This window comes from Pseudomonas sp. D5(2026), assembly GCF_057766845.1.
On the sequence record NZ_CM173421.1, the window covers coordinates 1423138 to 1478482 of the forward strand.

At 62.0% G+C, this 55345-nt stretch carries 54 protein-coding genes (2 of these 54 running past the window's edge); 32 read left to right on the forward strand and 22 right to left on the reverse strand.

All coding sequences use genetic code 11. The annotated features are described in order from the left end of the window. Positions 1-260: the final stretch of a 5-oxoprolinase subunit C family protein gene (locus AC3B5Q_RS06650; protein ID WP_338444642.1), read on the forward strand. 658 nt of this gene lie to the left of the window's left edge; 260 of the gene's 918 nt are visible here — the last part of the coding sequence; its start codon lies off the left edge, out of view; the stop codon is at positions 258-260. Between the two features lie 81 nt (positions 261-341). Here AC3B5Q_RS06650 and AC3B5Q_RS06655 read toward each other — a convergent pair whose 3' ends face one another. The 3 genes from AC3B5Q_RS06655 to AC3B5Q_RS06665 form a co-directional block, all read right to left on the reverse strand. Beyond that, positions 342-1520, reverse strand: coding sequence for a vWA domain-containing protein (locus AC3B5Q_RS06655; protein WP_392521045.1), 1179 nt, complete (start codon positions 1518-1520; stop codon positions 342-344). A gap of 13 nt (positions 1521-1533) precedes the next feature. Then, positions 1534-2379, reverse strand: a complete 846-nt coding sequence (locus AC3B5Q_RS06660; RefSeq protein WP_016488585.1) for an AAA family ATPase — start codon at positions 2377-2379, stop codon at positions 1534-1536. A 119-nt stretch (positions 2380-2498) separates the two neighbouring features. Then, on the reverse strand, positions 2499-3572 hold the full coding sequence (locus AC3B5Q_RS06665) for a DUF748 domain-containing protein (RefSeq protein ID WP_135192469.1): 1074 nt from the start codon (positions 3570-3572) through the stop codon (positions 2499-2501). A gap of 132 nt (positions 3573-3704) precedes the next feature. Between AC3B5Q_RS06665 and cysK the strand changes: the two genes are divergently transcribed. The 4 genes from cysK to AC3B5Q_RS06685 all read left to right on the forward strand — a co-directional run bounded on the left by cysK (position 3705) and on the right by AC3B5Q_RS06685 (position 7105). Then, entirely contained in the window at positions 3705-4679 is a 975-nt protein-coding gene (gene cysK / locus AC3B5Q_RS06670) for a cysteine synthase A (protein WP_021783386.1), read from the forward strand. 173 nt (positions 4680-4852) lie between these two features. Further along, the gene (locus tag AC3B5Q_RS06675; RefSeq protein ID WP_488392947.1) at positions 4853-5788 is read left to right on the forward strand and encodes an aspartyl/asparaginyl beta-hydroxylase domain-containing protein; all 936 of its coding nucleotides are present in this window, start codon (positions 4853-4855) and stop codon (positions 5786-5788) included. 157 nt (positions 5789-5945) lie between these two features. Further along, entirely contained in the window at positions 5946-6107 is a 162-nt protein-coding gene (locus AC3B5Q_RS06680) for a hypothetical protein (RefSeq protein ID WP_154070663.1), read from the forward strand. A gap of 116 nt (positions 6108-6223) precedes the next feature. Next, positions 6224-7105 (forward strand): DMT family transporter, encoded by an 882-nt coding sequence (locus AC3B5Q_RS06685; protein WP_021783388.1) that lies wholly within the window; start codon positions 6224-6226, stop codon positions 7103-7105. 3 nt (positions 7106-7108) lie between these two features. Here the strand turns inward: AC3B5Q_RS06685 and AC3B5Q_RS06690 are convergent, their stop codons facing one another. Together AC3B5Q_RS06690 and AC3B5Q_RS06695 are read right to left on the reverse strand one after the other, a co-directional pair. Next, positions 7109-7567 carry a DUF4265 domain-containing protein gene (locus AC3B5Q_RS06690; RefSeq protein WP_021783389.1) on the reverse strand — a complete coding sequence of 153 codons (459 nt, stop codon included), beginning with the start codon at positions 7565-7567 and terminating at the stop codon, positions 7109-7111. Between the two features lie 13 nt (positions 7568-7580). Continuing rightward, the gene (locus AC3B5Q_RS06695) at positions 7581-8456 is read right to left on the reverse strand and encodes a DMT family transporter (protein ID WP_021783390.1); all 876 of its coding nucleotides are present in this window, start codon (positions 8454-8456) and stop codon (positions 7581-7583) included. Positions 8457-8660: 204 nt separating this feature from the next. Here AC3B5Q_RS06695 and aceK point away from each other — a divergent pair, with 204 nt between their 5' ends. Further along, complete coding sequence (gene aceK / locus AC3B5Q_RS06700) at positions 8661-10376, forward strand: bifunctional isocitrate dehydrogenase kinase/phosphatase (protein WP_028697745.1); 1716 nt, start codon at positions 8661-8663, stop codon at positions 10374-10376. Between the two features lie 19 nt (positions 10377-10395). On the opposite strand, the gene AC3B5Q_RS06705 is transcribed toward aceK, so the two are convergent. Beyond that, complete coding sequence (locus AC3B5Q_RS06705; RefSeq protein ID WP_021783392.1) at positions 10396-11256, reverse strand: DUF6279 family lipoprotein; 861 nt, start codon at positions 11254-11256, stop codon at positions 10396-10398. A 130-nt stretch (positions 11257-11386) separates the two neighbouring features. Here AC3B5Q_RS06705 and AC3B5Q_RS06710 point away from each other — a divergent pair, with 130 nt between their 5' ends. After that, a complete protein-coding gene (locus AC3B5Q_RS06710) occupies positions 11387-12223 on the forward strand; it encodes a CvfB family protein (RefSeq protein ID WP_021783393.1) in 837 nt (278 codons plus the stop codon). A gap of 5 nt (positions 12224-12228) precedes the next feature. On the opposite strand, the gene AC3B5Q_RS06715 is transcribed toward AC3B5Q_RS06710, so the two are convergent. Further along, positions 12229-12609, reverse strand: coding sequence for a hypothetical protein (locus AC3B5Q_RS06715; RefSeq protein ID WP_103462163.1), 381 nt, complete (start codon positions 12607-12609; stop codon positions 12229-12231). Positions 12610-12844: 235 nt separating this feature from the next. Between AC3B5Q_RS06715 and AC3B5Q_RS06720 the strand changes: the two genes are divergently transcribed. The 3 genes from AC3B5Q_RS06720 (at position 12845) to def (ending at position 14674) form a co-directional block, all read left to right on the forward strand. Next, positions 12845-13024 carry a CsbD family protein gene (locus tag AC3B5Q_RS06720; protein ID WP_021783395.1) on the forward strand — a complete coding sequence of 60 codons (180 nt, stop codon included), beginning with the start codon at positions 12845-12847 and terminating at the stop codon, positions 13022-13024. 157 nt (positions 13025-13181) lie between these two features. Next, positions 13182-14138: a YihY/virulence factor BrkB family protein gene (locus tag AC3B5Q_RS06725; RefSeq protein ID WP_021783396.1), complete on the forward strand. Its 957-nt coding sequence runs from the start codon at positions 13182-13184 to the stop codon at positions 14136-14138. After that, entirely contained in the window at positions 14138-14674 is a 537-nt protein-coding gene (gene def, locus AC3B5Q_RS06730; protein WP_021783397.1) for a peptide deformylase, read from the forward strand. The genes AC3B5Q_RS06725 and def overlap by 1 nt, the downstream gene beginning before the upstream one ends. Here def and AC3B5Q_RS06735 read toward each other — a convergent pair. Continuing rightward, positions 14629-15033 (reverse strand): GNAT family N-acetyltransferase, encoded by a 405-nt coding sequence (locus AC3B5Q_RS06735; protein WP_135192467.1) that lies wholly within the window; start codon positions 15031-15033, stop codon positions 14629-14631. The genes def and AC3B5Q_RS06735 overlap by 46 nt on opposite strands. A 318-nt stretch (positions 15034-15351) precedes the next feature. Here AC3B5Q_RS06735 and AC3B5Q_RS06740 point away from each other — a divergent pair, with 318 nt between their 5' ends. From AC3B5Q_RS06740 to AC3B5Q_RS06760, 5 genes are all read left to right on the forward strand, one after another. Next, a complete protein-coding gene (locus tag AC3B5Q_RS06740; RefSeq protein ID WP_003254632.1) occupies positions 15352-15609 on the forward strand; it encodes a DUF2790 domain-containing protein in 258 nt (85 codons plus the stop codon). Positions 15610-16084: 475 nt separating this feature from the next. Next, positions 16085-16510 carry a YybH family protein gene (locus AC3B5Q_RS06745; RefSeq protein ID WP_021783399.1) on the forward strand — a complete coding sequence of 142 codons (426 nt, stop codon included), beginning with the start codon at positions 16085-16087 and terminating at the stop codon, positions 16508-16510. 45 nt (positions 16511-16555) lie between these two features. After that, positions 16556-16900: a YciI family protein gene (locus AC3B5Q_RS06750; protein ID WP_021783400.1), complete on the forward strand. Its 345-nt coding sequence runs from the start codon at positions 16556-16558 to the stop codon at positions 16898-16900. A 21-nt stretch (positions 16901-16921) separates the two neighbouring features. Next, positions 16922-17407, forward strand: coding sequence for an SRPBCC family protein (locus AC3B5Q_RS06755; RefSeq protein WP_021783401.1), 486 nt, complete (start codon positions 16922-16924; stop codon positions 17405-17407). Continuing rightward, positions 17407-18645 (forward strand): RNA polymerase sigma factor, encoded by a 1239-nt coding sequence (locus tag AC3B5Q_RS06760; RefSeq protein WP_338444645.1) that lies wholly within the window; start codon positions 17407-17409, stop codon positions 18643-18645. The genes AC3B5Q_RS06755 and AC3B5Q_RS06760 overlap by 1 nt, the downstream gene beginning before the upstream one ends. Positions 18646-18764: 119 nt before the next feature. On the opposite strand, the gene AC3B5Q_RS06765 is transcribed toward AC3B5Q_RS06760, so the two are convergent. Both AC3B5Q_RS06765 and AC3B5Q_RS06770 read right to left on the reverse strand, forming a co-directional pair. After that, positions 18765-19235 (reverse strand): MaoC family dehydratase, encoded by a 471-nt coding sequence (locus AC3B5Q_RS06765; protein ID WP_003254624.1) that lies wholly within the window; start codon positions 19233-19235, stop codon positions 18765-18767. Between the two features lie 34 nt (positions 19236-19269). Continuing rightward, positions 19270-20214 carry an alpha/beta hydrolase gene (locus AC3B5Q_RS06770; protein ID WP_021783403.1) on the reverse strand — a complete coding sequence of 315 codons (945 nt, stop codon included), beginning with the start codon at positions 20212-20214 and terminating at the stop codon, positions 19270-19272. A 218-nt stretch (positions 20215-20432) separates the two neighbouring features. Between AC3B5Q_RS06770 and fadD2 the strand changes: the two genes are divergently transcribed. Both fadD2 and fadD1 read left to right on the forward strand, forming a co-directional pair. Further along, positions 20433-22121 (forward strand): long-chain-fatty-acid--CoA ligase FadD2, encoded by a 1689-nt coding sequence (gene fadD2 / locus AC3B5Q_RS06775; protein ID WP_021783404.1) that lies wholly within the window; start codon positions 20433-20435, stop codon positions 22119-22121. Positions 22122-22453: 332 nt separating this feature from the next. Next, the gene (fadD1, locus tag AC3B5Q_RS06780; RefSeq protein WP_021783405.1) at positions 22454-24151 is read left to right on the forward strand and encodes a long-chain-fatty-acid--CoA ligase FadD1; all 1698 of its coding nucleotides are present in this window, start codon (positions 22454-22456) and stop codon (positions 24149-24151) included. Between the two features lie 286 nt (positions 24152-24437). On the opposite strand, the gene AC3B5Q_RS06785 is transcribed toward fadD1, so the two are convergent. After that, positions 24438-25745, reverse strand: coding sequence for an NAD(P)/FAD-dependent oxidoreductase (locus AC3B5Q_RS06785; protein WP_488392948.1), 1308 nt, complete (start codon positions 25743-25745; stop codon positions 24438-24440). Positions 25746-25769: 24 nt separating this feature from the next. Continuing rightward, the gene (locus tag AC3B5Q_RS06790) at positions 25770-27134 is read right to left on the reverse strand and encodes a glutamine synthetase family protein (RefSeq protein ID WP_028697748.1); all 1365 of its coding nucleotides are present in this window, start codon (positions 27132-27134) and stop codon (positions 25770-25772) included. Between the two features lie 437 nt (positions 27135-27571). Between AC3B5Q_RS06790 and hrpA the strand changes: the two genes are divergently transcribed. Continuing rightward, the gene (gene hrpA / locus AC3B5Q_RS06795; RefSeq protein WP_021783408.1) at positions 27572-31477 is read left to right on the forward strand and encodes an ATP-dependent RNA helicase HrpA; all 3906 of its coding nucleotides are present in this window, start codon (positions 27572-27574) and stop codon (positions 31475-31477) included. 174 nt (positions 31478-31651) lie between these two features. After that, positions 31652-32773, forward strand: a complete 1122-nt coding sequence (locus AC3B5Q_RS06800; protein ID WP_021783409.1) for a beta-ketoacyl-ACP synthase III — start codon at positions 31652-31654, stop codon at positions 32771-32773. Between the two features lie 200 nt (positions 32774-32973). Here the strand turns inward: AC3B5Q_RS06800 and AC3B5Q_RS06805 are convergent, their stop codons facing one another. Next, positions 32974-34218 (reverse strand): putative porin, encoded by a 1245-nt coding sequence (locus AC3B5Q_RS06805; protein WP_274118612.1) that lies wholly within the window; start codon positions 34216-34218, stop codon positions 32974-32976. A 262-nt stretch (positions 34219-34480) separates the two neighbouring features. On the opposite strand from AC3B5Q_RS06805, the gene AC3B5Q_RS06810 reads away from it, so the two are divergent. Then, positions 34481-35608, forward strand: a complete 1128-nt coding sequence (locus tag AC3B5Q_RS06810) for a GNAT family N-acetyltransferase (RefSeq protein WP_274118611.1) — start codon at positions 34481-34483, stop codon at positions 35606-35608. A gap of 124 nt (positions 35609-35732) precedes the next feature. On the opposite strand, the gene AC3B5Q_RS06815 is transcribed toward AC3B5Q_RS06810, so the two are convergent. The 4 genes from AC3B5Q_RS06815 to AC3B5Q_RS06830 all read right to left on the reverse strand — a co-directional run bounded on the left by AC3B5Q_RS06815 (position 35733) and on the right by AC3B5Q_RS06830 (position 39928). Then, positions 35733-37565, reverse strand: coding sequence for an ABC transporter ATP-binding protein (locus AC3B5Q_RS06815; protein WP_021783412.1), 1833 nt, complete (start codon positions 37563-37565; stop codon positions 35733-35735). Positions 37566-37627: 62 nt separating this feature from the next. After that, positions 37628-38185, reverse strand: coding sequence for a peptidylprolyl isomerase (locus AC3B5Q_RS06820; protein WP_021783413.1), 558 nt, complete (start codon positions 38183-38185; stop codon positions 37628-37630). Further along, entirely contained in the window at positions 38179-38991 is an 813-nt protein-coding gene (locus AC3B5Q_RS06825; protein WP_103462169.1) for an alpha/beta fold hydrolase, read from the reverse strand. Before AC3B5Q_RS06825 ends, AC3B5Q_RS06820 begins: the two co-directional genes overlap by 7 nt. 13 nt (positions 38992-39004) lie before the next feature. After that, on the reverse strand, positions 39005-39928 hold the full coding sequence (locus AC3B5Q_RS06830; RefSeq protein WP_003254610.1) for a LysR family transcriptional regulator: 924 nt from the start codon (positions 39926-39928) through the stop codon (positions 39005-39007). Positions 39929-39976: 48 nt separating this feature from the next. Here AC3B5Q_RS06830 and AC3B5Q_RS06835 point away from each other — a divergent pair, with 48 nt between their 5' ends. The 3 genes from AC3B5Q_RS06835 (at position 39977) to AC3B5Q_RS06845 (ending at position 42161) form a co-directional block, all read left to right on the forward strand. Beyond that, complete coding sequence (locus AC3B5Q_RS06835; protein WP_028697750.1) at positions 39977-40291, forward strand: hypothetical protein; 315 nt, start codon at positions 39977-39979, stop codon at positions 40289-40291. 109 nt (positions 40292-40400) lie between these two features. Continuing rightward, positions 40401-41000 carry an FMN-dependent NADH-azoreductase gene (locus tag AC3B5Q_RS06840; RefSeq protein WP_021783415.1) on the forward strand — a complete coding sequence of 200 codons (600 nt, stop codon included), beginning with the start codon at positions 40401-40403 and terminating at the stop codon, positions 40998-41000. 285 nt (positions 41001-41285) lie between these two features. Then, positions 41286-42161, forward strand: coding sequence for a carboxylate/amino acid/amine transporter (locus tag AC3B5Q_RS06845; RefSeq protein WP_003254607.1), 876 nt, complete (start codon positions 41286-41288; stop codon positions 42159-42161). Positions 42162-42203: 42 nt separating this feature from the next. Here AC3B5Q_RS06845 and AC3B5Q_RS06850 read toward each other — a convergent pair whose 3' ends face one another. After that, on the reverse strand, positions 42204-43505 hold the full coding sequence (locus AC3B5Q_RS06850; protein ID WP_103462170.1) for a mechanosensitive ion channel family protein: 1302 nt from the start codon (positions 43503-43505) through the stop codon (positions 42204-42206). A 103-nt stretch (positions 43506-43608) separates the two neighbouring features. On the opposite strand from AC3B5Q_RS06850, the gene AC3B5Q_RS06855 reads away from it, so the two are divergent. Further along, the gene (locus tag AC3B5Q_RS06855; protein ID WP_012051553.1) at positions 43609-44970 is read left to right on the forward strand and encodes a DEAD/DEAH box helicase; all 1362 of its coding nucleotides are present in this window, start codon (positions 43609-43611) and stop codon (positions 44968-44970) included. A 71-nt stretch (positions 44971-45041) separates the two neighbouring features. On the opposite strand, the gene AC3B5Q_RS06860 is transcribed toward AC3B5Q_RS06855, so the two are convergent. After that, complete coding sequence (locus AC3B5Q_RS06860; RefSeq protein ID WP_488392949.1) at positions 45042-45314, reverse strand: hypothetical protein; 273 nt, start codon at positions 45312-45314, stop codon at positions 45042-45044. Positions 45315-45528: 214 nt separating this feature from the next. On the opposite strand from AC3B5Q_RS06860, the gene AC3B5Q_RS06865 reads away from it, so the two are divergent. From AC3B5Q_RS06865 to AC3B5Q_RS06880, 4 genes are all read left to right on the forward strand, one after another. After that, positions 45529-45807, forward strand: coding sequence for a BrnT family toxin (locus tag AC3B5Q_RS06865; RefSeq protein WP_010955211.1), 279 nt, complete (start codon positions 45529-45531; stop codon positions 45805-45807). After that, the gene (locus AC3B5Q_RS06870) at positions 45785-46039 is read left to right on the forward strand and encodes a BrnA antitoxin family protein (protein ID WP_004576871.1); all 255 of its coding nucleotides are present in this window, start codon (positions 45785-45787) and stop codon (positions 46037-46039) included. The genes AC3B5Q_RS06865 and AC3B5Q_RS06870 overlap by 23 nt, the downstream gene beginning before the upstream one ends. Before the next feature lie 76 nt (positions 46040-46115). Next, positions 46116-46511, forward strand: a complete 396-nt coding sequence (locus tag AC3B5Q_RS06875; RefSeq protein ID WP_488392950.1) for a transcriptional regulator — start codon at positions 46116-46118, stop codon at positions 46509-46511. 105 nt (positions 46512-46616) lie between these two features. Next, positions 46617-47543 (forward strand): DMT family transporter, encoded by a 927-nt coding sequence (locus tag AC3B5Q_RS06880; RefSeq protein WP_028697754.1) that lies wholly within the window; start codon positions 46617-46619, stop codon positions 47541-47543. A gap of 52 nt (positions 47544-47595) precedes the next feature. Here the strand turns inward: AC3B5Q_RS06880 and AC3B5Q_RS06885 are convergent, their stop codons facing one another. Next, positions 47596-48768 carry an MFS transporter gene (locus tag AC3B5Q_RS06885; protein ID WP_028697755.1) on the reverse strand — a complete coding sequence of 391 codons (1173 nt, stop codon included), beginning with the start codon at positions 48766-48768 and terminating at the stop codon, positions 47596-47598. A gap of 106 nt (positions 48769-48874) precedes the next feature. Here AC3B5Q_RS06885 and ptrR point away from each other — a divergent pair, with 106 nt between their 5' ends. Then, positions 48875-49768, forward strand: coding sequence for a putrescine utilization regulator PtrR (gene ptrR / locus AC3B5Q_RS06890; RefSeq protein WP_084851169.1), 894 nt, complete (start codon positions 48875-48877; stop codon positions 49766-49768). A gap of 124 nt (positions 49769-49892) precedes the next feature. After that, positions 49893-50021 carry a PA1414 family protein gene (locus tag AC3B5Q_RS06895; RefSeq protein WP_256122388.1) on the forward strand — a complete coding sequence of 43 codons (129 nt, stop codon included), beginning with the start codon at positions 49893-49895 and terminating at the stop codon, positions 50019-50021. A gap of 127 nt (positions 50022-50148) precedes the next feature. Here AC3B5Q_RS06895 and AC3B5Q_RS06900 read toward each other — a convergent pair whose 3' ends face one another. Both AC3B5Q_RS06900 and speB read right to left on the reverse strand, forming a co-directional pair. Beyond that, entirely contained in the window at positions 50149-51528 is a 1380-nt protein-coding gene (locus AC3B5Q_RS06900; protein WP_021783422.1) for a sodium:solute symporter family protein, read from the reverse strand. A gap of 132 nt (positions 51529-51660) precedes the next feature. Continuing rightward, positions 51661-52611 (reverse strand): agmatinase, encoded by a 951-nt coding sequence (speB, locus tag AC3B5Q_RS06905; RefSeq protein ID WP_028697758.1) that lies wholly within the window; start codon positions 52609-52611, stop codon positions 51661-51663. Between the two features lie 224 nt (positions 52612-52835). On the opposite strand from speB, the gene AC3B5Q_RS06910 reads away from it, so the two are divergent. Together AC3B5Q_RS06910 and AC3B5Q_RS06915 are read left to right on the forward strand one after the other, a co-directional pair. Further along, positions 52836-53729, forward strand: coding sequence for a LysR family transcriptional regulator (locus AC3B5Q_RS06910; protein ID WP_003254585.1), 894 nt, complete (start codon positions 52836-52838; stop codon positions 53727-53729). 137 nt (positions 53730-53866) lie between these two features. Next, on the forward strand, positions 53867-55345 hold the 5' portion of the coding sequence (locus AC3B5Q_RS06915) for a methyl-accepting chemotaxis protein (protein WP_488392951.1). It continues 87 nt past the right edge of the window; only the first 1479 of its 1566 coding nucleotides appear in the window; it begins with the start codon at positions 53867-53869; the stop codon falls past the right edge of the window.

Sequence of the window (55345 nt, forward strand, 5' to 3'; positions counted from 1 at the left end):
CGCAGCTGGTCTACCAGGGCGCGCCGATGATTTCTGAAGGGATTCCGCTGGGGGCTGTGCAGGTGCCACCGGACGGGCAGCCGATCGTGTTGCTCAATGACCGGCAGACCATTGGTGGGTACCCGCGGCTGGGCGCGCTGACGCCGCTGGCGCTGGCGCAACTGGCGCAATGCATGCCGGGGGCTTCTGTGCGGTTCAGGGCGGTGGTGCAGGACGAGGCCTGGCGGGAGCAGCAGGATTACCTGAACCGTTGGCGGTAGAGCGGGCGGCCTCTTCGCGGGTAAACCCGCTCCTACACAAGTCTTGTGCATGCCTTGACGGCGATGTTGGAGCGGGCAACCTCACTTGGACAGGTAGCGCATCCCTTCCTCCAACCCTTGCAGGGTCAGCGGATACATCTTGTCCTCGATCAGGTCCCGCACCAGATGGGTCGACGCGGTGTATTCCCAGGCCTGCTTGGGGTAAGGGTTGATCCAGATGATTTTCTTGAATTTTTCCATGAAGCGCTGGATCCACACATACCCGGCTTCTTCGTTCCAATGCTCCACGCTGCCGCCTGGCTGGGTGATCTCGTAGGGCGCCATGGCCGCGTCACCGACGAACACCACCTTGTAGTCATCACCATACTTGTGCAGCAGGTCGAAGGTGGAAAAACGCTCTGACGTGCGGCGCAGGTTGTTCTTCCACACCGATTCATAAACGCAATTGTGGAAGTAGTAATACTCCAGGTGCTTGAACTCGGTCTTGCAGGCCGAGAACAGCTCTTCGCAGACTTTGACGTGCGCATCCATCGAGCCGCCAATGTCGAACAGCAACAGCAGCTTCACGGTGTTGCGCCGCTCAGGGCGCATCTGGATGTTCAGCAACCCGGCATCACGCGCGGTATGGTCGATGGTACCGTCAATGTCCAGCTCTTCGGCGGCGCCTTCGCGGGCGAACTTGCGCAGCCGGCGCAGGGCCAGCTTGATGTTGCGGGTGCCAAGCTCGACCTGGTCGTCGAGGTTCTTGTACTCGCGTTGGTCCCAGACTTTTACCGCCTTGCCCTGACGCTTGCCGGCGTCACCGACGCGGATACCCTCGGGGTTGAAACCGCCCGAGCCGAATGGGCTGGTGCCACCGGTACCAATCCACTTGTTGCCGCCAGCGTGGCGTTCCTTTTGCTCTTCGAGGCGTTTCTTGAAGGCCTCGATAAGCTTGTCCAGGCCGCCCAGCGACTGGATTTGCGCGCGCTCTTCATCGGTCAGCGAGCGCTCGAACTCTTTACGCAGCCAGTCTTCGGGGATCAGCGCCTCGATGTGCCGGTCGAGGTTTTCCAGGCCTTTGAAATAGGCTGCGAAGGCACGGTCGAACTTGTCGAAGTGGCGTTCGTCCTTTACCAGGATGGCGCGGGCGAGGTAGTAGAACGCGTCCATGTCGGCAAACACCACGCGCTTTTGCAAGGCCTGGTGCAGGTCGAGCAGCTCACGCACCGAGACCGGCACCTTGGCCGCACGCATCTCATTGAACAGATTGAGCAGCATGGCCCTGCTCCTGTCAGCGGTTGCCGCGCCGGCTCATGAAGGCCAGGCGCTCGAGCAGTTGTACATCCTGCTCGTTTTTTACCAGCGCACCGGCCAGCGGCGGGATGGCCTTGGTCGGGTCGCGTTCGCGCAGCACCGCTTCACCGATATTGTCGGCCATCAGCAGCTTGAGCCAGTCGACCAGCTCGGAGGTGGACGGCTTTTTCTTCAGGCCCGGCACCTTGCGTACGTCGAAGAACACATCCAGCGCCTCACTGACCAGCGACTGGCTGATATTCGGGTAGTGCACGTCGACAATCTGCTGCAGGGTAGTGCGGTCGGGGAAGGCGATGTAGTGGAAGAAGCAGCGGCGCAGGAAGGCGTCCGGCAGCTCTTTTTCGTTGTTCGAGGTAATGATGATGATCGGACGCTGTCTGGCCTTGATGGTCTCGTCGATTTCGTAGACGTAGAACTCCATCTTGTCGAGTTCTTGCAGCAGGTCGTTAGGGAATTCGATATCGGCCTTGTCGATTTCGTCGATCAGCAGGATGACCCGCTCGTCGGCCTCGAAGGCCTCCCAGAGCTTGCCCTTTTTCAGGTAGTTGCGCACATCGTGCACCTTGTCCACGCCCAGCTGCGAATCACGCAGGCGGCTGACTGCGTCGTACTCGTAAAGCCCCTGGTGGGCCTTCGTGGTGGACTTGATGTGCCAGGTGATCAGGCGCGCCCCGAACGAAGCCGCCAACTGCTCGGCGAGCATGGTTTTGCCGGTGCCTGGTTCGCCCTTGACCAACAGCGGGCGTTCGAGGGTAATGGCCGCGTTTACCGCCAGTTTCAAGTCGTCTGTGGCGACGTAGTCGCGGGTGCCTTCGAACTTCATGGGGGCTGTCCTCTGCTTTAGCCTGTATTGGTCTTGATTTGTTAGCGACTATAACGCGGGGCCAGGCGACTGAAAACGCGGACCGGGTATTCAGTCCCTGAATGCCCCGTCACGCTGTCTCAGTCAGACTTCGGCGCTGGCTGCTCATAACGCGCATTGAATGCCTGGATAAACCCGTTACGGAGGATCTGCAAGAACGCTTCGAAGGCACTGATATCCTGTTGGCGCACACTGCCACTGAGTTCCACCCGGGTAGCGAACTGGTTTTTCGGCTGGTTCTTAAGCACCGTCTCGGTCGCACCCACCAAGGCCTCCCACACCGAGCGGAAGAAACCCTTGTCCTTTTCCTCGACGTCCTGTTGCCAGTCGAACACGTCGACATCGCGCAGCAGCGGTTTTATATAGCCGTTCAGCCGGCCGTTTTCTGCCTGGGCCTCGATGACCACGTCACCGTGCCCGGCATTGAAGTCGAATTTGCCGTAGGCGCTGGCAAAGTCATTCAGCTTGCGCAGCTCGATGCCGGTGGCGCGAAGCCTGAATTCGAAGTCATCGAAATCACTGAACGGGTCGAAGGTGGCACGGCTTTCTACCTTTGCATCCCCCGCGATCAACGCCGTACCTTCGAAACTGGCATCGCGACGGCCTTTCTGGTCGCGCACATTGGTCAAGTTGTGGATGCTGGCATTCAACCGGGTGGCCTTCAGGTCGACCGGTGGCTTGGAGTTGAAGTTACGGAACGTCAGCACGCCGTTGTCGATACGCACCTCGTTGAGGGTGATGGGCAGGAGTTTTTCCAGCTGTTGGCGCCAGTCGGTACCTTGACCGGTCTGCGATGCCTGTTTGCTACCACCGTCGACAAAGTTCAGTTCGGGGTGCACGAACGTCACCTCCGCTACCACTGCCTTGTCGTACCACAACGAACGCCAGCTCACCGAAAGGTCGATCAGTGGGGCCTCGAGAAGCGGTACGGGCACCTTGCCGGTGATCTTGACGATCCTCAGCCCATTGATCTGATAGGCGCCGCGCCACCAGGCCAGGTCCACATCGGCTACCTGGCCGCGGTAGTCACCCATGTCGGCCAGCTTGTTGTTGAGGTAGTCGCGCACCAGGTAGGGCAGGGCCAGGTGCAGCGCCACCAGCAGTGCGATCAGGCTGGCCAGGCCGACCAGCGGCCAGCGATAGCGGGCTTTCATGAGGCGGTCTCCAAGGCAGGATGTGCGGTTGACCGCACCGCGGCGGGCTGAGTTCGAACAGGCTTTACGGGCCACTGCCGCGGGCTTACCCTTGAGGCATTTCCCTGCTTTTTCATGCCAAGGACCCCTGCCATGAGCCGTATCTTTGCAGACAACGCCCACTCCATCGGTAACACGCCGCTGGTGCAGATCAACCGCATCGCCCCGCGCGGCGTGACCATCCTGGCCAAGATCGAAGGGCGCAACCCGGGTTATTCGGTCAAATGCCGCATTGGTGCGAACATGGTCTGGGACGCCGAGAGCAGCGGCAAGCTCAAGCCGGGCATGACCATCGTCGAGCCCACCTCGGGCAACACCGGTATCGGCCTGGCCTTCGTCGCCGCTGCCCGCGGCTACAAGCTGATGCTGACCATGCCCGCCTCGATGAGCCTGGAGCGCCGCAAGGTGCTCAAGGCACTAGGCGCCGAGCTGGTGTTGACCGATCCGGCCAAGGGCATGAAGGGCGCTATCGAGAAGGCCAACGAAATCGTCGCCTCCGACCCGGAGCAGTACTTCTTGCCGGGCCAGTTCGAAAACCCGGCCAACCCGGCCATTCACGAAAAAACCACTGGCCCGGAGATCTGGAACGACACTGACGGCGCAGTCGACGTGCTGGTGGCGGGCGTGGGCACTGGCGGCACCATCACCGGCGTGTCGCGTTACATCAAGCATACCCAGGGCAAGGCCATCCTGTCGGTGGCTGTGGAGCCCGTGGCATCGCCACTGATCAGCCAGACCCTGGCCGGTGAAGAACTCAAGCCCAGCCCGCACAAAATCCAGGGCATCGGCGCCGGCTTCGTGCCGAAAAACCTCGACCTGTCGATCGTCGACCAGGTGGAGACGGTGACCGACGAAGAGTCCAAGGCCATGGCTATTCGCCTGATGCAGGAAGAGGGCATCCTTTGCGGTATTTCCTGCGGTGCGGCAATGGCGGCGGCGGTGCGCCTGGCCGAAAAACCGGAAATGCAGGGTAAGACCATCGTCGTAATCCTGCCCGACTCGGGCGAGCGATATCTGTCGAGCATGCTGTTCAGCGACATGTTCAGCGAGCAGGAAAACCAACAGTAATCGGCCTTGCCGCTGATCCGGCGCAACAATCGGCGGCCTGGTTTATTGCAGAATCTTCATGAATGCGATCCCGCCCGGGTTGTTTTTACCGCGGCGGGATCGGTTTATGATGGCAGGATGATTTTCTGGAGAGCAGGCAGCGCAGCCCTGGCTCTTCCCCAAGGAGTGAAAGCATGACCTTTTCCTTTGCAGCCAAGGCGGGTGTCTTGCTGGTGTTTTTCGGCAGCGTGCTGTTCGTGCACCTGCGCGGCAAGGCCCGCCTGCCGGTGTTGCGCCAGTTCGTCAACCATTCGGCGCTGTTCGCCCCCTACAACGCGTTGATGTACCTGTTTTCCGGCGTGCCGTCCAAGCCCTATCTGGACCGTCAGCGCTTCCCGGAGCTGGACGTGCTGAAGGACAACTGGCAGGAAATCCGCGAAGAGGCCATGCGCCTGTTCGACGAAGGCTATATCCGTGCCGCCGAGAAAGATAACGACGCCGGCTTTGGTTCGTTCTTCAAGAAGGGCTGGAAGCGCTTTTACCTGAAGTGGTACGACAAACCGCTGCCTTCGGCGCAAACCCTGTGCCCGCGCACTGTCGAGCTGGTCAGCAGCATCCCCAATGTGAGGGGCGCAATGTTCGCCCTGCTGCCCGGCGGCAGCCACCTGAACCCGCACCGCGACCCGTTCGCAGGTTCGCTGCGTTATCACCTGGGGCTGTCCACGCCGAACTCCGACGCATGCCGCATCTACGTGGACGGTGAGCAGTACGCCTGGCGTGATGGCGAAGACGTGATGTTCGATGAAACCTATGTGCACTGGGTCAAGAACGAAACCGACGTAACCCGCGTGATCCTGTTCTGCGACATCGAGCGCCCGCTGAGTAGCCCGTTGATGACGCGTATCAACCGTAAGGTCAGTGCCTTCCTCGGCCGCGCCACCGCGCCGCAGAACACCGACGAAGAGCGCGTGGGTGGGATCAACCAGGCGTACGCCTGGAGCAAGCGCTTCAGCAACAAGATCAGCAGCCATGTGAAGCAGTTCAAGCGCGCCAACCCCAAGGCTTACCGTGTGCTGCGGCCGGTACTGGCGGTGGTGGTGGCGTATCTGCTGTATCGCTGGTTGTTCTGATTTTTGTAGTTTGTTCGGGCCTCTTCGCGGGGCCAAGCCCGCTTCCACAAGAGCATCACCCTCCTTGAAGGATGAGCAGAGCCTGTGAAAGCAGGCTTGTGCCGCGAAGAATCACTCGCTATATTCCAGAACATTCACTTCTTCAAAGACCGCTGTCATGCCTGCCATTCCTTCCACCACACGCTTTGCCATCGCGCCAGTCGCGGGCATGGTCGTGCGTGGTAGCCAGCAGCCGGTCATGATCTGTCACTCCCCACCACCTGTCAGTGGCGTCGTAGGCGGCGTAGCTCCGCCTCATTGCGTGGTTGTGCTGGGCTGATCGGCTTCGTGCCGCAACCCTTCGCACGCGCAACCTACTGAACACGGTCGGCCACTTCTCACGTCGAAGCGCACGCCGTCCGTTTGGCTTATCTGCCTACTATCAGGTGGCAATTCATGTCTGTCTTTACCAAAGCGTCCGTGGCCTCTGCGGCCACTACCTGCCTGTTCGTCCTGCTGTGGAGCAGCGGGGCGATCGTCTCCAAACTTGGCCTGGCGCATGCCAGCCCGTTCGCCTTTCTGCTGTTGCGCTCGGCGCTGGCCCTGGCGGGCCTGTTGCTGATCGGCCCGTTGCTAGGGCTGCGCTGGCCGCGTACTCGCGGTAGCATTCTGCGCGCCCTGGGTACAGGCTGTGTGCTGCTCGGTGCCTATCAGATCTTCTATCTGTTGGCGCTTGATACCCATGTCACCCCTGGTGTCATGGCGACGGTGATGGGCGTCCAACCGATCCTCACCGTGGTGCTGATGGAGCGCCAGCGTTCCTGGAGCCGTTTGTTCGGCCTGGGTTTGGGGCTGGGCGGCTTGATCATGGTGGTCTACCAGGGCATCAACCTGGGCGGGGTATCGCTGGCGGGGATGCTGTTCGCCCTGCTGGCGCTGGTCAGCATGACCTTTGGCTCGATCCTGCAGAAGCGCATTACCGACAACCCCATGGGCACACTGCCGCTGCAGTACCTGGCCGGCTTTGCCATGTGCGCGCTGTTCGCACCTTTGCAACCGCTCCATGTCGAGTGGACCGGCGGCTTCGTCGGTGCGCTGCTGTGGATGGGCCTGGTGGTCTCGCTGCTGGCAACCTTGCTGCTGTACCGGCTGATCGCCAAGGGCAATCTGGTCAATGTCACCAGCCTGTTCTACCTGGTGCCGGCAGTGACTGCAGTGATGGACTTGCTGATCTTCGGTAATCGCCTGGCGCCGCTAAGCTTGCTGGGCATGGGGCTGATCGTTGTTGGGCTGCTGTTCGTGTTTCGCAAGCCCGCGGCGCGCCTGGCGGAAGCGTAGGCCCTAGCGGAATTCTTCGGGGATGGCGTGGCGCAACACGCCTTCCTCGAAGTCCAGCAGGCCGGCTTCGCGCTGGGTGAGCAGGTAGTAGAGCAGGGTGTCGAGCGAGCGTTGCGGCGGGACCTCGACCGCCAGCATCTTCACTGCTTGCTCGGTTTCACAGGCACAGCCGAAATCCAGCAATGCCGCACGTACCTGGTCGAGGGTTTCCGGAGGTTTGACGACCACCCGGAACACCGAGCTACCGCTGCTGTGGCGCAGTTCTGCGAACCAAGTTTCGCCTTCTTCCTCACGTGTGTCGATCACGTCGCCCGGGGCGATGCCATAGACATGGAAGGGGATGTTGTCGACGGCATAGCCGCCTTCTACGGCCTTGGCCCACAGCCCCTCGACCGAAGCCGGTGGGTAGCCGTTCTCGTCCTGTTCCAGGCGGAACAAAACCTTTTTGTACGCGCTGTTCATGCAGTACTCCGCTTCAGTTGCGCGCCGGGCGCAGCACCAGCCACAAGGCCAGGCCAATCAGCAGGCCGCCGTATAGGTGCGCCATCGACAATGGCTCATTCAGCAGCCATGCACCCCACAATACGCCGAATACCGGGATCAGGAACGTTACGGTGCTGGCTTTTACCGGGCCGATTTCCTCGAGCAGGCGGAAGTAAAGAATGTAGGCGAATGCCGTGCACAGCAGCCCCAGGCCCAGCAACGACAACCACACGTCCCAACCCCCCCAGCTGGCGGGCGGCTGGGAGAGTGCGCTCCAGCCGAACAGCGGGGTCAGCATCAGTGTGGCGCCGAGCATGCTACCCAGGGCGGAAAGACGGCTGTCCAGGCCGCTGATCCAGCGGCGGGCGAGGAACCCGGCAAAGCCGTAGCAGGTAGTGGCCGCCAGGCAGGCGAGGGCGCCTTGCAGCAGGGCCATGTCCAGTGCCACCGGGCCGGCGCCGCTGAGGATGCCGACGCCGAACAGGCCAAGGAAGATGCCGCAGAGTTTGGCCAGGGTCATTGGCTCGCGGAAGAACAGTACGCCGACCAGCACGCCCATCAACGGGGTGGTGGCGTTGAAGATCGCCGAATAGCCGGCCGGCAGCACCTGGGCCGCCACCGAGTAGAAGGTGGCGGGGATGCCGGAGTTGATCATGCCCAGCACCAGGCAGGCACCGAGCTTACCCTGGAAGTCCCAGCGCACCCGGGCGGCGGCGAGTAGCACGATCAGGCCCAGGCAGGCGATGGACACCCGGAAGAACGCGGTCGGCACCGTGCCCAGTTCGGGGGCGATGATGCGCATGAACAGGAAACTCGCTCCCCAGACGGCGGCAAGGGTCAGCAGGCGGGCTAGGGCGATGGGGCTCACAACGGTCTCCGAAGGCAAGGCAGGGGCGCGAGTGTACGCCAGGGGGCGGGGGGATTCTTGTGCTTTCTTGCTGTGTAATTCCTCTCGGGCTGCGGGGCTCTGGGCAAGGCAGGTGCAACTACAGCTCGGGGCTTCAATGGCAGTAACCCATGAAGCCAAGGGCGGCTAAGCTCTGTACTCAATCCCAGCTCCGAGGCCCCACGCATGTCCCAGCCCTGGCCCGCTGTCGAAATCGCCCGGATGATCCTCGCCGGCTTCGACGACTACCGCGATCATTTCCAGCGCATCACCCTCGGAGCCCGCAAGCGCTTCGAGCAGGCGCACTGGCAGGACATTCAGCAGGCCGCCGCCGCCCGCATCAATCTCTATGAAGAGAAAGTCGCCGAAGTCAACGGCTGGCTGCGTCAGGCTTTTGCCACGGAGGTGCTGCTGGACGTGGAACAGTGGCCACTGGTGAAAAACGCCTATATCCACCTGATCGACCCACGGCTGGACGACGAGCTGGCAGAGACCTGGTACAACTCGCTGTTTTGCAGCCTGTTCAGCCATGACCAGATCAGCGACGGCTGCATGTTCATCCACACCACCCGGCCTTCCATGCGCGGCCGCGAGCGCGCCGCGCAAACCCGTACCTATCGGCTTGACGGCAGTCTCAGGAACTTGCTGCGCGCGGTGTTCGCCGATTACCCATTCGACATGCCCTATGGCGACCTGGAGGGCGACCTGACGCGGCTGGAAGAACAACTGCGCGAATGCCTGCCCGACTGGGTGTGCAAGGACCCGGCGCTGGCCGTGGAATTGTTTGTACCCGTGCTTTACCGCAACAAGGGGGCCTATCTGGTCGGCCGCCTGTACAACAGCGATGAACAGTGGCCGTTGGTGATTCCCTTGCTGCACCGCGAGGGCCACGGTATCGAGGCCGATGCATTGATCACCGACGAGGCCGAGGTGTCGATCATCTTTTCGTTCACCCGCTCTTACTTCATGGCCGATGTACCGGTGCCGGCCGAGTTCGTCAATTTCCTCAAGCGCATCCTTCCAGGCAAGCACATTGCCGAGCTATACACCTCGATCGGGTTCTACAAGCAGGGCAAGTCGGAGTTCTACCGCGCGCTGATCAACCACCTTGCCAGCAGTGATGACCGCTTTGTCATGGCGCCAGGGGTGCGGGGCATGGTCATGAGCGTGTTCACCTTGCCCGGCTTCAATACGGTGTTCAAGATCATCAAGGACCGCTTTTCGCCATCGAAAACCGTGGACCGCGCCACGGTGATCGACAAGTACCGGCTGGTGAAAAGCGTCGACCGGGTGGGCCGTATGGCCGACACCCAGGAGTTTGCCGATTTTCGCTTTCCGCGCAGCAAGTTCGAGCCGGATTGCCTGGCCGAGTTGCTGGAGGTGGCACCGTCGACGGTGGTGCTGGAGGGCGACACGGTGCTGATCCGCCACTGTTGGACCGAGCGGCGCATGACACCGTTGAACCTGTACCTGGAGCATGCCACCGAGGGCCAGGTGCTGGAGGCACTGGAGGACTACGGCCTGGCCATCAAGCAGCTGGCGGCGGCAAATATCTTCCCCGGCGACATGCTGCTGAAAAACTTTGGCGTGACCCGCCATGGCCGGGTCGTGTTCTACGACTATGACGAAATCAGCTTCCTGACCGAGGTGAATTTCCGCCACATTCCGCCACCGCGTTACCCGGAGGACGAAATGTCGGGCGAGCCGTGGTACTCGATAGGGCCGCATGATGTGTTCCCCGAAGAGTTTCCGCCGTTTCTGTTTGCCGATATGGGCCAGCGGCGGTTGTTCAGCCGCTTGCATGGGGAACTGTATGACGCGGACTACTGGAAGGGGCTGCAGGCGGCGATACGTGAAGGGAAAGTGATCGATGTATTTCCGTATCGGCGCAAAGCCCGGTGAGTCAGGTCGAGCAGGCCTGTCACTCCTTCAAACACTTCATCTCACTCAAATGGGAACGTACCTTGCCCAACCGTTCCTGCAGGAACCGCCGCTGCTGCGGAGTGCTTTGCTGCACCAGGTCCACCAGCAGGCTGCGCGCCTGCCGTTCGGTATTCTGATACGCCGCCCGGTACTCGGGTGTCCACAAACTCTCCTTGCGCTGCAACAAGGTCGCCAGGCGCGGCTCGAAGCTGGAGTCGTTGCGCTGGTTCATCGCCAAGAGCAATTGCTGCTGCCAGTGGGCGCGGTTGGCGATCCATTCACGGTTCTGGTCACCCAGCGCTTGAGACCAGGTCTGGATGCGTTGCTTCTGTACCGCAGTCAACTCGCCAAACCAGGGTGCCAGGCGTTTTTCCATGCGCTCGCTACGGCGGGCAATCTGCTTCGGCAAGGGCGTATCCACATACTGCTTCTGCCGCTCACTGATGTCTTCGCGGAAGGCCTCACGCATTTTCGCTACCTGGTCGTCGCTCATGCCACGCAGCAGTTCGGTGGCTGACGGGGTGATTTCCTCGGTCACCCGACCAATCGCTTCACGCACGTCGAGGGTGCTTTGTTGCAGGGCCTGGTCGGTCACCTGGCCGGCGGCGACCATGCCACGTAGCCGATCGAGCCAGTCGAGGTAGCCGGGCAGTTGAGTCTTGCAATGCCAGGCCAGGTGCTCGCGCAACCGATCGTCCAGCAGCGCCCTTTGCTCGCGGTTCATGTCCAGGTAGTCGCTCAGCGACCACGGCACCAGGCGGTCGAGGTTGCGATAGGCCAGGTCGATGCGGCTGCAGGCGGCCAAGGCCAGGGCGAAGCCGATGGCGATAAGCAGGGCTTTGGGCAGGCGTAGCGGCATGTGCTGTTCCTTCCTCAGGCTGGCCAGAAGGTAGATGCAAGTGCGGGCTGGCGGTTCCACTGCATGAGTGGTCGGGCCATGTGGTGGCTTCAGGTGTAGAATAGCCGCCTTGTCTTGAGGATCATCGGAAATGGCTCTGCTTGGGCGCTACAACAGTTTGCAAATCGTGAAACACGTGGACTTCGGTCTGTACCTGGACGGCGGCGCCGATGGCGAGATCCTGCTGCCCGGGCGCTACATCCCGAAAAACGCCGAGACCGAGGTCGATGACTGGTTGAACGTGTTCATCTACCTGGACAGCGAAGACCAGCTGATCGCCACCACCGAGAAGCCCAAGGTGCAGGTTGGCGAGTTTGCCAGCCTGAAGGTCAAGGACATCAACGGTGCCGGTATCTTCCTGGACTGGGGCCTGTCCAAGGACTTGCTGATGCCGTACTCGGAAGAGGCACGGCCGCTGAAGATTGGCGATTACTGCGTGGTGCACGTGTACCTCGACAAGCGTACCCGCCGGATCACTGCCACCTCGCGCCTGGACCGCTATCTCGATGTCACCCCGGCCGACTACAAGGTTGGTCAGCCGGTCGAGCTGCTGGTGGCCGGCGAAACGCCGATGGGCTTCAAGGCCATCATCAACAACCGCCACTGGGGCCTGATCCACAAGAACGAGGTGTTCAAGTTCTTGCGCTCGGGCATGCACGAGAAAGGCTTCATCAAGGAAATGCGCCAGGACGGCAAGATTTCACTGAGCCTGCAGCCGGTAGGCGCTGCCCTGGCGGACACCCTTCAAGAGCAGATCATGGCGCGCCTGGAAGCCGAAGGCGGGGTGTTGGGGGTGTGCGACAAGAGTGACCCTGCGCTGATCAGCAAACTGTTCAACGTCAGCAAGGGCAACTTCAAGAAGGCCATTGGCGGGTTGTTCAAGCAGGGCCTGATCGTCATCCATGACGATCGTATCGAGAAAGCCTGACCGCGTTACGGCTGTACGAAGTTGCGGAAGTCCAGCTGCTCGCCACCCGGACGGGTGTCGCGCAGCAGCGAGTCACGGTCGGCGCTGAGGGCCAGGCTGATGGTGGAGCGGCGCTTGCCAGGCTTGCGCACTTCCATCTGCTCCAGGTGAGCCTTGAGGAAATTGGTGGGTACCTTCAGGTGCTGCAGCTCATCGCTTTCTGGCGTGTGCAGCAGCAGGTTGACCCAGTCGGCCTGGCCTTTGCCCAGCAGTGCCACTGGCACTTCGAACCACCACAGGTTGCGTTTGTTGTCCAGGATGGCGAACAGCGTATTGCTGCTGGTCAGCACCGGGCGGGCCAGTGCTTCGTTGCGCCGGGCGATGGCGGCGGGTTTGTCGAGTTTCATGCAGGTTCCTGCGGGTTGACGCTATGAAGGCCTGCATTGTGAGGGGTGGCACGGGGCGGGGCAAGGTTTGTAACTGGCGGCGCATGTGCGAGCCTCTTCACCGGCTTGTGCGGTATTCGCCCGCAGTCTTACCGTCCGGCTTCTGACCGGGAAATCCGTTGAAACTCCTGGAGAAGGCGTTGGGTCCACCTAATGTCGACACGGTTCACGTGTCTCCATTTGCAGGAGTTTTGCCATGAGCGGTACTAAAGACAAAGCGAAAGGCTTGGCCAACGAAGCGATCGGCAACGTGAAACAGGGTGTTGGCAAGGTGACCGACAACGACAAGCTGCGCGGCGAAGGCAAGGCGCAGGAGTTGAAAGGCGAGGCGCAACAGATAAAGGGCAATGTGAAGGATGCGGTGAAGAAGCCTTGACTTGAGACGGCCTGTGCCGGCCTCTTCGCGGACGAACCCGCGAAGAGGCCGGCACTATACGTAAGCAAATTCTTCAACCACGGCCGGGAGCAGCACAGCACGGGCAGGGTCTATTAGACTTGTCTGTTGTAACGATCAAGCGGCGAAAGGAGACGCTATGATTTTCCCCGACCTGCGCGGCTTGCCCCTGCACCGCGTGCTGGTTCGCACCGTCAAGGAATTCCTCGACGACGAGATGTCCACCTATGCCTCAGCGCTGGCCTACCAGGCGCTGTTCTCGCTATTCCCCTTCCTGTTGTTCCTGATTGCCCTGATCGGTTTCCTGCACCTGCCGGACTTTTTCTCCTGGCTGCGTCTGCAATCGGAACTGGTATTGCCGCCCCAGGCGCTGGAGCAGGTGAATCCGGTGATCGACCAGTTGCAACAATCCAAGGGCGGGCTGCTGTCGGTGGGTATCGTGATCGCCCTGTGGACCGCCTCCGCTGGCGTGCGCCTGATGATGAGCGCCATGAACGCCGCCTACGATGTGCCCGAAGGTCGCCCGGTGTGGAAGCGTATCCCGCTTTCCATTTTCTACACCGTGGGCCTGGCTGGCATGCTGCTTGCGGCCGCAGCACTGATGGTACTGGGCCCCCAGGTGATGGAATGGATCGCCGCCCAGATCGGCATGCAGGAGTTCATCGTCACACTGTGGACCATCCTGCGCTGGCCGGTGATCATCATTCTGCTGATGGTGGCAGTGGCCCTGATCTATTACGTGATGCCTGATGTGAAACAACAGTTTCGCTTCATCACCCCAGGCTCGGTGCTGGCGGTGGTGGTGTGGATCGTGGCCTCACTGGGCTTTGCCTACTACGTGAAGACCTTTGCCGATTACAACGCCATGTACGGCAGCATTGGTGCAATCATCGTGCTGTTGCTGTATTTCTATATTTCGGCCGCCGTGTTGTTGCTCGGCGCCGAAATGAATGCGGTGATCGAGCACATGTCAGCCGAAGGCAAGAACCCGGGCGAGAAAGACTTCGACGAGGATAAGCCCAAGGAAACCTTGACTGTACTGGGTCACGAGCACCCGAACCCGAGCAAGCCTCATAGCGTCGAGCCGAACCCCTGATGATCCGTGACATTCTCAAGATGGGCGATGAACGCCTGCTGCGCATCGCACCGCCAGTGCCCGAGCACATGCTTGGCAGTGCCGAACTGCAGCAGTTGATCGACGACATGTTCGAAACCATGCGTCACGTAGGCGGTGTGGGCCTGGCTGCCCCGCAGATCGGCATCGACCTGCAGTTGGTGATCTTCGGCTTCGAGCGCAGCGAGCGATACCCCGATGCCGAGGCGGTGCCGCAGACCATTCTGCTGAATCCGGTCATCACCCCGACCTCCAGCGAGGTCGAGGACGGCTGGGAAGGTTGCCTGTCGGTGCCTGGCCTGCGCGGCGTGGTGCCGCGCTTCAAGCATATCGGCTACCAAGGCATCGACCCCCACGGCAACCCGATCAGCCGCTTTGCCGATGGCTTCCATGCACGGGTGGTGCAACACGAGTGCGACCACCTGATTGGCCGGCTATACCCCTCGCGCATCCAGGACTTCGCCAGGTTCGGCTACACCGATGTGTTGTTCCCCGGGCTCGAGGTCAGCGAGGACTGACCTCGCTGCAGGGCTACCAGGCGTTTGTTGCGCTGATAGCGTTGCAGGCGGCTAGCCAGGGCTTCTGGCAGTTGCTGGGCCAGGTCGAAGCCCAGGCGCTGGTAGAAGGGCGTTAGCTCGGGATGACAGAACAGCCAGACAGGCCCGCCAACTTGCACCAGCGCTGCCTCGACCAACCGCGCGGCCACCCCTTGGCTGCGTCGCTGCGGGTCGACGAACAGGCCGGTCAGCCAGAACCCCTCACTCACCGCACTCAAGCTCAGCCCGGCGATGATGCCAGGCGCCCGTGCTACCCACAGTTCGGCGTCGCTTGCAGCGCGCATGCGTGAGCTGTGCTGGCGGTAGAAGTGGTCCAGCAAACGGCGTTCTGTGTCCGAAAGCTTCGAACAGGACAATTGTTCAGAAATGGTGAGTCCTACCCTGAAACGTGGCCAGAGGCTCTGGCCTGATGATTTGCGGCCACGTTGTCGCAGATTGTTGCAAAACCGGCAAGGGTGAATATCCGACTCCGGGGTTCAACTATTGCTGGCCGGGAGTAGAATTTTGTTCATCCCCCCTGGCAGTACGAAGCGGGATCGGTACTTCGTGCCATCTAGACCATAGATGACAACTTCTCCGCGCCGGATACGGCAATAGAAGTCAATCGATCAGCTTGAACGCGCAAAAGGCAAAACCACATGAAACCATTACTGATTCTTGCATTGGTCGGTATGTCCTCGTTCGCCCTCGCCGATGAGGCCAAACCCGTTTCCAGCGAGCCTGTGGCTCAGCAGTACGACTACTCGATGAACCTGGACATCAAGCGGGTGATCAACCTGTCGACCATCCCCAATGTCTGCGAAGTGGTACCTGCGACCATGACCTATGAAGACCATCAGGGCCAGGTGCACACCATTCAGTACCGGGCCATGGGTGAAGGTTGCCAGCAGGGGTGATAGATAGGTAGTGCGATGAAAGTTGCTGCTGGCTTCCATGTGATCGCCGCGGCATTTTCACCGCCCGTGGGATCGAGCGCCGCCCGCGCGGCGCATCGCGAGCAAGCTCGCTCCTACATTTGTTTCGGGCCAGTTATTCCTGAGGCAGAAGCGCGCGGCCCTTTGGCGTCCTCCTCGATATCGGGTGGCGCAAACAAGGCGGTCGCGCGCGTAGGCACAGGCAATACTGGCCCGAAACAAATGTAGGAGCGAGCTTGCTCGCGATGCGCCGCGCGGGCGGCGCTCGATCTCCCAGGCGCCCAATCACCGAGAACATTCACCGAGAACATTCCCCAGGCAGTCCCTGATGCACGCTCTCAGCTGCCCCCCGTCAAAATATTCTCCTCCACTGTCGATTTCCCCTCCCTCAGTTCGACCATAAGTGAAGGCACGCACGCAGTGTGCCAAAACACCCTGTCCTGTCGGAGGACCCCCGATGAGCACCGCAGCCGAAACCGAAATCCGCCAATTGATCGAGCGCTGGATGCAAGCCGTGCGCGATCGCGACATCCCGGGCATCATCGCCCCCTACGCCGACGATATTGTCGCCTTCGATGCCATCCAGGCCCTGCAATTCAAAGGCAAGTCCGCCTACACGGCGCACTGGGAAATGTGCATGGGCATGTGCACCGGCCCCATGGTCTTCGAACTTGCCCAACTTACCGTGCACGCCGCTGGCGATCTGGCCCTGGCCCATTGGCTGAACCGCTGCGGCCCGGGCGATGACGAAAGCCAGTGCGGCTTCATGCGCGCCACGGTGGGCTATCGTCGTCAAGGCGGCCAGTGGCAGGTAATCCACGAACACTGGTCGGCGCCTTTCGACATGGAAACGCAAAAAGCCCTGTTCGATCTCAAGCCCTGAGCCGTTATCGCCAAACGCACTTAGCCAAATGCCCTGGAGGCGACCATGAAATACCTGTGCCTGGTCTATTGTGACGAGGGGCTGTTGCACAGCCTGCCCGACAGCCCGGAAGACGCCGAATGCATGGCCTACGCCGAAGCCATTCACGGTTCCGGGCGAATGCTGGCGGCCGAGGCGCTGAAGTCGGTGCAGACTGCTACCACGGTGCGCATGCGCAACGGGCATATGAGCCTGACTGATGGCCCGTTTGCCGAAACCAAGGAGCAACTGGCCGGCTTCTACCTGGTGGAGGCCCGCGACCTCAACGAAGCGCTGAGTATCGCCAAGGGCATCCCTGCCGCGCGGGTCGGCAGTGTCGAGGTGCGACCAGTGCGCGAGCTGCAACCCTGACCGCCAAGGAGAACAATCAGCATGAGCCTTGCACCCATTGCGCAAGCGCAACACGAGTTGTCCATCAGCCGCCTGATCGACGCACCACCGGCCAAGGTATTCCGCGCCTGGACCGAACCCCAGTGGCTGATGCAGTGGTGGGGGCCGCACGGCATGACCACCCCGGAATGTGAAATGCAGTTGTGGGCCGGTGGCCTGTTTCGCACTCTGATGCGGGCGCCGGATGGCAGCGAGTACCCGAACCAGGGCGTTTTTCTGGAAATTGCCGCGCCACGCAGGCTGGTGTTCACCGATGCCTTCGGCCCTGGTTGGGTACCGTCGAACAAGGCCTTCATGACCGCCGTGATCAGCTTTGACGAGGAACAGGGCAAAACCCGTTACACCGCCCGTGCCTGGCACTGGAATGCCACTGACTGCCAGGCTCATGAAGAAATGGGCTTCTACCAAGGCTGGGGAGAAAGCCTGGACCGTCTTGTGGATGTGGTGACCCAGCGGATGCCCGACTGATGACAGCACCGGCACAGGTGCGCGCCGAAGTCGAGGCCGTGTACCGGCAGGAGTCGCGGCGCATCCTGGCGACACTGATCCGCTTGCTGGGTGATTTCGACCTGGCCGAGGAGGCCATGCATGATGCCTTCTTCGTTGCCGTCGAACGCTGGCAACGCGACGGCATCCCCGCCAACCCGCGAGCGTGGCTGGTCTCTGTCGGGCGCTTCAAGGCCATCGATGCGCTGCGCCGGCGCGCCCGCTTCGACCGCTCCCAGGCTGACTTGAGCATGCTGCTGGAGGGCCAGGCGCAGGACCCCAGTGAAGAAGAACTGCTGGCGGATGACCGCCTGCGGCTGATCTTCACCTGTTGCCATCCGGCCCTGTCGCCCGACGCTCAGGTGCCATTGACCCTTCGCGAAGTCTGCGACCTGACCACCGAGCAGATCGCCCGCGCCTTTCTGCAAAGCCCGACAACCATCGCCCAGCGCATCGTGCGCGCCAAGGCCAAGATCCGTGACGCCGGCATACCGTACCAGGTACCAGAGCTGAATGAGCTGCCTGAGCGCCTGGAAAGCGTGTTGCGGGTGATCTACCTGGTGTTCAACGAGGGCTATTCGGCGTCATCGGGCGAGACCCTGCTGCAGCAGGCGCTGAGTGATGAAGCCATTCGCCTGGCGCGGTTGCTGGTGCAGTTGCTGCCCGACCCGGAGGCGGTCGGCCTGCTGGCGTTGATGTTGCTGCAGGCGTCCCGGCAGCGGGCGCGTATCGATGGCCAAGGCAATCTGGTGGTTCTGGAGCAGCAGGATCGTAGCCTGTGGGACCGGCAGTTCATTGCCGAAGGCTGGGAACTGGTGCGCCAGGCCCTGCAGAGCCGTGCATTCGGGGCCTATACCGTCCAGGCGGCGATTGCTGCTGTGCATGCCGAGGCGGCGACGGCTGAAGAAACCGACTGGGGGGAGATCGTCGGGCTGTATGACGTATTGCAGCGGTATTGGCCATCAGCGGTGGTGGAGCTGAACCGGGCGGTGGCGCTGGCGAAGCGGGATGGGCCGGAGGTTGGCTTGCGGGAAGTCGAAGGGATCCTGGCGCGGGGGGAGTTGCTGGACTATCACCTGGCACATGCGGCGCGCGCCGAGTTGCATTGCCAGCTGGGGCAGGTGGACGCGGCGCGTGCGGCCTGGCAGCAGGCGCTGGCCTTGACACGGCAGGCGCCAGAACGGCGGCATATCGAGCGGCGCTTGCAGGCTATCGAATGATGTGGGGTGTGCCGGCTCTTTGCGGGCCAGCCCATATCCCACAGGATGCCCGCTAAATCAACGAATTAGCGGGTTACCCAGGAGAGCAGCCTTGAAGTAGGTGCTGGCTGCATCACACTTCAGCTAGCCACAAAGTTCGGCGGCGACACCAGCTCGACGGTCTGCTGTTTGCGCGGTGCCAGGATCTCGGCTTCACCCGCGACCACCAGCTCGTCGTTCTGGTTGTACACGTTGGTGGCGATGCGCACCTTGAACTTGGGCAGCTTCTCGAGGATTTCCAGGCGCACGGTCAGGGTGTCGCCGATTTTCACCGGCTTCTGGAAGCTCATCTGCTGGCCCAGGTAGATGGTGCCAGGGCCAGGCAGTGTGCAGGCCACTGCAGCACTGATCAGCGCGCCGCTGAACATGCCGTGGGCAATACGTTCGCGGAACATGCTCTTGGCGGCGAACTCGGCATCCAGGTGAACCGGGTTGTGGTCACCGGACATCGCAGCGAACAGCTGGATGTCGCGTTCTTCAACGGACTTCTTGTACTCGGCCTTCTGGCCGACTTCGAGGGCTTCGTAAGGCGTGTTGGTGACCTGGGACATCGATGCTTCCTTAAGCGTTGGGCGAGGGCGGCTATCATTCGCTGCGTGCAGGGCGGCCAAGGGCCAGCGCCTGTTCAAGCCAGCCGAGAATGTCGGCGATGACCTCGCCACGGTTGGTTTCGTTGAGTACTTCATGCCGCGCCTCCGGATAGACGCGCAGCTGTACATGTCGATTACCGGTCGCGCGCAGGGCGTCGGCCAGGTGGGTGAGACGCTTGCCGGCACTGACCGGATCACATTCACCGCCGATCACCAGCATCGGCAGGTTGGGATCGATTTGCGCGAGGTTACCCGGCTGACTGATCTGCGCCAAGCCTTGTAGCAGGTCGAGCCACAACTGGTTGGTGCAGCGAAAGCCACATAACGGGTCGTTCACGTACTGATCGACCTCGTCCGGGTCGCGGCTGAGCCAGTCGAATGCGGTGCGGTTGGGCTTGAAGGCGTTGTTGAACGAACCGAAGGACAACCATTCGATCAGTGCACTCTTGCCCAGTGGCCCCTGGCGCCAGGACTCCAGCCGGGCAATCAGCCGCGCAAAGCGGTACAGCACGGCCGGTTGGTAGTTGGAGCCGCTGAGGATGGCCCCGTGCAGGCTGCCACTGTGATGCAGCAGGTAGGCCTGGGCGATGTAGCTGCCCATGCTGTGGCCGAACAGGAACAGCGGCGTGCACGGGTACTGCTGGCCGATGTGCTGGGCCACACATCCCAGGTCGTTGACTACGGCATTCCAGCCATGATGTCGGGCGAACAGGCCGAGGCTGCCCAGTTCGGCAGTGCGCCCGTGGCCACGCTGATCGGCTGCGAACAGGGCAAAGCCGGCCTCGCTCAGGGCTTGGCCCAGGCGCTGGTAGCGCCCGGCATGCTCGGCCATGCCATGGGCCAGCAGCACCACGGCCTTCACCGGTGTGGCCGGCAGCCATTGGTGTACGTACAGGCTGCAGTGCTCACTGGCGGGCAGCCAGAAGGCGTCGTGGGGCATGGCGGGTCCTTGTGCGCGCGGTTACCCGAACAGTGTATGCACAACCGGCCGGATTGCAGGAGGGGCACAAATAAGATTCACAATGTTAATGGCGGCACTTGGCGTATATGCCACCTTGGGCTTACCTGCTAACGTCGGATCAACGCCTTTTCGCCAGCAGGCGATCAGGTAAAGGACTAAAGGACGCAGTGCAGGTCCAGGCAGAGGAACAATAATAAATGCAAGCCGACTTCTGGAATGACAAGCGCCCGGCGGGCGTGCCTTCCACCATCGACATCAATGCCTACGCCTCGGTCGTCGAGGTGTTCGAACGCTCCTGCAAACGCTTTGCCGACCGCCCGGCGTTCAGCAACCTGGGCGTGACCCTCAGCTACGCGGAACTGGAGCGCCATTCGGCTGCCTTCGCTGCCTGGTTGCAGCAGCACACCGACCTCAAACCGGGTGAGCGCATCGCCGTGCAGATGCCCAACGTGCTGCAGTACCCCATCGCCGTATTCGGTGCCATGCGCGCCGGGCTGATCGTGGTCAACACCAATCCGCTGTACACCGAGCGCGAGATGCGCCACCAGTTCAAGGACAGCGGCGCGCGTGCGCTGGTGTACCTGAACATGTTCGGCAAGCGCGTGCAGGAGGTACTGCCTGATACCGGTATCGAATACCTGATCGAGGCAAAGATGGGCGACCTGCTGCCGACCGCCAAGGGCTGGCTGGTCAACACCGTGGTCGACAAGTTGAAGAAGATGGTGCCAGCTTACCAGTTGCCCCAGGCGGTGCCGTTCAAGCAGGTGCTGCGCGAGGGCCGCGGGCTGTCGCCCAAACCGGTGTCGCTGAACCTCGATGACATCGCTGTGCTGCAGTACACCGGCGGCACCACCGGCCTGGCCAAGGGCGCCATGCTCACCCATGGCAACCTGGTGGCCAACATGCTGCAGGTGCTGGCCTGCTTCTCGCAGCACGGCCCCGATGGGCAGAAGCTGCTGAAGGACGGCCAGGAGGTGATGATCGCGCCGCTGCCGCTGTATCACATCTATGCCTTCACCGCGAATTGCATGTGCATGATGGTGACCGGCAACCATAACGTGCTGATCACCAACCCGCGGGATATTCCCGGTTTCATCAAGGAGCTGGGCAAATGGCGTTTCTCGGCCTTGCTGGGCCTCAATACCCTGTTTGTCGCACTGATGGATCACCCGGGCTTCCGTCAGCTGGACTTCTCGGCACTGAAGGTCACCAACTCTGGTGGCACAGCGCTGGTCAAGGCGACTGCCGAGCGCTGGGAAGACCTTACCGGGTGCCGCATCGTTGAAGGCTACGGCCTGACAGAAACCTCGCCGGTAGCCAGCACCAACCCTTACGGCCAGCTGGCGCGTCTGGGGACGGTGGGTATCCCCGTGGCGGGTACTGCGTTCAAGGTCATCGATGATGACGGTAACGAACTGCCGCTGGGCGAGCGGGGCGAGCTTTGCATCAAAGGCCCGCAGGTCATGAAGGGTTACTGGCATCAGCCCGAGGCAACGGCCCAGGCACTGGATGCAGAAGGCTGGTTCAAGACCGGTGATATCGCGGTGATCGACCCGGACGGCTTCACCCGCATCGTCGACCGCAAGAAGGACATGATCATCGTCTCGGGCTTCAACGTGTACCCCAACGAAATCGAGGATGTGGTGATGGGGCATCCCAAGGTCGCCAACTGTGCGGCAATCGGCGTGCCGGACGAGCGTTCAGGCGAGGCGGTCAAGCTGTTCGTGGTACCGCGCGAGGGCGGGGTGAGCGTTGATGAGCTGAAGGCCTACTGCAAGGCCAACCTCACCGGCTACAAGGTCCCCAAGCACATTGTGCTGCGCGAGTCATTGCCGATGACGCCGGTGGGCAAGATTTTGCGGCGTGAGTTGCGCGACATAGCGTGATACCAGGATGGCTTCTTCGCGGGTAAATCCGCTCTTACACCGCCCGATGTAGGAGCGGGTTTACCCGCGAATGCCTCTAAACTGCTCTAAAAGGCTGTATACAGCCTTATCTGCGACATTTTGGATAATTACTCTAAAAATGACTTGTATTGTTCATTGAGTCATTTTTGTGACCGTAAGGCCTATTTTGGCCTCTAGGCGACCCCAGGCAAAGCTGTTACTCTCGGCCCGCTTCCAGATGATCCGGTTTGCAACGAACCGTCATCTCATATCAATAATAAGCGCATCGACGCGTGAATCGAACTTCGCTGTTGCTGAAGGAGTGGGCTTCCATGATCGAAAATTTTTGGAAGGATAAGTACCCAGCCGGGATTACGGCGGAAATCAATCCTGACGAATTCCCCAATATCCAGGCGGTACTCAAGCAATCCTGCCAACGCTTTGCCGACAAACCGGCCTTTAGCAACCTGGGCAAGACTATCACTTATGGCGAGTTGTATGCGTTGTCGGGGGCGTTTGCCGCCTGGCTGCAGCAGCATACCGACCTCAAGCCGGGTGACCGTATTGCCGTGCAATTGCCCAATGTCCTGCAATACCCGGTCGCGGTCTTCGGTGCCATGCGTGCCGGGCTGATCGTGGTCAACACCAACCCGCTGTACACCGCGCGGGAGATGGAACACCAATTCAACGACTCGGGTGCCAAGGCCCTGGTGTGCCTGGCCAACATGGCCCACCTGGCCGAAAAAGTGGTGCCCAAAACCCAGGTCAGGCACGTTATCGTCACCGAAGTGGCCGACCTGCTGCCGCCACTCAAGCGCCTGCTGATCAACAGCGTGATCAAGTACGTGAAGAAGATGGTGCCGGCCTACAACCTGCCGCAGGCCGTGCGTTTCAATGACGCCCTGGCGCTGGGCAAGGGCCAGCCAGTGACCGAGGCCAACCCGCAGGCCAACGACGTGGCGGTGCTGCAATACACCGGCGGTACCACCGGCGTGGCCAAGGGCGCCATGCTGACGCACCGCAACCTGGTGGCCAACATGCTGCAGTGCCGGGCACTGATGGGCGCCAACCTGCACGAAGGCTGCGAAATCCTCATCACCCCGCTGCCGCTGTACCACATTTATGCGTTTACCTTCCATTGCATGGCGATGATGCTGATCGGCAACCACAACGTGCTGATCAGCAACCCGCGAGACCTGCCGGCGATGGTCAAGGAACTGGGCAAGTGGAAGTTCAGCGGCTTTGTCGGTCTCAACACCCTGTTCGTTGCCCTGTGCAACAACGAGGCGTTCCGAGCCCTGGATTTCTCGGCGCTGAAAATCACCCTGTCGGGCGGCATGGCCTTGCAGCTAAGCGTGGCCGAGCGCTGGAAGGCCGTTACCGGTTGCGCCATCTGCGAAGGCTACGGTATGACCGAAACCAGCCCGGTGGCGGCGGTGAACCCGTCGGAAGCGAACCAGGTGGGTACTATCGGCATTCCGGTGCCGTCGACCCTGTGCAAGGTCATCGACGACGCCGGCAATGAGCTGCCGCTTGGCGAAGTGGGCGAGCTGTGCGTCAAGGGCCCGCAGGTGATGAAGGGCTACTGGCAGCGGGAAGACGCCACGGCCGAGATTCTCGACAGCGAAGGCTGGCTGAAGACCGGTGACATCGCCCTGATACAGGCGGATGGCTACATGCGTATCGTCGACCGCAAGAAAGACATGATTCTGGTCTCGGGCTTCAACGTGTACCCCAACGAGCTGGAGGACGTGTTGGCGGCCCTGCCGGGCGTGCTGCAGTGCGCGGCCATTGGTGTACCGGACGAGAAGTCGGGTGAAGTGATCAAGGTGTTCATCGTGGTCAAGCCGGGCATGACCGTGACCAAGGAACAGGTAATGGAGCACATGCGTGCCAACGTTACCGGTTACAAGGTACCGCGCTACATAGAGTTCCGCGATTCGCTGCCAACCACCAACGTGGGCAAGATCCTGCGCCGCGAACTGCGTGACGAAGAGCTCAAGAAGCAAGGCTTGAAGAAGATCGCCTGACCATAAACCTGCACGCTCAGTGTGGCAGCGGCCTCGTGTCGCGAAAGGGCCGCGACGCGGCCCTGGGATTTTGGCGGCGATGCGACAATGGTTGGGGGCGCTATGCGCCCCTTTCGCGAAACAAGGCCCCACAATAAGATGCGGCGCCGTCTTCAGACATTGTGAGCCCCTGTAGGAGCGGGTTTACCCGCGAATACGGTAGTGGCGACAACGGTGAACGGCGGGTGGATATCGGTCAGCAGGGCCGGCCCTTTCGCGGGTAAACCCGCTCCTACATCCGCGCAACTCAGCGCAGCTTCTCGAGCATCTGGTAATACCACATCCCCGCCGCCAGCAGCGGATTCCCCAGCAAGTCCCCCATCGGCACCCGCACATGCTTGCACTGGGCGAAGGTGTCGAACTTCTCCAGCGTCCCGGTCAACGCCTCGGCCATGATTTCACCCATGATGTGGCTGGTGGCAATGCCATGCCCCGAGTAACCCTGGCAGTACCACACGTTGTCCGACAGCTTGCCCAACTGCGGGATGCGGTTGACCACGATGCCCATGGCGCAGCTCCACTGGAACTCGATCGGCACCCCCTTCAATGCCGGGAAGGTGCGTTCGATGCAGGGGCGCAATTCGCCTTCGATGTCGCGTGAGTCCTTGCCCGAGTAGTTGGCGCCGCCGCCGAACAGCAGGCGCTTGTCGGCCGTCAGGCGGTAGTAGTCGAGGACGAAGCGGCAGTCGTACACCGCCAGGTCCTGGGGGTTGATCTGCTCGGCCAGTTCACCCAGCGGCGCGGTGGTGACGATACCGCCCATGGCTGGGAAGATCTTGCCCTTGAGCTGGTGCTTTTCCAGCTTGTGATACACATCACCGGCCAACATCACCTGGCGTGCCTCCACCCGGCCGTGGGCGGTAACCACCGCCGGGCGCGGGCCATGGACGATGTCCAGTACTTCGGAATTTTCGAATATCAGTGCACCCAGGCCATGCGCGGCACGGGCTTCGCCCAGGCACAGGTTGAGTGGGTGCAGGTGCAGGTTGCGCAGGTTCTTCAACGCACCCAGATAAAGTGGGCTTTGCAGATGCTCCGCCACTGCAGCGCGATCGAGCAGTTGCACCTGCTCGCCCATGCCGCGGCGCTGTGCTTCGGCCTCGAACGCACGCAGTTCGTTCATGTGCGAAGGCTTCATGGCTGCATGCAGGTGGCCACGCTTGAGGTCGCAATCGATGCCATAGCGCGCCACGCGCTGCTCGATCACCTGGTGCCCGCGCCAGCGCAAGTGCCAGATGAAATCGTCCACTTCGGCGCCCAGGTGGTTGCGCATCTGTGCGCGCATGGCTTCGTCGCCCGACAGGCTGCCGGTGACCTGGCCACCGTTGCGCCCGCTGGCGCCCCAGCCGATGCGGTTGGTTTCGACGATGGCGACCTTCAGGCCGCGCTCGGCCAGTTCCACTGCCGTGGCCACGCCCGTAAAGCCACCGCCGATGATCGCCACATCCACCTGTACTGTGCCCTTGAGTTGCGGGTACTCGCTGTGGTCGTTGAGGGTGGCGCTGTAATAGGACGGCGCGCGCTGCGCCGGGCCGTTGTTCAATGCTGCGTTCATGGGTGTTCCTTGTTATGTGGGGGCTCAGGCCTGGTGCAGGTACCAGCGCCAGTCCTGTTCGCTGACTTCGGCCATGAACTGGCGGTACTCGGCGCGCTTGACCTTCAGGTACACGCCAAGGAAGTCTTCGCCCAATGCTTCGCGGGCCCAATCGGAATGTTGCAGGGCGTCGAGGGCGGTCAGCCAGTCGGTGGGCAGGTGTTCGGTGGCCTGGGCATAGCCGTTGCCTTCAACGGGGGCGCCTGGGTCAAGCTGTTCGCGGATGCCCCGGTGGCTGGCAGCAAGGATCGCCGCTGCAGCCAGGTAAGGGTTGGCATCAGCGCCACAGATGCGGTGCTCCACATGCCGGCTGTTGGCCGGGCCACCCGGCACGCGCAGGCTCACGGTGCGGTTGTCCACGCCCCAGGTTGGCGCCAGTGGCGCATAGCTGTTGGCCTGGAAACGGCGGTACGAGTTGGCGTTGGGGCAGAACAGCAACAGCGAGTCGCGCAGGTGGCGCAGCATGCCGGCCACGGCCTGGCGCAGCAGCGGGGTGCCGGCCTTGTCTTCGCTGGCAAACAGGTTGTTGCCGTCGCTGTCGGCCAGGCTCAGGTGCATGTGCATGCCGGTGCCGGCCAGCTGGGCGAATGGCTTGGCCATGAAGCAGGCCTGCATGCCGTGGGCATGGGCCACACCTTTTACGAGGCGTTTGTAGCGCACCGCCTGGTCCATCGCCTGCAGCGCATCGCCATGCTCCAGGGTGATTTCCACCTGGCCGGGGGCGTACTCCGAAATGGCCGTGCGCGCCGGGATGCCTTGGGCCTTGCAGGCAGCGTACAGGTCGGCGAGGAACGGTTCGATCTGCTCCAGTTCGCGCAGGCCATAGACCTGGGTGCTGCGGGGGCGGCCGCCGTCGTTGTCCAGCGCCGGTTGTGGGCGGCCTTGGGCATCACGCTGCTGGTCAAGCAGGTAGAACTCCAGCTCGCAGGCCATCACCGGGTGATAACCGTCAGCCTTCAGCGCTTCGATGGTGCGCAGCAGCACATGGCGTGGGTCAGCGATGCTGGCGGGCAGGCCCTCCTTGGGGTGCATGCTCACCTGCACTGCGGCGGTGGGCACCCGGCGCCAGGGCAGGCGCACCAGGCTGCCGTCAAGCGGGTAGGCACGGCAGTCGATATCGCCGACGTCCCACACCAGGCCGGAGTTTTCCACGTCGTCGCCATTGAGGGTCAGGCCAAGGATGGTGCTGGGCAGTGGCCGGCCGGTCTGGTACACGGCCAGCAGTTCCTCGCGGTGCAACAGTTTGCCGCGTGGCACGCCGTTGGCGTCGAGGATGAACAGTTCAAACAGCTCGATATCGGGGTTGTCGGCCAGAAAACGGGTAGCCTGCTCTACAGGGGCAAAGTGCATGATCAATTCGCTCATGGGCGCGCAGGGCCACCGCGCAAGCAGGCGGCCCGGATGAGTCAAACGGCCAGAAGGTGGCCGGGTTTGGTCACAATGGCGTGAGCGAGGTGTCCGGTGGGCGCGCGTGACGGCAGTGCCACAAGGCCCAGAAGGCGAGGATGATGTGGACCAGCGGATTTTCCCCGGCACGCCTCCGGGCCTTCGGCAGCGAAGGGCGGGACGACGGTGGGGCGATGGGCTGGGCGGGAGTCATGCCTTTGATACTCACATGCGGCGTAAGGTTGATTAAAGCAGTGAATGGCAACCTTTACATCGCACTTGGCTAAACATTCGCCCGGGAGCGTGCAAGCAGCAGAGAATCTGCAAATCTGCGACAATCGCCCGGCTTTCCGAATGCCGATCATGAAAAAGCAGGCTCACCTGCATCACTAAAAAGCCCCATGACTGACCACGCCATCGACAAACTGCTGCAAAACCTCGACCACGCCATGATTGCCGACCGCCATCGCCTGCGCCGGCAACTGCACGAACTGCGCAAGCGCCCCGACGAGGCGAAGCTGGCGCAGTGGGTGGAGAAGGTCCAGGCCTCCTGCGCTCAGGTCACCGCGCGTCAGCAGAGCGTGCCCACCGTACGCTACGACGACAACCTGCCCATCGCCGCCAAGCGTGACGAAATCAAGAAGGCCTTGGCCGAAAACCAGGTGTTGGTGATCGCCGGCGAAACCGGCTCTGGCAAGACGACCCAGTTGCCGAAGATCTGCCTTGAGCTTGGCCGTGGCAGCCATGGGTTGATCGCCCATACCCAGCCACGCAGGATCGCAGCGCGTAGCGTGGCAGCGCGGGTCGCCGAAGAGCTGGGCACGCCCTTGGGCGCGCTGGTCGGCTACCAGGTGCGTTTCGAAGACCAGAGCGATTCCAACACCTTGGTCAAGCTGATGACCGACGGCATCCTCCTGGCCGAAACCCAGCACGACCGCTTCCTTGAGCGCTACGACACGATCATCGTCGACGAAGCGCACGAGCGCAGCCTGAACATCGACTTCCTGCTCGGCTACCTGAAAACGTTGCTGCATCGCCGACCGGACCTGAAACTGATCATTACCTCGGCCACCATCGACCTGGAGCGCTTTTCCAGGCACTTCGACGGTGCGCCGATCATCGAGGTGTCCGGGCGCACCTTCCCGGTGGACACCTGGTACCGCCCGCTGACCAGCGAACAGGACGAAGAGGGCAACCAGATCGAGGACGACCTCACGGTCGACCAGGCCATCCTTGCCACCCTCGACGAGCTGGCGCAGCACGAACGCAGCGAAGGCAAGGGCCCGGGCGATGTGCTGATCTTTCTGCCGGGCGAGCGGGAAATCCGTGATGCCGCCGAGATCCTGCGCAAGGCGCAACTGCGCCATACCGAGATTTTGCCGCTGTACGCGCGCCTGTCGCCGGCCGAGCAGCAGCGTATCTTCCAACCGCACACCGGGCGCCGCGTGGTGCTGGCCACCAACGTCGCCGAAACCTCGCTGACCGTGCCGGGCATCCGCTATGTGATCGACACCGGTACTGCGCGCATCAGCCGCTACAGCTACCGCGCCAAGGTCCAGCGCCTGCCGATCGAGGCGGTGTCACAGGCCAGTGCCAACCAGCGAAAAGGCCGTTGCGGCCGGGTCGAGCCGGGCATTTGCGTGCGCCTCTACAGCGAAGAGGACTTCAACAGCCGGCCAGCGTTTACCGACCCGGAGATTCTGCGCACCAACCTGGCGGCGGTGATCCTGCAGATGTTGCACCTGCGCCTGGGCGCAATCGATGCCTTCCCGTTCATCGAGCCGCCAGATGGCAAAGCCATCAGCGACGGCTTCAACCTGTTGCAGGAGCTTTCGGCGGTCAACCGCGAGAACCAGCTGACGCCAATTGGCCGCCAGCTGGCGCGCTTGCCGATCGACCCGCGGCTGGGCCGCATGCTGCTTGAAGGCGCGCGCCTGGGCAGCCTGCAGGAAGTACTGATCGTCACCAGCGCGCTGTCGGTGCAGGACCCGCGTGAACGCCCTCCAGAACGCCAGCAGGCCGCCGATCAGGCGCACGCACAGTGGAAGGACGTGGACTCGGACTTCGCTGCGCTGGTCAACCTGTGGCGTGGTTTCGAGGAACAACGCCAGGCGCTGACCGCCAACCCGCTGCGCAACTGGTGCCGCAAGCAGTTCCTGAACTACTTGCGGCTGCGCGAGTGGCGCGATGCTCATCGTCAGTTGGCGCTGATTTGCCGCGACCTGCAACTGACGGTGAACAAGGAACCGACTGATTACCAGAAGCTGCACAAGGCGATCCTCAGCGGGCTGCTCAGCCAGATCGGCCAGAAGACCGAAGAGGGCGACTACCAGGGCGCCCGCCAGCGGCGCTTCTGGGTGCATCCGTCGTCGGGCCTGGGGCGCAAGCGCCCGCAGTGGGTCATGGCTGCCGAGCTGGTCGAAACCACCAAGCTGTATGCGCGCATGGTGGCCAAGATCGAGCCGGACTGGATCGAGCCGCTGGCTGGCCACCTGATCAAGAAAAACCATTTTGAGCCGCACTGGGAGAAGAAGCGCGGGCAGGTGGTGGCCTACGAGCAGATCACCCTCTACGGCCTGATCCTGGTCGGCCGCCGGCCAGTGCACTACGGCCCGATCGACCCGGCGACCTCGCGCGAGCTGTTTATCCGCGAAGGCCTGGTGGGGGGCGAAATCCAGTCGCGGGCCAAGTGCCTGGCGGCCAACAAGCGCCTGCTTGAAGAGCTGGACGAGCTGGAAGCCAAGGCTCGCCGGCGTGACATCCTGGCTGACGAAGAAACGCTGTACGCTTTCTACGAAGCGCGCCTGCCGGCAGAAATCCACCAGACGGCGACCTTCGACAGTTGGTACCGCATGGGCAGCCAGAAGGACGCCAACCTGCTGATCATGCGCGAGGAGGACGTGCTGGCCCGCGAGGCCAGCGAAGTGACCGCCGCACAGTACCCCGACAGTATGCAGGTGGGCGATTTGCGTCTGCCGCTGAGCTACCACTTCGAGCCCGGCCACCCCCGTGATGGTGTGACGGTGCGGGTGCCGGCGCCGCTGCTGCCGAGCCTGCCGGGCGAGCGCCTGGAGTGGCTGGTGCCTGGTCTGCTGGAGGCCAAGTGCGTGGCGCTGGTGCGCAACCTGCCCAAGGCCCTGCGCAAGAACTTCGTCCCGGTGCCAGACTTCGTCAAGGCTTCGCTGGCGCGCATGACCTTCGGCCAAGGGGCGCTGCCGCAGGCCCTGGGCCAGGAGCTGTTGCGCATGACCGGGGCACGTGTGTCGGACGAGGCCTGGGACGAGTCGGTCAACCAGGTCGAAGGCCACCTGCGCATGAACATCGAAGTGGTCGATGGTCAGGGCAAGTTCCTTGGCGAAGGCCGCGACCTGGCGGAACTGACCGCGCGCTTTGCTGCCGCCAGCCAGGCTGCCTTGGCCGTGCCGCGTGACGCCAAGGGTGAGCAGCCGGTGCAAGCCAAGGCCTTCAGCGAAGTGAAGCAGACCGCCCAGCAGAAGATCGCCGGCCTGTCGATGACCGTGTACCCGGCGCTGGTGGAAGACAACGGCACCGTGCGTGAAGGGCGCTTCTCGACCCAGGCCGAAGCCGAGTTTCAGCACCGCCGCGCATTGCAACGGCTGTTGCTGCAGCAGTTGGCCGAGCCGGCCAAGTTCCTGCGCGGCAAGCTGCCGGGGCTGACCGAGCTGGGCCTGCTGTACCGTGAAATGGGGCGGGTCGAGGCGCTGGTCGAAGACATTCTGCTGGCCAGCCTGGACAGTTGCATCCTTGAAGGCGAACAACCGTTGCCACGTGATGGCGCGGCCTTGGCCGCGCTGGCTGAACGCAAGCGCGGCAGCTGGGCCGAGCATGCCGAGCGCCTGGCAAGGCAGACCCTGGAAGTGCTGAAGCTGTGGCATGGTCTGCAAAAACGCTTCAAGGGCAAGATCGACCTGAGCCAAGCGGTGGCACTGAACGACATCAAGCAGCAGCTAGGCAACCTGGTGTACCCGGGCTTCGTCCGCGAAACGCCTGGGGTGTGGTTCAAGGAGTTGCCGCGTTACCTCAAGGCGGTTGAATTGCGTCTCGAAAAACTCGGCTCGCAAGTACAGAAGGACCGGGTGTGGAGCGGCGAGTTGGCCAATTTGTGGGCGCAGTACAAGGCCCGTGCCGACAAGCATGCCCAGGAAGGCAAGCGCGATGAGCAACTGGCGCTGTACCGCTGGTGGCTGGAAGAATATCGCGTGTCGCTGTTCGCCCAGCAGTTGGGGACCAAGGTACCGATTTCTGACAAGCGATTGAGCAAACAATGGAGTCAGGTGGAAGGCTAACCTTCATTATTTGTGGCAAACTTTGGGGCGTTTGGGGCCGCTTTGCGGCCCTTGGCGGGTAAGCCCGCCCCGCAGGGGTAAATGTACGCCCCTGAATTGGCACTAAAGTGCCATTAACCTGTCATATTCCCAGCCAGCGCCTTGTGGCGATGGCCTTTGACCAGAGGAACGACCGTGCATAACGTCGTGATCAGCGGCACCGGCCTGTACACCCCGGCCCAGAGCATTTCCAACGAAGAGCTGGTGGCTTCCTTCAACGCCTGGTCGCAGCAGTTCAACCAGGACAACGCTGCCGCCATCGAGCGCGGTGAAGTCGAGGCGGCGCCGCTCTCCGACGCGGCGTTTATCGAAAAGGCCTCGGGCATCAAAAGCCGCTTTGTCATGGACAAGGCCGGTATCCTCGACCCGCAGCGCATGAAGCCGCGCTTGCCTGAGCGCAGCAACGATGAACCGTCGGTGCTGTGTGAAATGGCCGTGGCCGCTGCCCGCCAGGCCCTGGAGCGCGCAGGCCGAACGGCGGCCGATGTCGACGGGGTGATCGTCGCCTGCTCCAACTTGCAGCGCCCGTACCCGGCCATCGCCATCGAAGTGCAACAGGCACTGGGTGTCCAGGGCTTTGCCTTCGACATGAACGTGGCCTGCTCGTCGGCCACCTTCGGCATCCAGACCGCCGCCAACAGCGTAGCGCTGGGCCAGGCGCGGGCAGTGCTGATGGTCAACCCCGAAGTGTGCACCGGTCACCTCAACTTCCGTGACCGTGACAGCCATTTCATATTTGGCGATGCTGCCACCGCCGTGTTGCTGGAGCGTGCCGACCAGGCCACTTCGGCGCACCAGTTCGATGTCGTCAGCAGCAAGCTTTGGACTGAGTTCTCCAACAACATCCGCAACAACTTCGGCTTCCTTAACCGTGCAGCGGAAGAGGGCGAAGGCGCTGCGGACAAGCTGTTCATCCAGGAAGGCCGCAAGGTGTTCCGCGAGGTATGCCCGAAGGTGGCCGAGCTGATCGGTGAGCACCTGGAGGAGAACGGGCTGCAGCCGAGCGACGTGAAGCGATTCTGGTTGCACCAGGCCAACCTCAGCATGAACCACCTGATCGTCAAGAAGCTGTTGGGGCGTGAAGTGGCCGAGGAAGATGCACCGGTGATTCTGGACCGTTACGCCAATACCAGCTCGGCGGGGTCGGTGATTGCCTTCCACCTGTACCAGGATGACCTGGCCAAGGGCTCGTTGGGCGTGTTGAGCTCGTTTGGTGCGGGGTATTCGATTGGTAGCGTGATTCTGCGCAAGCGCTGATTCATCAGGCGCTTGTTACGGCCTCTTCGCGGGCTCGCCCGCTCCCACAGGTACGGCACAGTGCTCAAGGTTTGTTGTGATCCTGTGGGAGCGGGGAAGCCCGCGAAGGTGCCGGCGCATTTCACACAGGCAAAAAGAAGCGGGAAACGCCGGATGGGGTCGGCATTTCCCGCTTCAGGTGAAGCAGAGCAGGGTGTTGTTTAGAACTTGGCTTCCAGATCAACCTGCAGGGTGTCTACGTCAGCATTGCTGTTCGGCAGCTGCGACAGGTCGGTCTTGGCCATCAGGTAGGCAGCACCCAGGGAGAAGTTCTTGTCGATTTCGTAACCGACCTTGAACTTATGACCGCGCGAACCGGTGTAGCCGTTGCCGAAGTCCGAATCGGTGAACAGGCTGACCACCGCGTTACGCTGCACATCGCGGTAGTTGTAGTCCAGGCTCCAGGCACCCATTTTGGTTTTCAGGCCAGCCAGCCAGGCCTGATCTTCGCCGTCGGTGCTGTCGGTGTTCTTCACGTACTGGCCGTAGGCCGACAACGGAATGGCCAAGCCGGTGAAATCGATCTGGCCAAAGCCTTCCACCAGATTGAACTCGTTGGTGGTGTTGCCGAACGACTGCAGGATGGTTGCTTCCTTGTCGTTGTCGTAACCATAGATGCTGGCACCCACGGTGAGCTTGAGCACGTCGGCCGGCGCAAACTTGGCGCCCAACTGGCCGTGGTAAACCTGCGCATCGTGCTTGTACTGGACGCCGTCACCATCGACGTTGTCCTTCAGGGTGTACTGACCGGCGCTGGCAAAGACCTCGGCCCCGCCCAGGTCAGCCTTGTAAGTCGCAGCCACACCTTCCGGGTTGATGTCGCCATCCCAGATGATGTCGCCCATGCTCACCCAAGGCTGTTGCATCTTGCCGCCAATCAGGTGCAGGTTAGGGACTGCAGTCGGGTGCCAGTCAAGGTAGGCCAGGTCGACCCACAGCGACTTCTTGTCGAAGTAGTTGTCGAAGCTCTGGTTGGTCGAACGTCGGTCAGCGCTGCTGCCAGTGGCGATACGAACCCCGGCGTCGACCTGCGGGTTGATCTCGCTGTAGAAGCCGACACGGGCACGCACGCGCTGGCGGTCCTGGTTGCCGCTGCTGCTGTTCGGGTCGTCGACGTTGACGTCTTCGTAACGCAGACGCACGTCACCCTTGATCTGGGTCTTGGCGGCCCATGCCACTTTTTGTTCGAAGGAGCTCATACGTTCGGACTGAGCTTTCTGGTCGGCCTTTTCCTTGGTTTCTTTTGCCAGGTCGCCCTGCAGTTCGTTGTACTGCGCCTGGTTGATCGAGCCATTGGCGCGGAGCATTTCGAGCAGCTTGGCGTCGACAGCAGCACTGGCCGGGGCACTCAGGGCCAGCATCATGCCGGTGAGGCTTACTCCGGTAAGTGTGGAAACAAGACGCATAAGGTTCTCCCTACTGAAAAAAATGGGGGAGGCTCAAGCGCCTGCCCCTGCGTTGGCATGTCTTCGGAAAGGGCCTGAGTAGACAGGTTCTGTGGATCCGGAAAACAGGCGCAAGTATTGCGGGGGTCAATGACAGATTAATGTCTGATTAGTGGCACTGTTGTTAAGTAATTGAGAATGAAGGGATCAACCCGGCGTTCGTCATTTGAGCGACGGGCCTTCCTTGGGGATACTGACGGTCTTCAGACAGCGAGCCGAAAATGTGACCAGCCTGTACAGCCTTGCCCATCTGCGTGATCTCTCGACAGCCACCTGGGATGCCCATGTGCCAGCCGGTCAACCCTTCCTGCGCCATGCTTTTCTCAGTGCAATGGAGGACAGCGGCAGTGTGGCGCGTAGCACTGGCTGGGCTCCCGAGCACCTGGTGCTGGAGCGTGACGGGCAGGTGCGGGCGCTGTTGCCCGCTTACCGCAAATGGCACTCGTTTGGCGAGTATGTGTTCGATCATGGTTGGGCCGACGCTTGTGAGCGGGCCGGTATCGCCTACTACCCCAAGCTGCTCGGCGCCGTGCCGTTCAGCCCGGTCAGTGGCCCGCGTTTGCTGGCTGCCGACCCAGCCGACGGCTTGCTGGTGCTACAGGCGCTACCGGAATACCTGGGTAAGGGTGGGTTGTCAGGGGCGCACATCAACTTCACCGACCCGCAGCTGGATGCGCAGATGGCTGGCTTGCCGGGGTGGATGGAGCGGTTGGGGTGCCAGTTTCATTGGTGCAATCACGGTTACCGCGACTTTCAGGACTTTCTCGACAGTCTTAGCTCGCGCAAGCGCAAGCAGATGCGCAAGGAACGCGAGCAGGTGGCGGGGCAAGGCATCGACTTTCGCTGGTATCGGGGCGACGAACTGGATGAAGCACAGTGGGACTTCGTCTTCCTGTGTTACGCCAACACCTATGCGGTACGCCGTCGGGCGCCTTACCTGACCCGCGAGTTTTTCAGCCTGCTGGCCGAACGCATGCCCGAGGCTGTGCGCGTGGTGATGGCCCGCCAGGGTGGGCGAGATGTGGCCATGGCCTTGAGCCTGGTGGGCGGTGACAGCCTGTTTGGCCGCTACTGGGGCTGCCTGGATGAGTTCGACCGGCTGCATTTCGAGACGTGTTTCTATCAGGGCATGGACTTTGCCATTGCCGAGGGTTACCAGCGTTTCGATGCCGGGGCGCAGGGGGAGCACAAGTTGATTCGCGGTTTCGAGCCGGTGTTGACGCGGTCGTGGCATTACCTGCTGCATCCGGGGTTGCGGCGGGCGGTGGAGGACTTTCTGCTGCAGGAACGGGAAGGGGTCAGGGGGTATGCCGAGGAGGCGCGGGGGATGTTGCCCTACCGCCGGGACTGAGCGTTTTGTGTTGCCTGTGCTGGCCTTTTCGCGGGCTTGCCCGCTCCCACAGGTATTGCACAGTTCTGAGGCCTGTGGTGATCTTGTGGGAGCGGGCGAGCCCGCGAAGAGGCTGGTGCAAGCGTCAATCGACCCCGACAAAGCCCCCGGTCTGGTGGTGCCACAACCGGGCATACAGCCCTTGCTGTTCCAGCAACTCACTGTGGCTGCCACTTTCGGCAATTCGTCCCTTGTCCAGCACTACCAACCGGTCCATACGGGCAATGGTGGAAAGCCGGTGGGCGATGGCAATCACCGTCTTGCCCTGCATCAGCGTCTCCAGGCTTTCCTGGATTGCAGCCTCCACCTCCGAGTCCAGCGCTGAAGTGGCCTCGTCCATGATCAGGATCGGCGCATTCTTCAACAGGACCCGGGCAATGGCGATACGCTGACGCTGACCGCCCGACAACTTGACCCCGCGTTCCCCCACATGGGCATCGAAGCCGGTACGCCCCTGGGCATCCGACAGTTGCGGGATGAACTCGTCGGCGCGGGCACGGCGCACGGCTTCGATCAATTCCGCCTCGCTGGCATCTGGGCGACCATACAGCAAGTTGTCGCGGATCGAACGGTGCAACAGCGAGGTGTCCTGGGTGATCATGCCGATCTGCGCACGCAAGCTGGCCTGGCTGACCTCGGCAATGTCCTGGCCGTCGATCAGGATGCGCCCACCCTGCACGTCGTACAGGCGTAACAGCAGGTTGACCAGGGTCGACTTGCCTGCCCCTGATGGGCCGATCAAGCCAATTTTCTCACCAGGGCGGATGTCCAGGTTGAGCCCTTCGATGACATTGGCAGCCTTGCCGTAATGGAAGTCGACGTCATCGAAACGCACCGCGCCGCGGCTGACCTTCAGTGCCGGCGCATTGGGCCTGTCGGTGACGGTGACCGGCTGGGCGATGGTCTGCAGGCCGTCCTGCACCATGCCGATGTTCTCGAAAATGCCGTTGACCACCCACATGATCCAGCCTGACATGTTGACGATGCGGATCACCAGGCCAGTGGCCAGGGCGATGGCGCCGACGGTGATCAGCGACTGGCTCCACAGCCACAGCGCCAGGCCCGTGGTGGTGGCCACCAGCAGGCCGTTGAGGGTGGTGATGACCACGTCCATGCTGGTGACCACCCGTGAGGCCAGCTGGGTTTTTTCGGTTTGTTCGCGGATTGCTTCGCGAGCGTATTGCTGTTCGTAGTCGGTGTGGGCGAACAGCTTGAGGGTGGCGATGTTGGTGTAGCCATCGACGATACGCCCCATGAGCTTGGAGCGGGCGTCGGAAGAAATCACCGAGCGTTCCTTCACCCTCGGCACGAAGTAGCAGAGCGCGGCGATGTAGCCGATGATCCACATCAGCAGCGGCAGCATCAGGCGCCAGTCGGCCTCGGCAAACAACACCAGCGACGTAATGGCGTAGATCAGCACATGCCATAACGCGTCCACGGCCTGCACGGCGGAGTCGCGCAGCGAGTTGCCGGTCTGCATGATGCGTTGAGCAATGCGCCCGGCAAAGTCGCTCTGGAAGAAGTTCAGGCTCTGCTTGAGCACGTAGGTATGGTTCTGCCAGCGGATCAGGCTGGTCATGCCAGGGTTGATGGTCTGGTGCACCAGCAGGTCATGCAGGCCGAAGAACACTGGCCGCAGCAGCAGGATCACCACCAGCATCCAGATCAGCTCGCCGCTGTGCTCGCTGAAGAAGTTGGCATTGGGCGTACCCTGGGCCAGGTCGATGATGCGGCTGAGGTAGCTGAACATCGCCACCTCGATCAGCGAGGCGAACAGGCCAACCACCAGCAGCGCGAGAAAAGCAGGCCATACCTGGCGCAGGTAGTACAGATAGAACGGCCACACCGTGCTCGGGGGGGCTTCGCTCGGTGCCGCGCGGAAAATATCGATCAGTCTTTCGAAACGACGGTACAGCATGGTCGACAACACTCCTGTTCGTCCGACCCTCAGGCGGTTTCACATCCTTGTGAAGCCTGCAGTCAGTCGATACGTTTGGCGGACTTGATATAGACCGGATCGGCCGGTACGTCGCGCATGCCTTTTTTGATGGTGGTGGGCGAGTTGACGATCTGGTCGACCACTTCCATGCCCTTGGTCACTTTGCCGAACACCGCATAACCGGCGTCGCGGCCCGGGTTGAGGAAGTCGTTGTCGGCGACGTTGATGAAGAACTGGCTGGTGGCTGAGTTCGGGTTGGACGTGCGCGCCATCGACAGGGTGCCGCGGGTGTTCTGCAGGCCGTTGCTGGCCTCGTTCTTGATTGGGTCGTTGGTGTTCTTCTGCACCATCTGGTCAGTGAAACCGCCGCCCTGGACCATGAACCCCGGGATCACGCGGTGGAAGATGGTGTTGTTGTAGAAGCCGCTGTCGACGTACTCCAGGAAGTTCTTGGTACTGATCGGTGCCTTCTCGGCGTTCAGCTCGATTTCGACCTGGCCGAAGCTGGTGTCCAGCATGACGTGCGGGGTCTTGTCGGAAGCCATGACACTGGTGGCGAAGGCGACCGAGCAGGCGGTGAGCAGGAGTTTTTTCAGCATGGGCTCAAAGATCCTTGAGAGGTGGAAACGGCTGCGAGGAACTGCAGCAGGGTCTGGTTGAAGACCTCGGGTTGATCGAGGGGTGTAGCGTGCCGGGAATCGTCGACGACGACCAGCCTGGCGTTGGGTATTAGGGCGACGTAGCGCTCTTTGAGTTGTATCGGCGTGTAATCGTGGTCGGCGGCGATCACCAGAGTAGGGCAGTGGATCTGCCCGATGCGTTCCTGCACGCCCCAGTCGACGATAGCGTCGAAGCTCTTGAGGTAGGCGCGTTTGTCGTTGCGCGCCCAGCGCTGGGCCATCTTGTGCCGCAGGTCTGCTTGTTGTGGCTTGGGGAACAGCCGCTCGGCCAGCCCCTTGCCGACGGTTTCGACACTGAGGATGCGCGCCAGGCTCCAGCGCTTGAGCCACCACGCCCAGTCACTGCGGGTGCGGCGCTTGACCTCGGGGGCGCTGTTGACGATGCACAGGCTGCGCAACCATTGCGGGTGGTCGACGGCAAACTGGAAGCCGACCATGCCGCCCATGGACAGGCCGACGAAGTGCACCGGCCCTGTGTGCAAGTGCTCGAGCAGGGCCAGCAGGTCGGCACTGAAGGTGGCGATCTGGTAACCGTCAGAGGGCTTGTCGGAGCGACCGTGGCCGCGGATGTCCATGAGGATCACCCGATAGTGGCGGCTGAGCACCGGCACCTGCAACTCCCAGTCCTGGCAGCTGGAGCCCAGGCCGTGCAGCAACACCAGGGGTTCGCCCTGGCCATATTCCTCGTAATGCAGCGTGCATCCTTCGTGTTCGAAATAGGCCATGGGCGCGGTCCTCTCAGGCTTGCGGGGGGGCTGCGAAGGGCACGTCCAGTGGCGCGGTGTCGAAATTGCGCAGCAGGTCGATGAGAATCTGCGTGGCCGGTCCCAGGGTCTTCTCTTTGCTCGAATAAAGGTAGAACAGTGGGTGGCGGCTGCCACCCTGATCCAGCGGCAATGGCTTTAGTACGCCTTCGCGCAGCTCGCGCTCGATCATGTGACGGGGCAGCCACGCAAAGCCCAGGCCGCTGCTGACAAAGGTGGCGGCGGTGCCCAGGCTGCCGACGGTCCAGCGCTGCTCGGCGCCCAACCAGCCCACGTCACGCGGTTGGGCGCGGCCGGAATCGCGGATCACCACCTGCAGCTGGCTTTCCAGGTCCTGGAAGGTCAGTTCACGTCCCAGGCGGTGCAGGCTGTGCTCGGGGTGGGCGACGGCGATGAACTCCACGGCGCTCAATTCGGCACCCAGGTAGCCGCCGATGCTGTAGCTGCTGATGGCCAGATCGGCGATGCCTTCGTGCATCACTTCCTCCACGCCAGACAGCACCTCTTCACGCAGGCGCACCCGGCAGCCGCGGCTTTGCGGCATGAACGCAGCCAGCGCGCGCACCAAGCGGGCACTGGGGTAGGCGGCATCGACCACCAGGCGCACCTCGGCTTCCCAGCCTTGTTCCATGTGGTGGGCCAGGTCTTCGAGCTGGCTGGCCTGTTTGACCAGGTGGCGCGAGCGGCGCAGCAGCACATTGCCGGCCTCGGTCAGCACCGCCTTGCGCCCATCGATGCGCAGCAGCGGCACGCCCAGTTGCTCCTGCATGCGGGCCACGGTGTAGCTGACCGATGACTGCGAGCGGTGCAAGGCCTCGGCGGCCTGGGCAAACCCGCCGTGATCGACCACTGCTTGCAGGGTTCGCCACTGGTCAAGGGTTACGCGCGGCGCTTTCATCTTTCGCTCCTGTTGTCCTAAGCTGCGCTCTTTCAAGGAGAGCGGCCCATGAAGAAATATTGTGCGGCAATACTGATGTGCCTGCCCCTCGGGGCCATGGCTTATCCCATCGATGTGGAGAAGGAGCTGACCGGGGTCAAGCTCGACTACACCGCCTATGACACGGCCTATGACATTGGCGCCATCACCCTCAACAACTATGGGCAGGTCCCGGCGGCGTGCAAGGTGACCTTTCGCAATGGCCCGGAGGCACCGCGGGTGCGCCGGGTGAACGTACCGGCGGGTAAAAGCGTCGATGTCACCGCCAAATTCAATCGGCAAATCATCAAACTGCGCATCGCCTTGAACTGCAGTGCGGAATAAACTGATTAATCGATAGATTGGACCCACTTTTTACGCTTTTTTATCGATAGGTCAAGCCTTAATCTCACCTCCATCGAATCGCACCCTTTTTTGCCGATGGAGGCACCCCATGTCCCGCGTACTGATCATCGAAAGCAGCGCCCGCCAGCAGGATTCCGTTTCCCGTCAGCTGACCAAAGATTTCATCCAGCAATGGCAGGCCGCTCACCCAGCCGATCAGATCAGCGTGCGTGACCTGGCCGTAAACCCGGTGCCGCACCTGGACGCCAATCTGCTGGGTGGCTGGATGAAGCCTGAAGAACAGCGCACCGCCGCCGAACTGGAGGCCCTGGCCCGTTCCAACGAACTGACGGATGAATTGCTGGCGGCTGACGTGCTGGTGATGGCTGCGCCCATGTACAACTTCACCATCCCCAGCACCCTGAAAGCCTGGCTGGACCACGTGCTGCGTGCGGGTATCACCTTCAAGTACACCCCGACAGGCCCGCAAGGCCTGCTGACCGGCAAGCGCGCCATCGTCCTGACTGCCCGTGGCGGCATCCATGCTGGCGCCAGCAGTGACCACCAGGAACCGTACCTGCGCCAGGTGATGGCGTTCATCGGCATCCACGATGTCGACTTCATCCATGCCGAAGGCTTGAACATGAGCGGCGAGTTCCACGAGAAGGGCGTCAGCCAGGCCAAGGCCAAGCTAGCGGCGGTGGCCTGAGGTTTCACGAATTCCCAACCCTGACACCTGTTTTTGCTCCTTTGGGTGTACCTGCCCGGCCTGTATGGCCGGGCTTTTTTATGCCTGGGATTTTTAGGGCATCAGTGCTGGCCTCTTCGCGGGTAAACCCGCTCCTACAGGGCCTCCATTCGCCGGAAGATATAGCAGGTCCCTGTGGGAGCGGGCGTGCCCGCGAAGAGGCCGGTACAGCCCCTACATTCCTCATGGTTGAACTCATTCGTCGCAACCCGCTAAGGTCGCGGCCTTGATTCACGAGAGACAACCATGGGCTACCTGATAATCGTCGCGCTGATCCAGGCGTTTTCCTTCAGCCTGATCGGCGAGTACCTGGCCGGGCACGTTGACAGCTATTTCGCAGTGCTCGCCAGGGTGCTGCTGGCCGGCCTGGTGTTCCTGCCGCTGACCCGCTGGCGCCAGGTCGAGCCACGCTTCATGCGTTCCATGCTGCTGATTGGCGCGCTGCAGTACGGCATCACCTATGTCTGCCTGTACCTCAGCTTCCGGGTGCTTACCGTACCGGAGGTGCTGCTGTTCACCATCCTCACGCCGCTGCACGTGACCTTGATCGAAGATGCCCTGAACCGGCGCTTCAACGCTTGGGCGCTAGTGGCCGCGCTGGTCGCCGTGGCCGGTGCCGCCGTGATCCGCTTCGACAGCATCAGCGGCGAGTTCTTCATCGGCTTCCTGCTGCTGCAACTGGCCAACTTCACTTATGCTGCTGGCCAGGTGCTGTACCGCCACCTGGTCGCTCGCCACCCCAGTGACCTGCCACACTACGCCCGCTTCGGGTACTTTTACCTCGGCGCGTTGCTGGTGGTGCTGCCGGCCTTCTTGCTGTTCGGCAACACTCAGCACTTGCCGAGCACGGATGTGCAATGGCTGGTGCTGTTGTTCCTGGGGCTGTGCCCGACGGCGCTGGGGCTGTACTGGTGGAACAAAGGTGCATGCCTGGTTTCTGGCGGTACGCTAGCGGTCATGAACAACCTGCATGTGCCGGTAGGGCTGCTGCTGAACCTGTTGATCTGGAACCAGCACGAGCCGCTGGGGCGGCTGTTCATCGGCGGGGGGATCATCCTGGCGTCGGTGTGGCTGAGCCGCCTGGGTGGGCGCGCACAGGCGCCGCTGGCCGGCAAGGCCTGACGCGCCCTTTGATCCGGGGGCTGCAAGGCAGCCCCGGCAATCTCAGGCCTCGCTCATATCTTCAATGCGACGCAGCATCGGCTCCGCCGCCGTACGCCCGGCCAACCCCACCCGCATGTCATTGCCACTCGGCTGCTGATACAGGCTCAGGCCAAACTCCGGCAACACCGCCAGCAGGTAGTCGAAGATATCGCCTTGAATCCGCTCGTACTCTTCCCACGCCGTGGTGGTAGTGAAGCAGTAAATCTCCAGCGGCACGCCTTCGGCCGTGGTCTGCATCTGCCGCACCATGCAGGTCATGTTCTTGTGTACGTTGGGGTGGTTCTGCAGGTAAGCCAGGGCAAAGGCACGGAAGGTACCGATATTGGTCAGCTTGCGGCGGTTGGCTGACAGCTCCGCCACCGGCCCCAGCGCCTCGTTCCAGCTCTGCAGTTCCTGGCGCTTGGCGGTCAGGTAGTCACCCAGCAGCCGCACCTGGCTCAGGCGCTGCTCTTCTTCGCGGGAGAGAAAGCGTACGTCGCCGGCGTCGATGAACAGGCTGCGCTTGATGCGTCGGCCACCGGATTGCTGCATGCCGCGGTAATTGCGGAATGACTCGCTCATCAGGCGCCAGGTGGGGATGGAAACGAGGGTCTTGTCGAAGTTCTGCACTTTCACCGTGTGCAAGGTGATGTCCACCACGTCGCCATCGGCGCCTACCTGCGGCATTTCGATCCAGTCACCCACATGCAGCATGTCGTTGCTGGTCAACTGCACGCTGGCGACGAATGACAGCAGGGTGTCCTTGTACACCAACAGCAGCACCGCCGACATTGCACCCAGGCCGGACAGCAGTAACAGCGGCGAGCGGTCGATCAGGGTGGCGACGATGACGATCGAGGCGAAGATCCACAACATCAGCTTGGCCAGCTGCACGTAACCCTTGATCGAGCGGGTGCGGGCGTGTTCGGTGCGGGCATAGATGTCGAGCAGGGCATCCAGCAGGCATGACAGCGCCATGGTCATGAACAGCAGGGTAAAGGCCAGGGCGACATTGCCGAGGAAGTGCTGGGCGGTGTCGGACAGCTCGGGTACCAGCTTAAGGCCGAATTGCAGCACCAGTGACGGGGTCGTTTGTGCCAGGCGATGGAACACCTTGTTGTGGCGCAGGTCGTCCAGCCACTTCAGCGCATGCTGACGGGCCAACAGGCGCCCGCCTTGCAGTACCAGGAAGCGCGCCAGGCGGCCGACTATCAGGGAAATGAGCAGCAGTGCCGCCAGACCGATGGCGGCGTGCAGCATTGGATGTTGATCGAGGGTGCCCCACAGGTCGAGGGAATCACGCCAGATTTGTTGGATATCCATGGGCTTGCGTACAGTCTTGTTGCGAAACGAAGCTGTATTAGAGCGCGGATAGCGACAAAGTTGCCAAAAGAAATTCGGCTAAGGCGGCAGAAAACGTTACCCTATGCAACTGAATTTCCCGCACTTGTCTGAGGTTACCTCCGTGTTCTCCCAATTCGCCCTGCATGAACGCCTGCTTAAAGCCGTGGCCGAGCTTAAATTTGTCGAGCCAACCCCGGTGCAGGCCGCGGCCATCCCCCTGGCCCTGCAAGGGCGTGATCTGCGTGTGACTGCGCAGACCGGCAGCGGCAAGACGGCGGCCTTCGTACTGCCACTGCTCAACCGTCTGGTCGACCTCAGCGGCCCGCGTGTCGAGATTCGCGCGTTGATCCTGCTGCCGACCCGTGAACTGGCCCAGCAAACCCTCAAGCAGGTGCAGCTGTTCTCGCAGTTCACCTACATCAAGTCGGGCCTGGTGACTGGCGGCGAAGACTTCAAGGAACAAGCCGCCATGCTGCGCAAGGTGCCTGACGTGCTGATCGGCACCCCAGGTCGCCTGCTCGAGCAGCTCAATGCCGGCAACCTCGACCTGTCCCACGTGCAGGTCCTGATTCTGGACGAAGCCGACCGCATGCTCGACATGGGCTTTGCCGAAGACATGGAGCGCCTGTGCAAGGAGTGCGAGAACCGCGAGCAGACCTTGCTGTTCTCGGCCACCACGGGTGGCGCAGCCCTGCGCGACATCATCGGCAAAGTGCTGAAAGACCCTGAGCACCTGATGCTCAACAGTGTCTCGCAACTGGCCGAAGGCACCCGCCAGCAGATCATCACCGCCGACCACGACCAGCATAAAGAGCAGATCGCGCAGTGGTTGCTGGCCAACGAAACCTTCGACAAGGCAATTATCTTCACCAACACCCGCGCCATGGCCGACCGTATCTACGGTCACCTGGTGGCCAAGGATGTGAAGGCTTTCGTGCTGCATGGCGAAAAGGACCAGAAGGACCGCAAGCTGGCCATCGAGCGCTTCAAACAGGGCAGCTCCAAAGTGCTGGTGGCGACCGACGTGGCAGCCCGTGGCCTGGATATCGACGGCCTGGACCTGGTGATCAACTTCGATATGCCACGCAGCGGTGACGAGTACGTCCACCGTGTGGGCCGTACCGGCCGTGCCGGTGGTGAAGGCCTGGCGATCTCGCTGATCACCCACAACGACTGGAACCTGATGTCGAGCATCGAGCGCTACCTCAAGCAGCAGTTCGAACGCCGGGTCATCAAGGAAGTGAAGGGCACCTACAACGGGCCGAAGAAAGTCAAGGCCTCGGGCAAGGCGGCCGGCAGCAAGAAGAAAAAGGTCGAGAAGAAAACTGGCGATAAGAAAGCTGCCGCCAAGCGCAAGCCTACTGCCAAGCCGAAGGCCAACGCGCCCCTGGCCAGTGCTGACGGCCTGGCACCGCTGAAGAAGCGCAAGCCTGCTGCTGAATAAGACTCACGCCGGCCCTTTGCAGAAGCGACGCAAACTCGCATCTGCGAAGGGCGTGCGCAGGCGACGAACGATCACTCCGCCTTTTTCTCTGCCTGCTTCAACTCCTTGATCCGCTGGTCGATCAGCTGACACTTGTCGGGCAAGTCCTTGCTCGCCGTCCCCAGATCCATCCCCTGGAGCTCATCATTGATCTCCTTGGCCTTTTGCGGGTTCTGCTCGGTCAACTGAGTGACCAGCCCGGCCAACTCCTCACGTTTTTGTGTTGCTTCTTCAGGTGTGCAGGCCCAAGCGGACAGGGCGCAGAGCAGGGCAGTGGCACAGGCTATGGGCAGTAGCGGTTTCATCCTTTCAACCTCCGGCGGTGGTGATGCCCGGTGGAGGGCTGTGGGGGCAGGGAAGTTCAGGGCTTGCGACCGATGGAAGATTCTTTGGTGGTGGTAGTCCGTTTCTGAAACGCTCCCGTATCTCTCCAGCGCCGTTGAGCAGCACGCTACATCGCTCTAGTCTCGAAGGAAAAGAGGGGGTATTGTATGTACAGCTGTAAATACAGGTCGTCCCATGTTCTTTGAATGGGACGAAGGGAAAAACCAGAGCAATATCCGCAAGCACGGCATCGACTTTGCCGACGTTCCTGACATGTTCAATCATCCCATGCTGATCCGGCGTGATGAGGATGTGGAATGTGCTGAAGAACGTTGGGTCAGCCTAGGATGGCTAAAGGCGCTGATAGGTGTCGTCGTGTACACGGAGAGGCGGGGTGAGGTGATACGCATCATTTCTGCAAGAAAAGCCACCAAACGGGAGGCCAGGTACTATGACCAAATCATCGAGAACTGACTGGAGCCGCCTGGCCCGACAGGACGACAAGGATATCGACACATCAGATATCCCTGAACTGGACCAGGACTTTTTCCGCCAGGCCGAGCTGCGCGTTCCCGCCAAGCAGACGGTGACCATTCGACTGGACTCAGATGTCCTCGCCTGGTTCAAGGAGCAGGGTAGCGGCTACCAGACCCGGATCAATCAGTTGCTGCGCCAGTACATGCAAGCGCAACAACGCCAGCGCTAAGCGCTTCGGAACGCTTGGCAACCCTGGCAGGTCCCAACCTGTGTACCCCTTTCGTCCACAGCAGGAGCCCGTAGCCATGAGCATCACCTACGACTGGGACCTGATCGAACGCTTGCTGCACGAAGTGCAGAACGGCGCCGGTCACAGCTTCACGCCCCGCCCTTATGCCGAACAGCATGCTGCGGCATTGGCCGCCAAGGGTGAGCCGGTGGGTGACGTGGATCACCTGAAAACCCGTGCATGCGAGTATGAAAAGCTGCTATTTGAGCGCGGATTCATTGAATGCCGGCCTGAAGAGGACGGCGGCAATGGCGAAAACTTCGTCCTGACCGAACGCGGCTCGCGCTTGATGAGCCTGATCGACAGCAGCATCCCCGGCTTCGAGCGCCCGCGGCAGGTGCTGGATGAGCAGGAGGATGCGCTGGACGAAACGACATTCGAACAGGTATCTGCGAAGGCACAGATTGCTTGAGGTCGTTTTAAGGCTGGCAAGTGCAGCGCTCGAAACCCGATAATCGGTAGCTTCTGAACGCTGCCGAGCCTTGCCCATGCCTACGATCATCCCAGAGGCCCGCTTATGAGCGCGGTCCGCAAGAACCCTGACGCCTTTGCCTTCCAGGTAATGCTGGGGCTTTGCCTGATCTGGGGTTGCCAGCAGGTACTGATCAAGACCGCTGCGGTCGACATTGCCCCGGTGATGCAGGCAGCACTGCGCAATGGCATTGCCGCTGTACTGGTAGGCCTGATGCTGTGCTGGCGGGGAGGCTGGGAGCAGGTCGGCAGCACTTGGCGCGCAGGGGTGGTGGCGGGCGGGCTGTTCGGGGTGGAGTTTCTGTTCATTGCCGAAGGACTGAAACTGACGTCGGCGGCGCACATGTCGGTATTCCTCTACACCGCGCCGGTATTTACCGCCTTGGGCCTGCATTTTCGGCTAGCCAGTGAACGCTTGCGGCTGCTGCAATGGCTGGGCATTCTGCTGGCCTTCGGCGGCATTGCCATGGCCTTTGCCGGTGGCACTTCGTTCGAGGACATGGACAGCCGCACCTTGCTGGGTGATGCCTTTGGCGTGATCGCCGGGCTGGCCTGGGGCGCGACTACGGTGGTGGTGCGTTGCTCACGGCTATCGGAGGCGCCGGCAACCTTGACCCTGTTCTATCAGCTGGCGGTCGGGTTTGCCGGGCTGCTGCTGATTGCCCTGGTCAGCGGGCAGATCGGCGCGGTGTCGCTGACGCCGCTGGCGATGGGCAGCGTGTTGTTCCAGGGGATTGTGGTCTCATTCATCAGCTACCTCACCTGGTTCTGGTTGCTGCGTAAGTACCTGGCGTCGAACCTCGCGGTGTTTTCCTTCATTACCCCGTTATTTGGGGTGACCTTTGGTGTATTGCTGCTGGATGAGCCGCTCAGTGCGAATTTCGTGGTCGGGGCGTTGATGGTGTTGCTGGGGGTGATCCTGGTAAGTGCCGAGCCTTGGGTGAAACAACAATTGCGGCGGTTGGTAGGGTGATGGATAGCCTGTACCGGCCCCTTCGCGGGCGGCCGGAACAGGCTACATCGACTCAGGATGCAACCTTGGCCTGACAGGCGCTTCCCTGCTGTGCATTACCGGGCAGTTGGACCAACACTCCAGCCACCACCAACCCGCCCGCCGCCAGCATCAATGCGGGTTGCAGCCCGCCGCTGTAATGGCTGCTGAGCGCGGCCAGCAGCGGCCCACTCAACTGCCCCAAGGCAAAGCACGCGGTCAGCAGCCCGGCATTGCGTTGTGTGGCATGTGGCGCCAACTCGCGCGAGCGTTGCATGACCAGTTGCATGCAGGCCAGGAACGGCCCGCCACACAGCGCAACACCCAGCGCCAGCCCGATCCCTCCACCCATCAGGCAGGCCAGCACACCCAGCCCTTGCAGCCACAGGGTGGCAGTCAGCCAGGCTGAAGTGTGGCCACCACGGCGCACGCTCACCAGCAAGACGCCCAGCGCCGCCGCCAGGCCAAACGCCGGCCAGAACAGGTCAGCCAGCCACTGCCCGCGAAACTGCTGATTGGCCATCTGTGACAGAAAGGTGGCCGGCAGGATGTAGCCCAAGCCATACAGGGCATACACCAACCCCAGGCGGCCAGTGCCGACACTGCGCGTCGGGCCTTGTTGCACTGGCGACTGAGCCGGTGCCGCTTGTAATGCCCGTGGCAACCACGGCCGCACGGCCAGCAGCATCACCAGGGCAGCCACGGCATAGATCAGCCACAGCGCTGCCGAGCCCAGCCCCTGTACATGTGCGGCCAGTGCCAGTAGCCCGGTCACGGCAATACCCAGGCCAGGCCCGGCGAATACCAGCGCTCCCAGGCGTTGGCGGTTGTGGGCATTGGCTACTTGCTGGCTGAGGCTGGTGATCATCACCAGCACCCAGGCGCTGGCTACGCCGGTGCCAAAGCGCAGCAGCAGGTGGCCCCAGAAGCCGTCGGCAGCCCATGAGGCCAGGGTCAGCAGCACACACAGCCACAGCCCCCCATGCAGGCGCAGGCGTACCTGGCCTGGCGAGCGGGCGAACATGGCGTCCACCGCACCCACGAAGTAGCCAAGGTAATTGGCCGCCGCGACCAGCCCGGCGACTGTCAGGTCGAACTGACCTTCGGCAATCAGTTGCGGCAGTTGCGGGGTGAGGGCGAAACGGCCGATGCCCATGGCCATCATCAGCGCCACGGCGCTGGCGAGCAGTTGAATGAATGGCGACATGACAGGTCTCCTGCGCGGATATAAGCGATGGATGGCAGGTTAGGACGGTTTGTTTTTCAATAAAATTGAATAATGATGATCAAGTTATTCTGTTTTGGAGAATGCTATGGAGTTCAGCCAACTGCGCATCTTTCAGGCCGTGGCCGAGGAAGGCTCGGTTACCCGCGCCGCAGAGCGTCTGCACCGGGTGCCATCAAACCTCTCCACGCGCCTGCGCCAGCTCGAGGAGCAGTTGGGCGTCGAACTGTTCCTGCGCGAACGCCAGCGCCTTCAGTTGTCGCCAGCAGGCAAGGTGCTGCTGGACTATGCCAACCGCATGTCAGCCTTGCGCGACGAAGCGCTGGCCGCCGTGCGTGGCGGTCAGCCGGCTGGTGACTTCGTACTGGGGACCATGTACAGCACGGCGGCGACCCACCTGCCGGGGTTGCTGGCGCGCTATCACCAGGCTTACCCGCAGGTGAACCTGCAAGTGCGTGCAGCACCCAGCGGCGAGTTGCTTGAGGGGCTGCTCAACCACACCCTGGATGCTGCTCTTGTGGACGGGCCACCGAGCCTTGCCGGGCTTGATGGCGTGCCGCTGTGCGATGAGCAACTGGTACTGATCACCAGCCCCGAGCACCTGGCGGTACGCACCGCCAAGGACGTGGCGGGCAAGGCGGTGTTCACCTTCCGCCAGGGCTGCTCGTACCGCATGCGCCTGGAGGCCTGGTATGCCCATGCCCATACGCCGATGGGGCGGGTGATGGAGATCGAGTCATATCAAAGCATGTTGGCCTGCGTGATCGCGGGTGCGGGTGTGGCGATGATGGCCCAGTCGATGCTCGACAGCCTGCCTGGCCGTGACCGGGTGAGGGTGCACCCGCTGCAGGCTCCTTTCGATCAGGCGGTCACCTGGCTGATGTGGCGCCAGGGCATGCGCGGGGCTAATCTGCAGGCATGGATCGACCTGCAACAAAGCGAAACGATTAACCAGTCGTCGGAATGCACCGCCACGGCTTGATCCGCGTCAAAATGGCCCTTATCTGTAGGAACAGAGGAATGCGTAATACAGGACATCGGGCTATGATCTGTATGAAACATCGCAGGATTGATTTGCCGTGAGGCTGACCCGTCAAGGGGGCATTATGAATAAACCACTGTCAAACTGGCTCCACGACCTGGCCGTCGCCTTGGGGCTGATTCCACCACCCTTGCAGCCGGTGCCGATCCCGACTGATGAAGAGCAGCGCAAACGTCAATCGCGTCGTCGCTGATTAACGACAGAGGCCGCTGCACCCGAGTGTGTGCAGCGGCCTTTTTGTGCCTGTTGATTGTCTATTGCCTGTACTGGCCCTTTCGCGGGCAAGCCCGCTCCTACAAGTGAAAGGGCCGGTACAACGGTCAGGCCAGCTTCACCGCCGCCACCGACTTGCGCGACACCAGGCTCACCACTACAAAGCTCACCAGCCCTACTGCCAGGCTGTAGTAGATCGGCGTATTGGCCTCCAGCCCGTCCAGGAACATGAACAGCAGGGCGGTGGCAAAGCCCAGCGACATGCTGGCAATCGCGCCTGCGGTGGTCGCACGCTTCCAGAAGATCGCCCCGATCAGCGGGATCAGCATGCCGCCGACCAGCAGGTTATAAGCCAGGGTCAGGGCGTTGATCACATCATTCACCACCAGCGCGATGCCCAGCACCACCAGGCCGGTGAGCAGGGTGAACAGGCGGCTGGTACCCAGGCTCGACTGCTTGCCGCCACGCAGCTTGGGCAGCAGGTCTTCGGTCACGGTGGTCGAGGCAGCCAGCAGGCCGGCACTGGCGGTGGACATCATCGCCGCCAGGGCCGCGGCCATCAGCAGGCCACGGATGCCATCGGGCAAGGTGGTCTTGATCATCTCGGCAAAGGCGTTGTTCGGGTTGGCCAGGTCGGGCATCAGTACGTGCGCAGCCATGCCGATCGCAGCACAGGCCAGGCCATACAGCACGCAGTACACACCAGCGGTGGTACCGGCACGCTGACAGACCTTTTCGTCACGGGCGGTGAACACCCGTTGCCAGATGTCCTGGCCGATGAGGATGCCGAAGAAGTAGATCAGGAAGTAAGTGATGATGGTGTCCCAGCCAATGGTAGTCAGCTGGAAGCTGGCCGCTGGCAATTTGGCCACCAGGGTGTCCCAGCCACCGGCCTTGTACAGGCACACTGGCAGCAGGATGAACATCAGGCCGACGGTCTTGATCACGAACTGGACGATATCGGTCAGGGTCAGCGACCACATGCCACCGATGGTCGAGTACAGCACTACCACGCCGCCGCCGAGCATCAGAGAAGCCCAGAACGGCAGGTCCAGCAGCACCTGCAGGACGGTGGCCATGGCCAGGGTCGAGGTGACCCCGATCATCAGCGCGTAAGCCAGCATGATGACGGCGCTCGCCTGGCGTGCGGTGGGGTTGTAGCGTTGCTCCAGCACCTGGGTCACGGTGAAGATGCGCAGGCGCAGCAGCGGTTTGGCGAGGAACAGGTTGATGGCGATGATGCCCATACCCAGGGCGGCGCACAGCCAGAAGCCGGAAATGCCGTGGACGTAGCCCAGGCGCACGGTGCCGACGGTGGAAGCGCCACCGAGTACGGTGGTGGCCATGGTGCCCATGTACAGCACCGGGCCGAGGTTGCGCCCGGCTACCAGGTAGTCTTCATGGGTTTTCGCGCGGCGCATGCCATACCAGCCTAGCCCGAGCATGCCGGCGGTGTAGATCATTACAACAATGATGTCCAAGGCCATTGGGGGTCTCCCGATTATCTTTATTATGGCGAGATCGACCGCGCGGGCGTTTGCACGGCGCCCGGCGGTCTTTTCTTGTGTTGGCGGGCCTCAGTGGCCCTCCCTCATGGCTCCTGCCGGGGTAGAGCGGTATTAGCGACGCACCACGCCAGGTAGCACGCAGAGCATCTCGAACAGCAGATTGGCACCGAGCAGCGAGGTGTTGCCGGTGGTGTCGTAAGGCGGGGAGACTTCGACAAGGTCACAGCCGATCAGGTCCAGGCCGTGGCAGCCGCGAATGATCTCCATCGCCTGGATGGTGGTCAAGCCGCCGATTTCCGGGGTTCCGGTACCGGGCGCCCAGGCCGGGTCGATGCCATCGATGTCGAAAGACAGGTAAACCGGGCCACCGCCGACTTTTTCCCGCACTTCGGCCATCAGGGGCTCCAGCGACTTGTGCCAGCACTCTTCGGCCTGGACCACGCGGAAGCCCTGGCGACGGCTCCAGTTGAAGTCATCGGCGGTGTAGCCCTGGGCGCGCAGGCCGATCTGCACCACGCGCTCACAGTCCAGCAGGCCTTCTTCCACGGCGCGGCGGAAGGTGGTGCCGTGGGCGATTTTCTCGCCGAACATGTGGTCGTTGACGTCGGCGTGGGCATCGATGTGCACCAGACCGATCTTGCCGTGTTTTTTGTGCAGCGCACGCAGGATCGGCAGGGTGATGGTGTGATCGCCCCCCAGGGTCATGGGAATGACGTTGTGCTCGACGATCTCGTCATACGCTTCTTCAATGATGCGCACGGCGTCCAGCAGATTGAAGGTGTTGATTGCCACATCGCCGATATCGGCGACCGACAGCGAGTCGAACGGGGCGGCACCGGTAGCCATGTTGTACGGGCGGATCATCACCGATTCGGCGCGGATCTGCCGTGGGCCGAAGCGGGTGCCGGAGCGTAGCGAGGTACCGATATCCAGTGGCACGCCGATGAAGGCAGCATCCAGGCCTGCGGCGCTTTGCAGGTGGGGGAGGCGGAGCATGGTGGCGATGCCGCCGAAACGCGGCATTTCGTTGCCGCCCAGTGGTTGGTGGAGAGTCTTGTCCACGGTGGGCCTCATCAGTCGGTCGATTGTTGTGTTTGTTCGAACCTGTGCCGCCGCGCGCCATTCATGTGTGGTTTGCCGGCGGGCAGGGACATTTCGGCCAAGTCTGCTCAAGGTAGTGCCCGGGAAGAATCGCTACCGACAAATACTTAGTTCAGGATTTTCTGAACTAAAGGCGTGTGGAGCAGTTAGACTGCGCGCACATACCCTTGTGGAACCGTTGCACCATGGCCTCGACCTTGCCCGACCTGAAACTGCTGCGCATCTTCATCAGCGTGGTGCGCCACCAGGGCTTTGCCAACGCCCAGCGCGAGCTGAACCTGTCGACCTCGGCCATCAGTACCTACATGAGCCAGCTGGAGGGTGCTTTGGGTATCGTGCTGTGCCACCGTGGTCGGGGCGGCTTCAGCCTTACCAGCAAGGGCGAGCTGTTCCATCAGGAAACCCTGCGCCTGCTGGCCGAGCTGGACGGTTTCGAGCAGTATGCCGCCGCCCTCAAGGGTGAATTGCGTGGCACCCTCAACCTTGGGGTGATCGACTCCACTGTCGGTGACCGCGCCTTGCCGCTGGCCGAAGCCATCGGTGCCTACAGCCAGGAGCACCCAGCGGTGCACCTGCACCTGTCGGTGTCCAGCCCCTACGAGCTGCAACTGGGTGTGCAGGACAACCGCCTGGACCTGGCCATCGGCGCGTTTTCTTCGCGGATGAGCGGCTTGCTCTACCAGCCGTTGTACCGCGAACAGCACTGGCTGTACTGCAGCAGCCGCCACCCGTTGTATGCCGAGCGGCGCATCCCCGAGCAGGTGGTGACCCAGCAGCGCATGGTCGGGCGTGGTTACTGGAGCCAGGCCGAACTGGCCCGGCATGGCTTCAAGCACAGTGCCGCGACGGTTGAAAGCATGGAGGCGCAGCTGATCCTGATCCTTTCCGGGGCCTACATCGGCTACCTGCCCGAGCACTACGCCCAGGCCTGGGTCGACAAAGGTGATTTGCGCGTGCTGTCGCCGTCGACCTTTGGTTACCAGGCCCCGTTCTCGCTGATCATTCGTCGCGGTCGCAGCCGTGAACCGTTGATCCAGACCTTCCGTGACCTGCTGAAAAGCCAGCTCAACGTGGGCTGAGATGCGACGCATTCATGCATTCCGTCGGGAGGGGGTTAAATTCCGGTAAACGCTGGCCGCTAACCTGATAGCGCTCTGCTACATATCAACTTGCGCTGATGATTTCCCCTCATTTCATCCTGCAAGGATCGCCCAAGATGCGCATGAATTTGCCCGTCACTGAGCACGAAAGAACCTTCCCCGGCGATCAACGCCTTATTTCCACGACTGACCTCGACAGCCGAATCACCTACTGCAACGACGCCTTTGTAGCGATCAGCGGCTTTACCTACGACGAGCTGGTCGGCCAACCGCACAACCTGGTGCGCCACCCGGACATGCCGCCGGCAGTGTTTGGCCACATGTGGGAAACCATCAAACAGGGCAAACCCTGGATGGGCATAGTCAAGAACCGGGCGAAGAACGGCGATTACTACTGGGTAAGCGCCTACGTCACGGCGATATACGAACAGGGCCGGATCAGTGGCTACGAGTCGGTGCGCTCGGTGCCCACGCGCGAGCAGATCCGCCGCGCCGAGGCACTGTATGCGCGCTTGCGCGATGGCCGCGGCCCAGTGCCTTGGGCTGCCCGCCTGGGGTACGGCCTGGGCCATGGCTGGCCGCTGATCGGCGCCGGCCTGCTGTCGGCGGCGGGTTACCTTTGGCTGCCACCCTATGCCGCGCTCGCGGTGCTGATGGCAAGTCTGCTGCTGGCGTGGTACTGGGTCGAGCACCGGCAGAACCAGGCCATTCGCCGCACGTTGGCTGAGCATCCCAAGGCCTTTACCAGTCCGTTGGTGGCGCTGACCTACAGCGACAACCCGGGCCTGCAGGGCCAGCTCGACCTAGCCATCATCAGCGAGGAAGCCCGCCTGCAAACGGCCCTGACCCGGCTGGTGGATGCCGGGGTCGGGGTAAAGTCGCGCGCGGCGCAATCTTCCGACCTGTCCGATGCCCAGGCGCAGATGCTCGACCGGCAGCGCAGCGAGACCGACCAGTCCGCCACGGCTATCGCGCAGATGGCGGCAACCATCCAGCAGGTCACCCACAACGTGCAAAGCACGGCACATGCGGCAGGTGATGCCGACCAGCTGGCGCAGCAGGGCAGCGAGCTGGCCCTGAAGAGCCTGCAAGCCATGGGCAGCATGAGCGATGCGGTCAATGACATTGGTCAGGCGGTCAACGCCTTGGCCGAGCAGACCCAGTCGATTGGCAGCGTGGTCGACGTGATCACTTCGATTGCCGAGCAGACCAACCTGCTGGCGCTTAACGCTGCCATTGAAGCGGCGCGCGCCGGTGAGCAAGGGCGTGGGTTCGCCGTAGTGGCTGATGAGGTGCGGTCGTTGGCGCAGCGTACCCGCGCTTCGACCGAAGAGATTCACCATATCATCGCCTCCTTGAGGGCCGGGGCGGAGCGAGCGGTCAGCACTGCCAGTCGGGGTGAGCAGATTTCCCGGGACAGTGTGCACAGTGTCGAGGCGGTGCAGGCGGCGCTGAGCGGGATTGCCCAGGCGGTCAGCCGCATCACCGGCATGAGCCAGCAGATGGCCACTGCATCGGAGCAGCAGACCCATGTGGCAGAAGACATCAACCAGCAGATCGTGAGGATTGCCCAACTGTGCGACCAGAGTGCCGGG

Bases quoted from the DNA above. Each gene is read 5' to 3' on its own strand.
- AC3B5Q_RS06840 (WP_021783415.1), top strand. From the start codon at position 40,401: ATGTCCCGCGTACTGATCATCGAAAGCAGCGCCCGCCAGCAGGATTCC.
- AC3B5Q_RS06765 (WP_003254624.1), bottom strand. From the start codon at position 19,235: ATGTCCCAGGTCACCAACACGCCTTACGAAGCCCTCGAAGTCGGCCAG.
- AC3B5Q_RS06720 (WP_021783395.1), top strand. From the start codon at position 12,845: ATGAGCGGTACTAAAGACAAAGCGAAAGGCTTGGCCAACGAAGCGATC.
- AC3B5Q_RS06820 (WP_021783413.1), bottom strand. From the start codon at position 38,185: ATGCTGAAAAAACTCCTGCTCACCGCCTGCTCGGTCGCCTTCGCCACC.
- AC3B5Q_RS06875 (WP_488392950.1), top strand. From the start codon at position 46,116: ATGAGCATCACCTACGACTGGGACCTGATCGAACGCTTGCTGCACGAA.
- hrpA (WP_021783408.1), top strand. From the start codon at position 27,572: ATGACTGACCACGCCATCGACAAACTGCTGCAAAACCTCGACCACGCC.
- cysK (WP_021783386.1), top strand. From the start codon at position 3,705: ATGAGCCGTATCTTTGCAGACAACGCCCACTCCATCGGTAACACGCCG.
- AC3B5Q_RS06900 (WP_021783422.1), bottom strand. From the start codon at position 51,528: ATGGCCTTGGACATCATTGTTGTAATGATCTACACCGCCGGCATGCTC.
- AC3B5Q_RS06660 (WP_016488585.1), bottom strand. From the start codon at position 2,379: ATGAAGTTCGAAGGCACCCGCGACTACGTCGCCACAGACGACTTGAAA.
- AC3B5Q_RS06860 (WP_488392949.1), bottom strand. From the start codon at position 45,314: ATGAAACCGCTACTGCCCATAGCCTGTGCCACTGCCCTGCTCTGCGCC.
- AC3B5Q_RS06740 (WP_003254632.1), top strand. From the start codon at position 15,352: ATGAAACCATTACTGATTCTTGCATTGGTCGGTATGTCCTCGTTCGCC.
- AC3B5Q_RS06850 (WP_103462170.1), bottom strand. From the start codon at position 43,505: ATGGATATCCAACAAATCTGGCGTGATTCCCTCGACCTGTGGGGCACC.
- AC3B5Q_RS06870 (WP_004576871.1), top strand. From the start codon at position 45,785: ATGACCAAATCATCGAGAACTGACTGGAGCCGCCTGGCCCGACAGGAC.
- AC3B5Q_RS06790 (WP_028697748.1), bottom strand. From the start codon at position 27,134: ATGCACTTTGCCCCTGTAGAGCAGGCTACCCGTTTTCTGGCCGACAAC.
- aceK (WP_028697745.1), top strand. From the start codon at position 8,661: ATGTCCCAGCCCTGGCCCGCTGTCGAAATCGCCCGGATGATCCTCGCC.
- AC3B5Q_RS06880 (WP_028697754.1), top strand. From the start codon at position 46,617: ATGAGCGCGGTCCGCAAGAACCCTGACGCCTTTGCCTTCCAGGTAATG.
- AC3B5Q_RS06675 (WP_488392947.1), top strand. From the start codon at position 4,853: ATGACCTTTTCCTTTGCAGCCAAGGCGGGTGTCTTGCTGGTGTTTTTC.
- AC3B5Q_RS06745 (WP_021783399.1), top strand. From the start codon at position 16,085: ATGAGCACCGCAGCCGAAACCGAAATCCGCCAATTGATCGAGCGCTGG.
- AC3B5Q_RS06725 (WP_021783396.1), top strand. From the start codon at position 13,182: ATGATTTTCCCCGACCTGCGCGGCTTGCCCCTGCACCGCGTGCTGGTT.
- AC3B5Q_RS06690 (WP_021783389.1), bottom strand. From the start codon at position 7,567: ATGAACAGCGCGTACAAAAAGGTTTTGTTCCGCCTGGAACAGGACGAG.
- AC3B5Q_RS06830 (WP_003254610.1), bottom strand. From the start codon at position 39,928: ATGAAAGCGCCGCGCGTAACCCTTGACCAGTGGCGAACCCTGCAAGCA.
- fadD2 (WP_021783404.1), top strand. From the start codon at position 20,433: ATGCAAGCCGACTTCTGGAATGACAAGCGCCCGGCGGGCGTGCCTTCC.
- AC3B5Q_RS06680 (WP_154070663.1), top strand. From the start codon at position 5,946: ATGCCTGCCATTCCTTCCACCACACGCTTTGCCATCGCGCCAGTCGCG.
- AC3B5Q_RS06845 (WP_003254607.1), top strand. From the start codon at position 41,286: ATGGGCTACCTGATAATCGTCGCGCTGATCCAGGCGTTTTCCTTCAGC.
- AC3B5Q_RS06655 (WP_392521045.1), bottom strand. From the start codon at position 1,520: ATGCTGCTCAATCTGTTCAATGAGATGCGTGCGGCCAAGGTGCCGGTC.
- AC3B5Q_RS06895 (WP_256122388.1), top strand. From the start codon at position 49,893: ATGAATAAACCACTGTCAAACTGGCTCCACGACCTGGCCGTCGCCTTG.
- fadD1 (WP_021783405.1), top strand. From the start codon at position 22,454: ATGATCGAAAATTTTTGGAAGGATAAGTACCCAGCCGGGATTACGGCG.
- AC3B5Q_RS06760 (WP_338444645.1), top strand. From the start codon at position 17,407: ATGACAGCACCGGCACAGGTGCGCGCCGAAGTCGAGGCCGTGTACCGG.
- AC3B5Q_RS06825 (WP_103462169.1), bottom strand. From the start codon at position 38,991: ATGGCCTATTTCGAACACGAAGGATGCACGCTGCATTACGAGGAATAT.
- AC3B5Q_RS06865 (WP_010955211.1), top strand. From the start codon at position 45,529: ATGTTCTTTGAATGGGACGAAGGGAAAAACCAGAGCAATATCCGCAAG.
- AC3B5Q_RS06785 (WP_488392948.1), bottom strand. From the start codon at position 25,745: ATGAACGCAGCATTGAACAACGGCCCGGCGCAGCGCGCGCCGTCCTAT.
- AC3B5Q_RS06815 (WP_021783412.1), bottom strand. From the start codon at position 37,565: ATGCTGTACCGTCGTTTCGAAAGACTGATCGATATTTTCCGCGCGGCA.
- AC3B5Q_RS06910 (WP_003254585.1), top strand. From the start codon at position 52,836: ATGGCCTCGACCTTGCCCGACCTGAAACTGCTGCGCATCTTCATCAGC.
- AC3B5Q_RS06750 (WP_021783400.1), top strand. From the start codon at position 16,556: ATGAAATACCTGTGCCTGGTCTATTGTGACGAGGGGCTGTTGCACAGC.
- AC3B5Q_RS06705 (WP_021783392.1), bottom strand. From the start codon at position 11,256: ATGCCGCTACGCCTGCCCAAAGCCCTGCTTATCGCCATCGGCTTCGCC.
- AC3B5Q_RS06755 (WP_021783401.1), top strand. From the start codon at position 16,922: ATGAGCCTTGCACCCATTGCGCAAGCGCAACACGAGTTGTCCATCAGC.
- AC3B5Q_RS06855 (WP_012051553.1), top strand. From the start codon at position 43,609: ATGCAACTGAATTTCCCGCACTTGTCTGAGGTTACCTCCGTGTTCTCC.
- AC3B5Q_RS06715 (WP_103462163.1), bottom strand. From the start codon at position 12,609: ATGAAACTCGACAAACCCGCCGCCATCGCCCGGCGCAACGAAGCACTG.
- AC3B5Q_RS06710 (WP_021783393.1), top strand. From the start codon at position 11,387: ATGGCTCTGCTTGGGCGCTACAACAGTTTGCAAATCGTGAAACACGTG.
- AC3B5Q_RS06770 (WP_021783403.1), bottom strand. From the start codon at position 20,214: ATGCCCCACGACGCCTTCTGGCTGCCCGCCAGTGAGCACTGCAGCCTG.
- def (WP_021783397.1), top strand. From the start codon at position 14,138: ATGATCCGTGACATTCTCAAGATGGGCGATGAACGCCTGCTGCGCATC.
- AC3B5Q_RS06805 (WP_274118612.1), bottom strand. From the start codon at position 34,218: ATGCGTCTTGTTTCCACACTTACCGGAGTAAGCCTCACCGGCATGATG.
- ptrR (WP_084851169.1), top strand. From the start codon at position 48,875: ATGGAGTTCAGCCAACTGCGCATCTTTCAGGCCGTGGCCGAGGAAGGC.
- AC3B5Q_RS06665 (WP_135192469.1), bottom strand. From the start codon at position 3,572: ATGAAAGCCCGCTATCGCTGGCCGCTGGTCGGCCTGGCCAGCCTGATC.
- AC3B5Q_RS06685 (WP_021783388.1), top strand. From the start codon at position 6,224: ATGTCTGTCTTTACCAAAGCGTCCGTGGCCTCTGCGGCCACTACCTGC.
- AC3B5Q_RS06835 (WP_028697750.1), top strand. From the start codon at position 39,977: ATGAAGAAATATTGTGCGGCAATACTGATGTGCCTGCCCCTCGGGGCC.
- AC3B5Q_RS06885 (WP_028697755.1), bottom strand. From the start codon at position 48,768: ATGTCGCCATTCATTCAACTGCTCGCCAGCGCCGTGGCGCTGATGATG.